At 49.8% G+C, this 57,671-nt stretch carries 52 protein-coding genes (2 of these 52 cut by a window edge); 40 read left to right on the top strand and 12 right to left on the bottom strand.

Translation table 11 applies throughout. The annotated features are described in order from the left end of the window. Positions 1 to 1,575 carry the 3' portion of a sensor domain-containing diguanylate cyclase gene (locus I2H39_RS21350; protein WP_195627474.1) on the top strand. Its footprint begins 318 nt before the window's first position, so 1,575 of the gene's 1,893 nt are visible here — the last part of the coding sequence; its start codon lies off the left edge, out of view; its stop codon occupies positions 1,573 to 1,575. A 119-nt stretch (positions 1,576 to 1,694) separates the two neighbouring features. Here the strand turns inward: I2H39_RS21350 and I2H39_RS21355 are convergent, their stop codons facing one another. Continuing rightward, positions 1,695 to 2,957, bottom strand: a complete 1,263-nt coding sequence (locus I2H39_RS21355; protein ID WP_138309131.1) for a Glu/Leu/Phe/Val dehydrogenase — start codon at positions 2,955 to 2,957, stop codon at positions 1,695 to 1,697. A 211-nt stretch (positions 2,958 to 3,168) separates the two neighbouring features. Between I2H39_RS21355 and I2H39_RS21360 the strand changes: the two genes are divergently transcribed. The 7 genes from I2H39_RS21360 (at position 3,169) to I2H39_RS21390 (ending at position 10,203) form a co-directional block, all read left to right on the top strand. Beyond that, positions 3,169 to 3,837, top strand: coding sequence for a GntR family transcriptional regulator (locus I2H39_RS21360; protein ID WP_240305586.1), 669 nt, complete (start codon positions 3,169 to 3,171; stop codon positions 3,835 to 3,837). A 103-nt stretch (positions 3,838 to 3,940) separates the two neighbouring features. Further along, on the top strand, positions 3,941 to 5,272 hold the full coding sequence (locus I2H39_RS21365) for an aspartate aminotransferase family protein (protein WP_138309133.1): 1,332 nt from the start codon (positions 3,941 to 3,943) through the stop codon (positions 5,270 to 5,272). 17 nt (positions 5,273 to 5,289) lie between these two features. Next, entirely contained in the window at positions 5,290 to 5,772 is a 483-nt protein-coding gene (locus I2H39_RS21370) for a TRAP transporter small permease (RefSeq protein ID WP_138309134.1), read from the top strand. Then, positions 5,773 to 7,062 (top strand): TRAP transporter large permease, encoded by a 1,290-nt coding sequence (locus I2H39_RS21375; protein WP_138309135.1) that lies wholly within the window; start codon positions 5,773 to 5,775, stop codon positions 7,060 to 7,062. A gap of 65 nt (positions 7,063 to 7,127) precedes the next feature. Further along, complete coding sequence (dctP, locus tag I2H39_RS21380) at positions 7,128 to 8,201, top strand: TRAP transporter substrate-binding protein (protein WP_195627475.1); 1,074 nt, start codon at positions 7,128 to 7,130, stop codon at positions 8,199 to 8,201. Between the two features lie 74 nt (positions 8,202 to 8,275). After that, positions 8,276 to 9,604: a 3-oxo-tetronate kinase gene (gene otnK, locus I2H39_RS21385; protein WP_195627476.1), complete on the top strand. Its 1,329-nt coding sequence runs from the start codon at positions 8,276 to 8,278 to the stop codon at positions 9,602 to 9,604. Positions 9,605 to 9,606: 2 nt separating this feature from the next. After that, positions 9,607 to 10,203: a class II aldolase/adducin family protein gene (locus tag I2H39_RS21390; protein WP_195627477.1), complete on the top strand. Its 597-nt coding sequence runs from the start codon at positions 9,607 to 9,609 to the stop codon at positions 10,201 to 10,203. Positions 10,204 to 10,304: 101 nt separating this feature from the next. Here the strand turns inward: I2H39_RS21390 and I2H39_RS21395 are convergent, their stop codons facing one another. The 3 genes from I2H39_RS21395 to I2H39_RS21405 form a co-directional block, all read right to left on the bottom strand. Then, a complete protein-coding gene (locus tag I2H39_RS21395; RefSeq protein ID WP_195627478.1) occupies positions 10,305 to 11,090 on the bottom strand; it encodes a class I SAM-dependent methyltransferase in 786 nt (261 codons plus the stop codon). Between the two features lie 98 nt (positions 11,091 to 11,188). Next, the gene (locus I2H39_RS21400) at positions 11,189 to 11,827 is read right to left on the bottom strand and encodes a TetR/AcrR family transcriptional regulator (protein WP_195627479.1); all 639 of its coding nucleotides are present in this window, start codon (positions 11,825 to 11,827) and stop codon (positions 11,189 to 11,191) included. A 41-nt stretch (positions 11,828 to 11,868) separates the two neighbouring features. Next, the gene (locus I2H39_RS21405) at positions 11,869 to 12,939 is read right to left on the bottom strand and encodes a beta-eliminating lyase-related protein (protein ID WP_347708601.1); all 1,071 of its coding nucleotides are present in this window, start codon (positions 12,937 to 12,939) and stop codon (positions 11,869 to 11,871) included. Between the two features lie 242 nt (positions 12,940 to 13,181). Here I2H39_RS21405 and I2H39_RS21410 point away from each other — a divergent pair, with 242 nt between their 5' ends. Further along, positions 13,182 to 14,060 carry a LysR family transcriptional regulator gene (locus I2H39_RS21410; protein WP_138309140.1) on the top strand — a complete coding sequence of 293 codons (879 nt, stop codon included), beginning with the start codon at positions 13,182 to 13,184 and terminating at the stop codon, positions 14,058 to 14,060. A gap of 51 nt (positions 14,061 to 14,111) precedes the next feature. Here the strand turns inward: I2H39_RS21410 and I2H39_RS21415 are convergent, their stop codons facing one another. Both I2H39_RS21415 and I2H39_RS21420 read right to left on the bottom strand, forming a co-directional pair. After that, positions 14,112 to 14,984, bottom strand: coding sequence for a PhzF family phenazine biosynthesis protein (locus I2H39_RS21415; RefSeq protein ID WP_330641022.1), 873 nt, complete (start codon positions 14,982 to 14,984; stop codon positions 14,112 to 14,114). A 37-nt stretch (positions 14,985 to 15,021) separates the two neighbouring features. Beyond that, on the bottom strand, positions 15,022 to 16,476 hold the full coding sequence (locus I2H39_RS21420) for a pyridoxal-dependent decarboxylase (protein ID WP_195627481.1): 1,455 nt from the start codon (positions 16,474 to 16,476) through the stop codon (positions 15,022 to 15,024). A 109-nt stretch (positions 16,477 to 16,585) separates the two neighbouring features. Between I2H39_RS21420 and I2H39_RS21425 the strand changes: the two genes are divergently transcribed. The 7 genes from I2H39_RS21425 (at position 16,586) to I2H39_RS21455 (ending at position 25,505) form a co-directional block, all read left to right on the top strand. Next, complete coding sequence (locus I2H39_RS21425) at positions 16,586 to 17,455, top strand: LysR family transcriptional regulator (RefSeq protein ID WP_195627482.1); 870 nt, start codon at positions 16,586 to 16,588, stop codon at positions 17,453 to 17,455. Positions 17,456 to 17,663: 208 nt separating this feature from the next. Continuing rightward, on the top strand, positions 17,664 to 19,466 hold the full coding sequence (locus I2H39_RS21430; RefSeq protein WP_195627483.1) for a sensor histidine kinase: 1,803 nt from the start codon (positions 17,664 to 17,666) through the stop codon (positions 19,464 to 19,466). Positions 19,467 to 19,482: 16 nt separating this feature from the next. Next, entirely contained in the window at positions 19,483 to 20,976 is a 1,494-nt protein-coding gene (locus I2H39_RS21435) for a response regulator (RefSeq protein WP_195627484.1), read from the top strand. A 199-nt stretch (positions 20,977 to 21,175) separates the two neighbouring features. Continuing rightward, positions 21,176 to 22,561: an allantoinase AllB gene (gene allB / locus I2H39_RS21440; protein WP_195627485.1), complete on the top strand. Its 1,386-nt coding sequence runs from the start codon at positions 21,176 to 21,178 to the stop codon at positions 22,559 to 22,561. Between the two features lie 29 nt (positions 22,562 to 22,590). Further along, entirely contained in the window at positions 22,591 to 23,691 is a 1,101-nt protein-coding gene (locus tag I2H39_RS21445; RefSeq protein ID WP_138309144.1) for a TRAP transporter substrate-binding protein, read from the top strand. A gap of 98 nt (positions 23,692 to 23,789) precedes the next feature. Continuing rightward, positions 23,790 to 24,230: a TRAP transporter small permease gene (locus I2H39_RS21450; RefSeq protein WP_227147084.1), complete on the top strand. Its 441-nt coding sequence runs from the start codon at positions 23,790 to 23,792 to the stop codon at positions 24,228 to 24,230. Between the two features lie 3 nt (positions 24,231 to 24,233). Continuing rightward, positions 24,234 to 25,505: a TRAP transporter large permease gene (locus tag I2H39_RS21455; protein WP_195627487.1), complete on the top strand. Its 1,272-nt coding sequence runs from the start codon at positions 24,234 to 24,236 to the stop codon at positions 25,503 to 25,505. A 73-nt stretch (positions 25,506 to 25,578) separates the two neighbouring features. Here the strand turns inward: I2H39_RS21455 and I2H39_RS21460 are convergent, their stop codons facing one another. Beyond that, a complete protein-coding gene (locus I2H39_RS21460; RefSeq protein WP_195627488.1) occupies positions 25,579 to 26,646 on the bottom strand; it encodes a sugar diacid recognition domain-containing protein in 1,068 nt (355 codons plus the stop codon). A gap of 332 nt (positions 26,647 to 26,978) precedes the next feature. On the opposite strand from I2H39_RS21460, the gene I2H39_RS21465 reads away from it, so the two are divergent. From I2H39_RS21465 to I2H39_RS21475, 3 genes are read left to right on the top strand one after another with little or no spacing between them, the layout of a single operon-like run. Continuing rightward, positions 26,979 to 27,974: a M20/M25/M40 family metallo-hydrolase gene (locus I2H39_RS21465; RefSeq protein ID WP_227147073.1), complete on the top strand. Its 996-nt coding sequence runs from the start codon at positions 26,979 to 26,981 to the stop codon at positions 27,972 to 27,974. Between the two features lie 25 nt (positions 27,975 to 27,999). Then, complete coding sequence (locus tag I2H39_RS21470; protein ID WP_138309149.1) at positions 28,000 to 29,397, top strand: YfcC family protein; 1,398 nt, start codon at positions 28,000 to 28,002, stop codon at positions 29,395 to 29,397. Positions 29,398 to 29,446: 49 nt separating this feature from the next. Then, positions 29,447 to 30,613, top strand: coding sequence for an amidohydrolase (locus tag I2H39_RS21475; RefSeq protein ID WP_195627489.1), 1,167 nt, complete (start codon positions 29,447 to 29,449; stop codon positions 30,611 to 30,613). 38 nt (positions 30,614 to 30,651) lie between these two features. On the opposite strand, the gene I2H39_RS21480 is transcribed toward I2H39_RS21475, so the two are convergent. After that, positions 30,652 to 32,031 (bottom strand): PLP-dependent aminotransferase family protein, encoded by a 1,380-nt coding sequence (locus I2H39_RS21480; protein ID WP_195627490.1) that lies wholly within the window; start codon positions 32,029 to 32,031, stop codon positions 30,652 to 30,654. Positions 32,032 to 32,166: 135 nt separating this feature from the next. Between I2H39_RS21480 and I2H39_RS21485 the strand changes: the two genes are divergently transcribed. After that, complete coding sequence (locus I2H39_RS21485) at positions 32,167 to 33,348, top strand: PLP-dependent aminotransferase family protein (RefSeq protein WP_195627491.1); 1,182 nt, start codon at positions 32,167 to 32,169, stop codon at positions 33,346 to 33,348. 56 nt (positions 33,349 to 33,404) lie between these two features. On the opposite strand, the gene I2H39_RS29330 is transcribed toward I2H39_RS21485, so the two are convergent. Both I2H39_RS29330 and I2H39_RS29335 read right to left on the bottom strand, forming a co-directional pair. Further along, complete coding sequence (locus tag I2H39_RS29330; protein ID WP_227147070.1) at positions 33,405 to 33,737, bottom strand: ATP-binding protein; 333 nt, start codon at positions 33,735 to 33,737, stop codon at positions 33,405 to 33,407. Further along, entirely contained in the window at positions 33,709 to 34,146 is a 438-nt protein-coding gene (locus I2H39_RS29335; protein WP_227147066.1) for a histidine kinase dimerization/phospho-acceptor domain-containing protein, read from the bottom strand. The genes I2H39_RS29330 and I2H39_RS29335 overlap by 29 nt, the downstream gene beginning before the upstream one ends. A 305-nt stretch (positions 34,147 to 34,451) precedes the next feature. On the opposite strand from I2H39_RS29335, the gene I2H39_RS21500 reads away from it, so the two are divergent. The 8 genes from I2H39_RS21500 to I2H39_RS21535 all read left to right on the top strand — a co-directional run bounded on the left by I2H39_RS21500 (position 34,452) and on the right by I2H39_RS21535 (position 41,428). Continuing rightward, the gene (locus I2H39_RS21500; RefSeq protein WP_227147063.1) at positions 34,452 to 34,712 is read left to right on the top strand and encodes a hypothetical protein; all 261 of its coding nucleotides are present in this window, start codon (positions 34,452 to 34,454) and stop codon (positions 34,710 to 34,712) included. Positions 34,713 to 34,819: 107 nt separating this feature from the next. Further along, complete coding sequence (locus I2H39_RS21505) at positions 34,820 to 35,116, top strand: STAS domain-containing protein (protein WP_138309153.1); 297 nt, start codon at positions 34,820 to 34,822, stop codon at positions 35,114 to 35,116. Positions 35,117 to 35,127: 11 nt separating this feature from the next. Beyond that, positions 35,128 to 36,873: an MATE family efflux transporter gene (locus I2H39_RS21510; protein ID WP_227147060.1), complete on the top strand. Its 1,746-nt coding sequence runs from the start codon at positions 35,128 to 35,130 to the stop codon at positions 36,871 to 36,873. Positions 36,874 to 36,898: 25 nt separating this feature from the next. Then, entirely contained in the window at positions 36,899 to 37,726 is an 828-nt protein-coding gene (locus tag I2H39_RS21515; protein ID WP_195627492.1) for a formyltransferase family protein, read from the top strand. A gap of 4 nt (positions 37,727 to 37,730) precedes the next feature. Further along, positions 37,731 to 39,392: a PP2C family protein-serine/threonine phosphatase gene (locus I2H39_RS21520; protein WP_207746917.1), complete on the top strand. Its 1,662-nt coding sequence runs from the start codon at positions 37,731 to 37,733 to the stop codon at positions 39,390 to 39,392. After that, a complete protein-coding gene (locus I2H39_RS21525; protein ID WP_195627493.1) occupies positions 39,389 to 39,796 on the top strand; it encodes an ATP-binding protein in 408 nt (135 codons plus the stop codon). Before I2H39_RS21520 ends, I2H39_RS21525 begins: the two co-directional genes overlap by 4 nt. 215 nt (positions 39,797 to 40,011) lie before the next feature. Next, entirely contained in the window at positions 40,012 to 40,599 is a 588-nt protein-coding gene (locus tag I2H39_RS21530; RefSeq protein WP_195627494.1) for a TetR/AcrR family transcriptional regulator, read from the top strand. Positions 40,600 to 40,714: 115 nt separating this feature from the next. Next, the gene (locus I2H39_RS21535) at positions 40,715 to 41,428 is read left to right on the top strand and encodes a nitroreductase family protein (protein ID WP_240305581.1); all 714 of its coding nucleotides are present in this window, start codon (positions 40,715 to 40,717) and stop codon (positions 41,426 to 41,428) included. Positions 41,429 to 41,432: 4 nt separating this feature from the next. Here I2H39_RS21535 and sdaAA read toward each other — a convergent pair whose 3' ends face one another. Continuing rightward, complete coding sequence (sdaAA, locus tag I2H39_RS21540; RefSeq protein WP_138309157.1) at positions 41,433 to 42,326, bottom strand: L-serine ammonia-lyase, iron-sulfur-dependent, subunit alpha; 894 nt, start codon at positions 42,324 to 42,326, stop codon at positions 41,433 to 41,435. Further along, entirely contained in the window at positions 42,316 to 43,008 is a 693-nt protein-coding gene (gene sdaAB / locus I2H39_RS21545; RefSeq protein WP_195627495.1) for an L-serine ammonia-lyase, iron-sulfur-dependent subunit beta, read from the bottom strand. Before sdaAB ends, sdaAA begins: the two co-directional genes overlap by 11 nt. A gap of 162 nt (positions 43,009 to 43,170) precedes the next feature. Between sdaAB and I2H39_RS21550 the strand changes: the two genes are divergently transcribed. From I2H39_RS21550 to I2H39_RS21605, 12 genes are all read left to right on the top strand, one after another. Beyond that, on the top strand, positions 43,171 to 44,061 hold the full coding sequence (locus tag I2H39_RS21550; RefSeq protein ID WP_138309159.1) for a LysR family transcriptional regulator: 891 nt from the start codon (positions 43,171 to 43,173) through the stop codon (positions 44,059 to 44,061). Between the two features lie 187 nt (positions 44,062 to 44,248). Beyond that, positions 44,249 to 44,674, top strand: coding sequence for a PTS mannose transporter subunit IIC (locus I2H39_RS21555; protein WP_138309160.1), 426 nt, complete (start codon positions 44,249 to 44,251; stop codon positions 44,672 to 44,674). Between the two features lie 10 nt (positions 44,675 to 44,684). Then, on the top strand, positions 44,685 to 45,821 hold the full coding sequence (locus I2H39_RS21560; RefSeq protein WP_195627496.1) for a glycoside hydrolase family 88 protein: 1,137 nt from the start codon (positions 44,685 to 44,687) through the stop codon (positions 45,819 to 45,821). 69 nt (positions 45,822 to 45,890) lie between these two features. Beyond that, complete coding sequence (locus I2H39_RS21565) at positions 45,891 to 47,492, top strand: response regulator (protein ID WP_138309162.1); 1,602 nt, start codon at positions 45,891 to 45,893, stop codon at positions 47,490 to 47,492. Beyond that, the gene (locus I2H39_RS21570; RefSeq protein WP_227147050.1) at positions 47,443 to 48,786 is read left to right on the top strand and encodes an extracellular solute-binding protein; all 1,344 of its coding nucleotides are present in this window, start codon (positions 47,443 to 47,445) and stop codon (positions 48,784 to 48,786) included. The genes I2H39_RS21565 and I2H39_RS21570 overlap by 50 nt, the downstream gene beginning before the upstream one ends. Next, positions 48,783 to 50,612, top strand: coding sequence for a sensor histidine kinase (locus I2H39_RS21575; protein ID WP_195627497.1), 1,830 nt, complete (start codon positions 48,783 to 48,785; stop codon positions 50,610 to 50,612). Before I2H39_RS21570 ends, I2H39_RS21575 begins: the two co-directional genes overlap by 4 nt. A 176-nt stretch (positions 50,613 to 50,788) precedes the next feature. Next, complete coding sequence (locus I2H39_RS21580) at positions 50,789 to 51,283, top strand: PTS sugar transporter subunit IIB (RefSeq protein ID WP_138309165.1); 495 nt, start codon at positions 50,789 to 50,791, stop codon at positions 51,281 to 51,283. A 3-nt stretch (positions 51,284 to 51,286) separates the two neighbouring features. Continuing rightward, positions 51,287 to 52,156: a PTS sugar transporter subunit IIC gene (locus tag I2H39_RS21585; RefSeq protein WP_195627498.1), complete on the top strand. Its 870-nt coding sequence runs from the start codon at positions 51,287 to 51,289 to the stop codon at positions 52,154 to 52,156. Then, on the top strand, positions 52,149 to 53,021 hold the full coding sequence (locus tag I2H39_RS21590) for a PTS system mannose/fructose/sorbose family transporter subunit IID (RefSeq protein ID WP_195627499.1): 873 nt from the start codon (positions 52,149 to 52,151) through the stop codon (positions 53,019 to 53,021). Before I2H39_RS21585 ends, I2H39_RS21590 begins: the two co-directional genes overlap by 8 nt. A 65-nt stretch (positions 53,022 to 53,086) precedes the next feature. After that, positions 53,087 to 53,890 carry a Cof-type HAD-IIB family hydrolase gene (locus I2H39_RS21595; protein ID WP_195627500.1) on the top strand — a complete coding sequence of 268 codons (804 nt, stop codon included), beginning with the start codon at positions 53,087 to 53,089 and terminating at the stop codon, positions 53,888 to 53,890. 36 nt (positions 53,891 to 53,926) lie between these two features. Then, positions 53,927 to 55,588 (top strand): glycoside hydrolase family 43 protein, encoded by a 1,662-nt coding sequence (locus I2H39_RS21600; protein ID WP_138309169.1) that lies wholly within the window; start codon positions 53,927 to 53,929, stop codon positions 55,586 to 55,588. Next, positions 55,585 to 57,671, top strand: the 5' portion of a protein-coding gene (locus I2H39_RS21605; protein WP_195627501.1) for an alpha-galactosidase. It continues 136 nt past the right edge of the window; only the first 2,087 of its 2,223 coding nucleotides appear in the window; it begins with the start codon at positions 55,585 to 55,587; its stop codon lies off the right edge, out of view. The genes I2H39_RS21600 and I2H39_RS21605 overlap by 4 nt, the downstream gene beginning before the upstream one ends.

Genomic DNA, 57,671 nt, shown 5'->3' on the forward strand with positions numbered 1-57,671 from the left:
GGTTTTGATTCCGTGTTCCTGATATCCACAGCATCCGGCCGCTACTATAATTTTAATGGACTTGACCGCGTAATGGAGGAGGGGGACCCGGAGAATGTATGGTACTACGAACTTCTGGGCAATGATTTGGAGTATTCCCTTAACGTGGATAATGACCAGGTAGAGGGGGCGGATAACAGGATAACTGTTTTTGTAAACTGCAAGGTCACTGCACCGGACGGGGCTGTGATTGGCGTTGTGGGAGTCGGTATCCAGATTGATTATCTGGAGGAACTTCTGCAGGAATATGAGGACAGCTACGGCAACAGGGCCAGCCTGGTCAATCAGGATGGATTTATAGAGATATCCACGACCTATAACGGGTATGAAAAAAAGGACTGGTTTGAGGTATATGGCCAGGGGGGTATACGGGAACAGGTACTTGGTTTTCAGGAGTCTGACAACAGTATGGAGTTCTGGACGAATTCCGGCCCAAAGGAAGGGAAGAGAAGCTTCATTGTAGAACGGTATATTCCGGAATTGTCCTGGTATCTGCTTGTGGAACAGGATACCGGTCCAATCGTGGAGGCCATGAACCGGCAGCTTTATCAGACCGGTTTCATACTGACCGTGGTTATACTCACGGTACTGATTGTCATTACCGCTGTAATCCGCAAGTACAGCAGTCAGGTGACAGAGCTGGTGGAGGAGCGGCAGGCGCTTTTTAAAAAGGCAACGGAACAGCTCTATGAAAGTATCTATGAACTGAATCTGACGAAGAACTGTTATGTGGGAAAGCAGACAGAGGAGTATTTTGCAAGCCTGGGGGCCGGAGGACTTCCCTTTGACCAGGGACTGCGTGTTATTGCCCAGAAACAGATTAAAGAGGAGTTCCGGGAGGGATATGTTTCCATGTTTACCCCGGAAAATGCCATCCGGGAATATGAGGCTGGAAATGGCCATCTGCAGTACGATTTTATGATTTCCCAGAACGGGGAGGATTATCATTGGATTCGTGTGGAAACCTTCCTGTTCTACTCAGAGGAGGACAGTTCCGTCCACATGTTCTCCTATCGGAGAAATATCGACGCGGAAAAGAAACGGGAATGGCAGGCCACAATTGACGAGATGACAAAGCTGCTCTCAAAAAAGGCCACAGAGCGGCTGATTGACAAACAGCTTTCTGAAAATCCGGATGGGATGTATGGTTTTTTTATTTTTGATATTGATGAATTTAAACTGGTAAATGACCGGTATGGCCATTCCTTTGGAGATTTCTGTATCTGCAGTTTTTCGGATATCCTGCAAAAGCATTTCAGGAGAGGGGATATTCTCGGCAGGATTGGCGGAGACGAATTTGCTGCCTTCATTCAGGTACCGGATATTGAAGGCGTGGAGGAAAAGGCAGAGACTCTTTCCGCTGCCCTCCATACGCTGATTGTGAGAGGAGAAATTAGCTGCAATATCACGGCCAGCATCGGTATTGCCTTATACCCAAGGGACGGAAGAAGCTTTGAAGAGCTGTACCAGAAGGCGGATGGCGCCCTTTATGAGACAAAACTGAGGGGAAAGGACGGGTTTACCATTGTGTCTTAGAAAGGCTGCGCGGGTCATGGCAGCGTCCTGCTGTGTGTTACAGAGAAAGGTCTTCCGTGATTTTTGGAGAATCATGGAAGACCTTTCGGGTTTAAGCATTTAATACATCCAGCAGCTTATTACGGCCAGATACCTCTCAGCTTTTTCGTATCTATGACCTTTTTAACGGCTATGAGATAAGCTGCCCTGCGCAGGGAAACCTTATGCGTCCTGGCAGTTTCCCATACATCGGAGAAAGCAGCCGCCATCTTCTCCTCCAGGGTTTTATTCACTTTATCTTCTGTCCACCACATTTCCTGGATATTCTGCACCCATTCAAAATAGGAGACAACAACACCGCCTGCATTGGCCAGGATATCAGGTACGATGAGGATGCCCTTATCGTGCAGGACGGCGTCGGCTTCCATGGAAACAGGACCATTGGCAGCTTCCACGATGTACCGGGCGCGGATGGTTTCCAGATTGGTACGGTTAATCTGGTTCTCCAGGGCAGCGGGAATCAGGAAGGTGACGGGAAGCGCAAGCAGCTGCTCATTGGTCAGGAAGGCCACGGAGCTGTTTTCAGACGCATATTCCTTAAGCAATGCACCGCATTTGCAGAATTCCAGCATTTCGGTTATGGGAAGGCCATCTTCGCAGTATACGCCGCCGGAAACATCGCTGATAGCCTGAATGCGGACACCGGATTCATGCAGAAGACGGGCAGTGGTGCTTCCCACATTTCCAAAACCCTGTATGGCGGCGGTGCAGGATGAAATATCCAGGTCCAGGGCATGAATCAGGTTATGTACGGTAAACATCACGCCCCTTCCTGTGGCTTCCTTACGGCCGACGGCCCCGCCCAGTTCCAGGGGCTTTCCTGTGACAACACCTGGTATGCAGTGGCCGTTGAGCATACTGTAAGTGTCCATAATCCAGCCCATGACCGTGGGATTGGTCCCTACGTCCGGCGCCGGTATATCCTGCTGCGGACCAATAATGGGAGCTATCATGGAAGTATAACGCCGTGTGAGCCTGCGAAGCTCATGTATGCTCAGGCTGGAGGGGTCCACCCTGATGCCGCCTTTTCCTCCCCCAAAGGGAATGTCAACTACCGCGGATTTGAAGGTCATCCAGGCGGCTAATGCTTTTACTTCATTGATGTTGACATCCTGGTGGTAGCGGATTCCGCCTTTGGCAGGTCCCCGAGATGTGGAGTGCTGTACACGGTAGCCTTCAAAAACCTGGATGGAGCCATCGTCCATCTCAATGGGGATGGCTACCTTAAGCTCCCTCTCAGGGTAGGCCAGGGCGATATAATCATCCCTCTCATACCCGCATGCTTTCGCACAATCCTCGATAATCTGGAGCACATCCTGATAAGGGTCATATGTGTCCGACATTAGTATCCTCCTTTCGTGGTGAAAACAGAAATGTAAAATGTAAAATTTCAGATTTTATACAAATTATATTCTGATAAATTATGTTTGTCAAGTCTAAAATACAAAAATCTAGGTTGACAAACGCCCGGTATTGGATTATTATAAATTTACAAACTAAAATTTTAGATATCAGTAAGCGAGGAACATGTTTAATAAAGTAAAATACAGCAGCTTGAATGAGCTGATATATGAAGAGATTAAGGCGAAAATCATTAATAACGAACTCAGGCCCAATGAGAAGCTGGATGTGGATTTTCTGAGCAGTTCTTTGGGAGTCAGCCGTACCCCGGTCACCAATGCCCTGAAATCCCTGAATAAGGATGGGTATGTCATCATTAATCCCAGAAGCGGGAGTTATGTGCGGGAGCTGAGTAAGGAGGAACTACGCTGCATTTTCAATTTCCGAGAGGCGTTGGAGAGCCAGGTCATACGGGAGGTCATAGGGATTACGGACGTGGAGGTGCTTGACGGCTTCGGGGATGAATTCCGGAAACTGCTGGATATTGAGCCTGAAGGCGGACTGGATGCAAAGAAGCGTCTGGTGGAGGATTTTTTTGACATAGAAATGAGATTCCATGAATATCTGATTGACCTGTGTCCGAAAATCATTGGAGATGAAATCAAGAACCTGATTGATTTGACGAAACGGATTCGTATACTCCACATTACATATAATGTGAACAGTGCTCCGCTGGAGAAATTTCATTATGAAATCAGGATACACTGTGCGCTGATTGATGCCTTAAGACAGCAGCAGCTGGATAAGTGCATTGAGCTGATTGTCCAGGACATCCGCAATACAAAGAAAGAAATCATGGATTGCTTTGATGCGATTAACTAAATAAAATTACAAAAATGTAAATATGCATGTGACAGGATTTACATTTTTGTTTTTGCACTATGTGAAATTTTAGATTTAACATTTCAAGGAGGTAAAGGTAGGTATGAGTAATGTATTCTATGCAAATCTGGACAAGAAGTACAAGAGTGTGGAACGGGCAGAGGGGTCCTGGGTGTATGACACGGACGGAAAAAAATATCTGGACTGTGCTGCCGGAATAGCGGTTACCAACATCGGGCAGGGCATAAAGGAAGTTATCGATGCCATGTATGAGCAGGCTTCCAATGTTTCCTATGTGTATGGGGGAACGTTTACAAGCGAGGCAAAGGAGCGCCTGTCCCAGCAGATTATTGAGTTGTCGCCTGAAGGAATGGATAAGGTATTTTTCTGCTCCGGAGGCTCAGAGGCAGTTGAATCCATGGGCAAGATTGCAAGGCAGTATCAGGTAGAGGCGGGAAGACCGGGAAAATATAAAATCATCAGCCGTTGGCAGAGCTACCATGGAAATACAATTGCCACCCTGACCTACGGAGGAAGACCGTCCTGGAGAGAGACGTATGACAATTATCTGATGAAGATGCCTCACATTGCACAGTGCAACTGCTACCGCTGTCCATACGGACTGTCCTATCCGGAATGCGGGCTTCCTTGTGCGGAGGAGCTGGAGCGCATTATTAAATACGAAGGACCGGATACGGTGGCGGCATTTCTGATAGAACCCATTGTGGGAACCACATCCTGCGCTACCATGCCCCCGGTGGAATACATGAAGCGAATCCGTGAAATCTGTGATAAATACAATGTGCTGTTCTGTGTGGACGAAGTCATTACCGGCTTTGGAAGAACCGGAAAGAATTTTGCAATGGACCATTTTGGCGTTGTGCCGGATTTAATCAGCGTGGCCAAAGGCCTGGGCGGCGGATATGTTCCCATAGGAGCCGTTATTGCCCATAAGAAGGTGGTGGATGCGTTTGAGAAGGGCAGCAGGAATCTGATACATAGCTTTACCTTTGCAGGGAATCCACTGGTCTGCGCAGGAGCCAGCGCCGTGCTTTCCTATACCGTGAATAACAACCTGGTGGAGAGGGCTGCAAAGGAAGGGGAGGTTTTCCTGGGGAAATTAAAGGATGCCCTGGGCGATTCACCGGTGATTGGAGATATACGAGGCGTCGGAATGCTGATTGGCGTTGAGCTGGTGAAGGACCGGGAGAAGAAGGAACCCTTTGACCCTGGGAAGAATGTGTCCGGTTTTATTGCGGGCTATTGTTTTGACCATGGGCTGCTAATCAGTTCAGGGGTAACAGGGACCGCAGACGGCATATCAGGGGAAGCGCTGCAGATTTCCCCGCCCTTGATTCTGGATGAGGATGAGATGGACTTTGCAGTGGATATCCTGAAAACGGCTGTGCTGGAGGCGGAGCGCAGGTTTCTGTAACGTAAGGAGGAGCGTATATGAAAAAGTTCCATTTTGACCTGATAGTTTCTTCCATTGTACTGGTGGCAATGACTGTGGTAATCCTGATACAAATTGTGTTCCGTCTTATGGGCAGGCCTTTGTCGTGGACCGAGGAAGTGGCCCGGTGGATGCTTGTGTGGGCTACCTTTGCGGGCTCCAGCTATGCTTTTAAGAACGGCGGCCTGATTCGGGTGGACTTCTTTGTAAAAAAGCTGTTTAAGAAAAGAGGCAGAAGGATTACGGATATTGCCGCCATGGTGTTCATGACCGCATATTTTGTCCTGCTGGGGGTATCTGCGGCTACTTATATGCAGATGACAATTAATAAAGGCCAGACTTATCCGATTACAAAGGTACCTTATGCAATCACACTCATCTCCCTGATATACTGTGGCTTGTCCTGCTGCATTTTTGCAGTGAAAGAGGGGTGGAAGGCATACCGCTGTGAAGATACACAAGAGAAAGGAGGGAATGTGTAAATGTCCTCTTTGACCGTTACTATTATTTTGTTTTCCCTTCTTTTGCTTTTACTGTTCCTGAATGTTCCGCTGGTTGTCTCCATAGGTCTGCCTACAGCCCTTGTAATGCTTGGCAGCGGGATGAAGGTGGCAACACTGGCCCAGAGAACCTATGCGTCGGTTGATTCCTTTACCCTTATGGCTATCCCGTTCTTTATGCTGGCCGGAAAGCTGATGGAGGTTGGGGGAATGTCCAAACGGATTGTGCGTCTGGCCGATTGCCTGGTGGGATGGATGGCAGGAGGCCTGGCCCATGTAATTGTGGTGGCCTCTGCATTTTTTGGCGCGCTGTCCGGCTCTGCCGCTGCAACCACGGCAGCCATTGGCTCCACACTGATTCCCGAGATGAAAAAACGCGGTTATCCTGCAGATTTTGTGGCAGGCATCCAGGCGGTTGCCGGCGCTCTGGGAGTCATCATCCCGCCCAGCATTACCATGATTATGTACGGGGTCTGCTCGTCCACATCCATTGGCAAGCTGTTTATGGCCGGAATTGTTCCGGGAATTGTGCTGGCCCTTTTCCTGATGGTGACAATTGCGTACCAGGCCAAGAAGCGGAAAATCAGGCAGATGAATACATTTACCATGAAGGAATTGGGAGCGGCATTTTTAGATGCAATACCGGCGCTGCTGGTGCCAACCATTATTCTGGGCGGCATTTACGGAGGAATCTTCACCCCGACGGAAGCAGGTGCAGTGGCAGCTACCTACGGATTTTTAGCGGGCGCGTTCTGGTATAAGGAAATAAATCTGGAAAACATCGGAAGCATTATGGGAGGCGCCATTGTGAACACGGTTCTTGTCATGATAGTGGTAGGCGCATCAGGCGCATTCAGCTGGCTGCTTACCAGCTCCGGCGTATCCAGCCTTCTGGGGAAAGGCATCAGCTCCATTGCCAGCAATAAGTATATCTTCCTGCTGGTAGCAAATCTGATATTTATCTTTATTGGCATGTTCATAGAATCCGTGGCAGGTATTCTGATAGTTACTCCTATATTGCTGCCCATTGCCACTTCCCTGGGAGTAGACCCGGTTCACTTTGGGATTATCATGGTGGTAAATCTGGCGCTGGGGCTTACGACGCCGCCGGTAGGAGAAAACCAATATATTGCAGCAGCCATTGCAGAGGTTCCTTTTGAGGAGGAGGTCAAGGCGTCCATCCCGTTCCTGATTGCGGGTTTTGCGGCCCTTGCAGTCATTACATATGTGGAACCGCTTTCTCTCTGGCTTCCGGGTATCTTGGGAATGTAACTATGCAGCTGGTAATGTAACTGTGTGGCAACTGTTTAATGTATAACTAGAAGGAGGATTAAGGTTTGAAAAAACAATTGATTTCGATGGTTCTTATGGCTGCAATGACAGTATCCATGATGACGGGCTGCGGTTCGTCTGATGGAAAAAAGGCAGAGGAACCATCCTCTGGGAATCAACAAGCTGCAGAGGCAATGACAGGGGATGAGGGAAAAGCTGCTGAAGGAGGTGCGGATTATTCGTATCACTGGAAACTGGCAACCACGGAGAGCAGTGATTACTACATGACCCAGCTCTCCCAGGAATTCCTGGATATTGTGGAGGAAAAGACAGGCGGCAAGGTGACCGGCGAAGTCTTTGCCTCAGGACAGCTGGGAGGTCTGGTGGATGCGCTGGAAGGCCTGGAAATGGGAAATATTGATATAGTCATGGATGGTGTCAGCTCCCTGAGCGCTGTAAACGATATATTTAACGTGTGGTGTCTTCCGTTCCTGTATGACAACAAGGAACATCAGTACAGGTTCTGGGACAACCATTTTGATGAGGTATCGGATATGGTGGCGGAGCAAAGCGGCTTCCGTCTGGTGTCTGTCATTGACGGCATGAACCGGGAACTGGCATGTACGGTTCCGGTTGAATCCCTGGAGGACCTGAAGGGACTGAAAATACGTGTACCGAATATTCCGGGCTACGTGAGAATCTGGGAATGTCTTGGCGCGGCGCCCATACCAATGTCACTGAGCGAGGTATACACATCCATTCAGACCGGGGTGGTGCAGGGGCAGGAAAATGATATTGCCCTGACGCTGAGCCTGAAGTTCTATGAAGTGGCGCCTTACTGTGTCATGACGGACCACGTTGCCTATGAAGGCTCCTTCTATTTTAATGAGGAAGAGTACCAGTCCTATCCGGATGAACTGAAACAAATCATCCAGGAGGCCGGAGAGGAAATCAAGTTAAAGAGCCGCAGCATGATAAAAGAACAGGAAGCGGAGTGCATGAAGCAGATTGAGGACATGGGTGTCACCATATGCCGCCCGGATCTGGAGGAGTTTAAGAAAGCAACAGCTGTCATGTACGATGAGTATGATATGTGCGCGCCCATCATTGAGCTGGTGGATAAGGCAAGGAACGAATAGGATACGTGTATATAGAGTCCGTGAGCTTACGGGCTCTATATTTAACAGAAACTCTTTGAACGGAGGGATAAGTGATGGGGAGAGATTTTTACATTGGCTGTGTTGCGGATGATTTTACGGGAGCCGGTGATGTGGCGTCCTTTTTTGTAAAAGCAGGGCTGGTGACTGTCCTTTACAACGGAGTTCCGGAAGAGGGACAGACCGTGAGGGAGGGAACCCAGGCCGTGGTGATTGCATTGAAATCCAGGACCCAGGACAGGGGCAAGGCGGTTGCTGATTCCCTGCGGGCATTCCGGTGGCTGCTGCAGGAGGGAGCCAGGAAACTGTATTTCAAATACTGTTCCACCTTTGACTCCACCAAAGAGGGGAATATCGGGCCGGTGGCGGATGCCGTGATGGAGGAATTTAATTATCCCTATACAATTCTGTGTCCCGCGCTTCCGGTCAATGGAAGGACGGTACGGGGAGGAAAGCTTTATGTCAACGGTGTCCTTTTGGAGGAAAGCTCCATGCGCAGCCATCCCCTGACACCCATGGAGGAGTCGGAGATTAGCCGGCTCATTGAAATGCAGAGCCGCTATAAGGGAATCAGCATGGCAGGAAAGACCAGGGAACAGTGGAAGCGGGAGCAGGAGAATCTGTGCAGGCAGGAGGGCCATTGCTATCTTATACCGGATTATTATGAGGAGTCCCATGGAGAGGCGATTGCACGGGAGTTTGGCCATATTGCTTTTTACACCGGTGGTTCCGGGTTGGCAGAGCATGTGGGAAGGCTGATGGCGGAAACAGCTGCGGCGGACCGGAGAGAAGGCTTGGACGGGAGCGGGGATGAACTTAGAGGGAAGAAAGCTGATGGAAAGGATGAAGCGTGCTATATAGAGGAAACATGCATCAGACAGGAATCCTTACTGCTGGCGGGAAGCTGTTCCGAGGCAACATTGAGGCAGATTGACAGTTATAAGGAGAAGAATTATCCGTGCTACCGGATAGAGGCCGGGCGCGTCCTTGCAGGTGAGGAGACAGCAGAGCACATATGGGGCTTTGTGGAAATGCATCGGGGAGAGAATGTGCTGGTGTACAGCTCGGACCGTCCGGAGCAGGTGCGAAAGATTCAGGCAGAGGGCAGGGAAAGAGTTTCCTCTATGCTGGAACAGCTGGCAGCAGAGCTGGCAGCAAGGGCGGCTGCCAGCGGGTACCGCAGGATTATCGTGGCAGGAGGGGAGACCTCAGGCGCAGTCATCCAGCGTTTGGGGTATCAGGGGTTCTGGATAGGACGCAGCATTGCCCCAGGAGTGCCGGTGATGATTCCGCTGGAGGATACCACTATGCGCCTGGTACTGAAATCAGGAAATTTTGGCCAGGATGATTTCTTTAGCCGGGCAGTAAATGAGTTGGAGGGATAATTATGGATATTAACACAGAACGTCAGTTGGAGACAGCCGTGGAGATTGCCCATTCTTTGTTTGCCAGGGGCAGAGTGAGCGGTTCAACTGCAAACATCAGCATCAGGTCGGGAGATTTTATCTATATTTCCGGCAGCGGCACCAGCTTTGGAACCCTGGAAAAGGAACAGTTTTCCACGCTTACGCTGGATGGGGCTTATGTGGAGGGGGTAAAGCCCAGCAAGGAGTATCCGCTTCACGCCATGATTTACCGTCACAGGCCGGAGATGACAGGGGTGGTACATACACATGGTTTTTACTCAGTCCTCTGGTCCTGCCTGGAACATGAAAAGGAGACAGATGTGATACCGTCCTACACGCCGTATCTTAAAATGAAGGTGGGGACCGTAGGGATGATTCCCTATGCAAAGCCGGGAAGCCAGGAGCTTTTCCGGTACATGGAAGAACGGATAATGGACAGTGACGCCTATCTTCTGAAACAGCACGGCCCTGTAGTGGCAGGCAAGACGGTTCTGGATGCCTTTTACGGATTGGAGGAACTGGAGGAAAGCGCAAGGACAGCCTGGTATCTGAGGGGAGAACATGTTCCGGAATGCTGATGGCCGGATTCCCTGAAGGGGAACCGGGAGGAAGGCAGTCGCCTGGGAGGGCGGGAACCATACGGATATTCCCGCCCCAGGCGCGCCTGATTATGAAATACCTATTTCTTTCCGTAAAGGATTCCCAGCCCATTTAAAAGCCATGGGGCGCGGACATAGGCAGGAATGCAGGAAAGCTGTTCCGTGTGCGGTTCATAGTGAACTTCGCTAATCCCTTCCCTGCGCAGCTGTTCTGCAAATTCCTGCATATCCCCATAGACGGCATGCTGTTCAAAGAGGTCGTGGAACGCGAAAACACCGCCTTTTTTCACTACACGGAGCGCTTCACGGACAACCAGGCGTTTATCGGGCTGGGTTTTTACCTCATGGAAAACAAAGTTGCTGACAGCAGCATCAAAGTGCCCCGCTTCAAATGGAAGCCCGGAGGCATCGCCCTGCAGAAAGCAGATGGGTCCGGCCTGCTCCAGCCTGGCGTTCTCTTCGCATTGTTCCCTGGCGTAATTCCATTCCCTGCCCCAATAATCAATTCCCGTGAACGCGGCATCAGGCCATGTCTTTGCACACCGGATTGTCAGGGCTCCGGAGCCGCAGCCGATGTCCAGCAGCCTTCCTTTGCCGTTCCATGAAAGCTTTGAGAGCAGGTATTGGTGAATCTGTCCCATGACCCCTCCGCCTTCAAAGGAAAAGGCCCTTCTGCAGAGCTGCATATAGACGGTCATTCCGCCCATGAGAAGGAAGAGAAGGAAGGCGAATATGGATATAATCCGGCTTTTCCAGATAAGGACGGCTGCCAGGGCGGTCGCCAGGGTGAGGCCGGTGATACCCCACAAAACCTGCATCATTGTTTTGGGAATCCAGTTCCCATAGTTTGGTGTCTGATGTTTCATACTATTTCTTACCTCCTGCTTGGTTGTTTTATCCGGTCTGTACATAACAGCGGATATGTTTTGTTATGCAAAAGCCCGAAGGCGTCTGCCTCCGGGCTTTATAATACATCTTTTAAATTGTGAACCAGACTGTTGAAACCTCCGTCTGCATAGTGAGCCATTACATTATTTAAGAAAAAGGCCTGTTCCATTGTCTCTGCTCCTTTCAGTATGTCCATGGCGGATGCAATGCGGATTTGCACCAGCATCCGGATTACGTCCGCCCGGGGCTGCCTGCCGATGGCAGCTGCAAAGGCATCATTAAAATATGAGACCATGGTGTCAAACAGCCGGCAGGGGAAATCTTCACGGCTGCTTCCCTGGGATTTTTCCATTAAGACCAGCATTTCCCTGCGGTGCTTCAGCAGGAAATCCATAGTCATAAGGTCGTTCCCACTGAAGCTGGAGGGATTTGACAGCTCTCTTTCACACAGCTGGCTGGTCAGGCCGTTAAGCATTTGAATGACAGGGTCAACAATGGCGCAGAAAAGGGCGTCTTTATTTTCAAAGAAAAAGTAAAATGCTCCTGTGGTGACGCCGCAGTCAGCACAAATCTGCCGCAGGCCAGCGTACCGGTAACCTTTTTGGTAAAAATGCGCCAGCCCGGCCTGCATTAATTTTTCACGTGTTGAAGTAAGGGATGTATGTTCCATAACAATTGTTATGTTAGCACAAACTAACTGCTTGGTCAATCCCATTTGTGCTGCTGTTATGGATTATATTTCTCAAAGCCAATCCTTTATGAAACACAGGCCAGGGTGGGATTATGTTCCTCTTCCAGTATCCCTATCAGCATGTCCACATCCCTTTGCTGGGTTGCCCAATCCGTGACGAACCGTACCAGGGTGTGGTTGTCATCGTATTTTTCCCATAAGGATATGTCTGCTTTCCGGGCCAGCCGGGCTGCTGCCTCATGTTCCATTATAATAAATATCTGATTCGTGGGGGAATCCAGGAACAGGCGGTATCCGCATTTTGTCAGGGCGTCCCTGATTTGGTCGGCTGCCTCTATAGCTGAAGCACCGATTTTCAGGTAAAGGTCATTTTCAAACAGGGTGTCAAACTGTAGGCCCAGCATCCTTCCCTTGGCAAGGAGGGCGCCGTTCTGCTTAATAACAGTGAAAAAATGGGGTATCAGATTCGGCTGTGTTATCACAACCGCTTCTCCAAACAGGGCCCCGCATTTGGTTCCTCCGATGTAGAATACATCGCATAGCCTGGCAATATCCCTGAGCGTTAATTCATTTCGGGGGCAGGAGAGCGCATAGGCCAGCCGTGCGCCGTCCATGAACAGCGGAAGGCCGTTCTTGCGGCATACACGGCTGATTTCCTGCAGTTCACTGAGCGAATACAGCGTCCCGTATTCGGTTGGGTGAGAAATATAAACCATGCCGGGCATGACCATATGACCGCTGTTTGTATCCCTTCTGTAATCTGTAACCAGGCCCTCAATGTCCGCTGCCCTGAGTTTTCCGGACGTATGGGGCAGTGTAAGCACCTTATGGCCTCCCAGTTCAATTGCGCCGGCCTCATGGACACTGATATGCCCGGAACCAGCTGCAATTACGCCTTCATAGGAATGCAGGATTCCGCGTATGACAGTGGCATTGGTCTGGGTGCCTCCGACGAGAAAATGTATTTCGGCCTCCGGGCAGCCGCATGCCGCGCGGATTTTTTCACGGGCTGATTGGGAAAAAGGGTCGCTTCCATATCCCTGGGTCTTAAGCATGTTTGTCTCCATGAGACGTGTCAGAATAGCCGGGTGTGCGCCTTCCATATAATCGGAAGCAAAAGATGGTCTGCTGTGCATACAAAGTTCCATTTCGTTATCCTCTTTTCTCAGCTCCGGTGTGTAAAGGCAGCGGTTCTTTGCAGGGAACCGTTTCGTCCGGGAAGAAATCCTTATGGGGAGGTATTTCTTTTACACACCGAAGGCAGTATGTTCTGTTGTGTTTGACATGTCATTGGCACTATTGTACAATGTTTTTATGTATGACACAAAACCTGATTTATCATATTAATCATGATAAACTGTCATGGATGGAGGGAAATATGGATGTTACGAAATGCGAAGCCTTTCTTGCGGCTATTGACCATGGAAGCCTGACTGCTGCAGGTGTTTTCCTGGGATATACACAGTCTGGAATCACCAGGATGGTGAACGCCCTGGAGGAGGAAGTGGGTTTTCCTCTTTTTATACGTACAAAAAAGGGGGTGTCTCCCACGGAAAACGGAAAGGCCATGATTCCGGCCTTCCGGGAGATTGTCCGCGCCCATAACCATGCCCTGGAGATTGGGGCTGATATCCGCGGGATTTTAAGCGGCGCCCTGACCATTGGGAGCTATTACAGTGTTTCGGCCATGTGGCTGCCTCCCATACTGAAGCGGTTCCGGCAGCTGTATCCCAATGTCAGGATTAACATGAAGGAGGGCGGCAACCGCGAGATGACCCGCTGGCTCAATGAAATGTCCGTGGACTGCTGTTTTTTCGCGGAGCCTTCCGCCGGGACAATCTGCGACTGGATTCCCATCCGCCAGGATGAGCTGCTGGCCTGGCTGCCGAAGAATCATCCCAGGGCAGGGGATGGTTCATTTCCGCTGTGCGGGCTGGAAAATGAACCATTTATCATAACCATGCCAAATCAGGACACGGAAATAGACCGCCTTCTTCGGGCCAGGCACCTGACGCCGGACATCCGTTTCTCCACAGCAGATGCATATACAACCTACTGTATGGTGGAGGCCGGGCTGGGCATGAGCCTGAATAACAGACTCATCACCCTCAGCTGGTCCGGGGATGTGGTTACCCTGCCCTTTGACCCGCCGCAGTTTGTCTCCCTTGGAATCGGAGTGCCGTCATTAAAGGAGGCATCCCCTGCCATGAAGAAATTCATTGAATGCGTGAAGGATATGATGGGGGAGCTGCCGTAGGACGTGCAGCAGGGCATATGCAGGAGTCTTCCAGGGATGCTGCCGAAGGAATTATGGATACTGCGGTATGTAAAGTTCCGCTGAGCAATACAGACACGCCTTGCCTGCAATCATTACCCTCTCCCCGTCCATACGGCAGTAAAGCACGCCGGTACGCCGGGAGGCCTGTAAAGCGCAGAGTTCCTGCCGCCGCAGTTTTTCCGACCATAGTGGAATCACGTGGCAGTGCCCGGAACCGCAGACAGCATCCTCCGGCACCCCCATTTTAGGTGCAAAGGTCCTGGTCACGCAGTCATAATCTGTGCCTGGTGCGGTGATGTGAAACAGCAGTCCGTCTGCCTGGCTTATAATGGTCTGATTGGGCTCTGCATTATAAACCTGCTTCTCATTGTCCAGAACACATACCAGGTCCCGCCCCATCCATGCTTCCTTTGGGCGTACGCCGATGGCCTGTTCCATTATATCCGTCACGGGCACCGGAGTCATTTGATAAGCCGGCATGTCTATTTCATATAAATCCCGGTTCTGCTCCACAGTGAGAACACCGCTCTTTGTCTGAAATCCTACTGATTTGCAGCCGTCCTCCATAAACTGCAGAATGACATAGGCGGCGGCAAGGGTTGCATGGCCGCAAAGGTCAATTTCCCCGCCCGGCGTAAACCATCTGAGACCATACATGGAACCATTTTTTACCAAAAAGGCTGTCTCTGAAAAATTGTTTTCCGTGGTAATATCCATCATTGTCTGTTCGGGAAGCCACCTGTCCAACACACACACGGCGGCCTGGTTGCCTTTAAATACGGTGTCTGTAAAAGCGTCCACAACGTATTGCTTTATCGTATGCTGGATTCTTTGGTTTTGGGGTGAATTTTTCATCAGGTGTCCCGCTTCAGGACCTTTTTTATTCTTCCTTTCAATGTTCATTTCATTTCTCCTTTCATACCCCCGCCGAGTGTGTCTGTCATGATGCCCGTCTGCTGTTTTGTATCCGGACTTCTGTTTTACGGGCTGTTTTCTGTATCATATCCAACAAACCTTCTAAATCCGTTCGCCCTGTCAGCGGGTTCATCAGCGCGACGCGCATATAGTATCTGCCGCGGATTCTTGTGTTTACAATATAATAGGTTCCGTCCCGCATCAGTTCTTCAGAAATTATCCGGTTGATTTCATCAGCATTTCCCCGAGCCGGCAGATAGCGGAAGCAGACTATATTGCTTGTGGGCTCCATGGCCAGTTCCATGTTTTCCTGGCGTTTTATCAGCTCCGCAAAATCCATTCCCATATCGTAAAGTGTGTCTACATTTTGCCGGTAAATGTCATTGCCGTAAAGCCGCAGGATGGCATAGGTGCTGATAATTGTAAGCGGCTTAGTACACTCCATGGTGTGTTTGGCTGAATTATACCATTCCTCGGAGAGCTGGTCCTGCCACAGATACGCTGCCTTAGGAGAAAATTCATTGATTGTCCGGCGGCCTGCATTGTAAATTACTGCTGTGGAAAGGGCCGGGGCCATCATCATTTTATGGAAATCCACAATCAGGGAGTCGGAGCGCTGGATGCCGTGGAGAAGGTGTCTGTATTTTTCTGAGAAAATAGCTGCTCCTCCATGTGCTCCGTCCACATGGAACCAGATACTATGTGCCTGGGAAAAGCCGGCCATGGCGTCCAGGTCATCGTACGCCCCCACTGAGGTTGTGCAGGCACATCCCACAACGCAGAAGACCAGTTTTCCGTCAGAGACAGCTTTCTGGTAATATTCCTCCAGCAGGTCTGTGCGGATGGCGAAATCATGGCCAGCAGGTACCTTGATGATGTTCTCACTGCGTATTCCCATGACCCTGGCGGCCCGTTCCACACTGTAGTGGGCTTCTGCGGAAACCATGACAGCCAGCCTGTAATAGTCCTGCTCCTCTATGCCGGATGAGGTGCGGGCAGTGACCAGGGCGGTAAGATTCCCCATGGACCCGCCTGAGGTGATGACGCCTGTAGCACCGGGGCCGTATCCGTATGTTTCGGCCAGATGGGTTATCACCACTTTTTCCATGGCATTTCCCACCATGCCAAGCTCATATACCGTGGTACAGTTGCTCATGTACGCAATGAGGGCGGAAGTCAGGGCAGTGACCGGTGCGGGTACCGCTACCTGATGCCCCATATAGCCTTTGCTGTGAAAGTTGATGGAATGGGATAGAATTTTTTCCGCCAGTTCCGGCAGCCCGGCAGGAGCTGGCCCGGACAGTTCATCCTGCCAAAAACGCAGCTGTTCTTCCGGGGACTGCCAGCGGATGGTATGCGGTGATTCTGTATCCCTGGAATTCTTTAATTCTGCTGCAATTATATCAATGAGCTTGTGTCCATCCCTCTGAAAGGCTTCTTCTGAGTAAACCCGGGACAGCGGGTTTTCGGTCTGTTTCATCTGATATGCTTCCTCCTTTAACTTTGCTTGACTTTATGATAACAATTGAAGTAAAATAAGTAAAACGAATGTTTCTAATAATAACATAAGAGAAAGCGATTTGTAGACAATGAACCGATATCTTGCACTTCAGAAAATCGTAGAAATGGGAAGCTTTACAAAGGCAGCGGAAGTCCTGGGCTATACCCAGTCCTCCATCAGCCAGATGGTGGCCTCGCTGGAAAGCGAGCTTTCAATTAAGCTCCTGAACCGTTCCCGCACAGGCGTGAAACTGACCATTGAAGGGGCGCAGCTGTATCCTTTTATTGAGCGAACCATTTTACAGTACAGGGCCATGCAGGAAAAGGCAAACGAAATAAAGGGGCTGGAAACCGGAATCATCCGTGTGGGGACCATTTCCAGCATAACATGCCACTGGATGCCGCGGCTGATTAAAGGGTTTCAGGAAATTTATCCAAAGGTCCAGTTTCTGTTCCACCAGGGGGATTACAGCTCCATCCAGGAATGGATTAAGACAGGAGCCGTGGATTTTGGGTTTGTGTCTCCTTATGCAGTGACGGATTTGGAGGTTATATCCATCAAGAATGGGGAAATGCTGGCAGTGCTGCCGGAGCATCATCCCTTGGCTGCACAGGACAGGGTCCGGTTGGAGGAGCTTACAGGAGAACCCTTTATTCTTCTGGAAGAAGGACTTTACAGCGAACCGCTTGCCGCCTTTGAGCAGGCAGGCTTTACCGCTGATATTAAGTATACCATCCATGACGATTATGCCATTATGACCATGGTTGAGGCAGGACTAGGTATCAGTATTCTAGCGGAGCTGGTGCTCCGGCGCACCAATTATCATATTGTCTGCAGACCCATTGAGCCATCCGTATGCCGTACCATTGGGGTTGCCTATAAAGACAAGAACAGTCTGCCTGTTGCCAGTAAATATTTTATTGAATTTCTGACAGAAAATAGGGAGGAGCTGCCCTAGGGGCGGCTAGGGAAAATTTGGGGGTTGTCAGCATCAAGAACGAAGTCTCTCCTATTAAATCCGAAGATGATTTTACGTCGTCCCTTATCCCCCCCATTCCTTGATTTCGCGTTAAGATTTTGTTATAATATGTCTGTATACAAGGAATAAAGCGCTTTCATGCGTGCTGATGGACCGCTTTAAGGGTCGAAAGGAGATAATGTTCTCCATGTTGGATATTCTGTACCGCCCCAAGAAAAACAAGTCCTATAAGAACATAGACGGTAAGGTGAGATTCACGCGTTCCCTTCGGTTTAAGCTAATTGCAATAAATGTAATATGCACCTTGATACCAACTATCATTATAACTCTTTTCTGCATTTCATATTTTAAGCAGCAGACGCAGATTGAAGCAGATGTATTGGTAAGCAATACTCTGAAATCTGTATCTCAGAATATTTATTCTTATATCTCCGAACTAGAAAGATTGATGACAACAGTTGGATATGATAAAAAGGTACTAAACACATTAGAAGAAAATAATCTGGATGATGTCAGAGCCTTTTCCGGTGGAAACGACTGTTTTAAGTCCCATGATATCGAAAACTATTTAAAAACTTCAGGAAAAAATCTGCTGAGTATTATTGTGCAAAACCAGGATGGGGGGCTGCAGTACTTTAATAAAAATGTAAATGTAGACCTGGACCTCAGCCGTATATACCCATCTTCCCCCTATGATGATTTGGTTTCCCAAATCGCGTTTCCCAAGGAACCGTTTACCTTCATTGGTGCTCATGAACCGGATTATTTTACTTACTCTGCTAATAAGCAGGTGTTTTCGGTTGTCCAGTCCATGAAGCATCCGTATAAGGCCGGCAGTAAGATATTTATCATGGCAGATACGGATATTGCTTTTTTTCAGGATTTGTTTACTGATTTGAAGTTTAACGGTCCTTCCATGTCGTTGGTTTTAGATGAAGGCGGTGAAGTTGTCTATTCAGACAGTCCTGTTTCCAGTGAAATACAGGGACTGATTCAGCAGGGTGAGCGTGTAATCAGCGTGGAAGGAACAACCTACAGGGTCTTTTTACAGGCCATTATTCCTTCGGGTTGGAAAGTGGTTATTTTGCTCAGTGACAGCACGCTCAGGGAGAAGATACGGTGGATTTGTACCATTAATACCATGGTGGCTGTTCTTGTGATTATAATTACATCATTAATGTTTACGACGCTGTCTAATAGCATAACGAATTCGTTTCGGGAAATGACTCATGTTATGCGGCACGTTAAAAATGGCAATTTAAATATTAGCTGCACCGTGTATGGAGAAGATGAATTATCGGAACTGAAACGTTCCCTGAACAATATGATTCAGAAGTTGAATAATTATATTGATAAAGAATATAAACTTTTATTGAGCCAGCGCAATGCAGAATATCGCGCATTGCAGTCCCAGATTCAGCCGCACTTTTTATATAACGTTCTGAACGGATTTTTATGGCTCAATCGAGAGGGACAGCGGGATGTTCTGGAAAACTCAATTATAAATCTGTCAGGACTTATGAGATATACTTTGGGAAATGATACCATGGTTACCATTGAGCAGGAGTTCAACTTTTTGCATAATTACTGTGAGCTTCAAAAACTCCGCTTTGAGGAAAGAATGAATTTTAGTATTTTTTGTGCTGACACTGTATCAGACTTTAAAATTCCCAAATTAATGCTTCAGCCATTAGTTGAAAACTCGGTGATACATGCTGTGGAACCATCAGACAGAACGTGCAGTATCATAATTAATGCCTGTATGGTCAAAGGAGAAGAGGATTCTTATGTACATATCACTATTGCTGATGATGGAGAAGGATTTGATATAAGTCAAGTAAACCAGGGGAACAGTGTTGGTATTTCAAATGTAAGGGAAAGATTAAAGCTGGCATATGCCCGCAGTTCATTTGATATAGACAGCAGGCCGAAGTCAGGTACTTGCATCAGTATTAAAGTATTTATGGACGATATTCATACACTTGATTAAAAAGGGATATATAATTATGAATATTTTGATAGCAGATGATGAAAAGAAAGTAAGATTGACCCTCATAAGTATGCTTCAGGAAATGAATATGTACTTTGAAAAAATTATGGAGGCAGAAAATGGAGAAAAATTAATTAAGGCATTAGACGATTTTAAACCGGATATTGCTTTTGTTGACATTAAAATGCCTAAGCTTAACGGATTGGAGGCAATCAGGAGAGCGAAAGAGATATCTCCAAGCACGAAGTGGATTATATTGTCAGGTTTTCAGGAATTTGATTTCGCTCAGCAGGCCATTGAATTTGGTGTATCAAGATATCTGTTGAAACCCATAAACTGTAAGATTCTTGCGGAAACAATGAATGCTCTGGTAAATGAAAGTCATTTGTTATACATTGATTTGAATAAGAGATTTGAAAGAGACATTATTGCATTATATAATAACTTTGATGTGGCTAAAGATACATCATTGGAGAAAATCATTACATCATCGGTATTTGAAGCAGGGGTAATTTATTTTGATGGAAGGATTCATACGGAAGCATTCATGAATCATAGAAGGTTATTTTGTCATGAGATGAAACAGAATGCCATGGATGAATTATCATCCAATATTCAAATTGCTATGTTTAATATTTCTGATTATAAATTTGCTGTTGTGTGCGCCTGCAAAAAAGATGGCAGGCAGGACTGCGGCCGGGTGGTACATGAATATCTAAGAAAATCGGCTCATTTGGCCCGCAGTATGTCAACTGATGGTTTTTCTGCCACTATTTTTTGGGATAATGACATTTCTTCTTATATGGAAATTAACAATAAAATCAGACAATTAGATGAACTGGGCCCGCTGAGAGTGGTACTTGGAACCGGTTGTAAGCACCATGCTGAGAAGATAGCTGGTCTAAAGGAAGTAAATGATTATTCAGAAATAGGGAGACTGGTTTTAGATGTATGCAGATGTATACGCGAGAATAAACTTCTTGATTATAACCAAAGTTTAGCGAATTTTGGATTCATACTAACCAGACATAGCCAGCTGCTGAATCAGGCGGTTAAAGACAATATTTTGCAGTTTCTGAATTGTTCTATAAATACAGAATTGACAAACTTTGGCACAGTGGCGAATATGGCGGATGGTTTGAGGAGATACGGGAAGAAAGTACTGCTGGAACGGAGACAGATTAATACCAGTTATATTGAACAGGTGATTGCTTTTACAAAGGACAATTATATGCGCGATATAGGTTTGAATATTATAGCTGACAGTTTAGGAATCACACCTAATTATCTCGGTTCCCTGTTTTATAAGCAGACTAAAACGAAATATGTTGATTTTCTGACAGAAATAAGACTTTTAAAGGCTAAGGAACTGCTTGCTGAAACAAATCTTTCTGTAAATAAAATTTCTGAGATGGTAGGTTATCACAGTGTCAGATATTTTTCCAGGCTGTTTTATAAATCTGAAAATCAATATCCTTCTGATTACCGAAAGATGTCTGACCACAACTGACAGCGGACTCCTTCGAAGAAGATAATGGCTCCTGCCGGAATCTATTCATAATAGGTTCCGGCAGGAGTTTTTGTATGACCATCAATAAGAAGTATTGAAATAAGCCCTTTGATTGGTGATTTATAGCACTAATCAGTCTCATTTTCAAATGTTATTGTTAATATAACCATTTAGTTGAGGAATGGAGGTGTAAAGTTTCATGTTGGATTTGGCTGTTAAAAATGCAAAGGTTGTAACAGAGGATGGCATGTTTTTTGGCGGCATAGGAGTGGAGGGCGGAAAGATAACCATGATGGGAACCAATGCCCAGCTTCCAGCGGCCAGGTCAGTGATTGATGCAGACGGTCAATATTTGCTGCCCGGCTGTATTGACTCTCATGTCCACATAAGATATCCGGGGATTTCCCATAGGGAGGATTTTGCAAGTGGTTCATTAGCTGCCGCGGGAAGCGGCACTACAGTATTGATTGAAATGCCCTTGTCTTCTCCTCCGACTTATTCTGTAGATGAACTTATGGTACGGGTTGGTGCAGCTAAAAGCCAATCAATCATAGATTTTGGTTTTTTGGGAGCTGCGGGTAATAAACTCCAGAATATAATGCCGCTTGCAAAAGCGGGTGTACTGGGCTTTAAAACATTCTTGCAAACGCCTCCTGCAGGCCGTGAACATGAATTTATCGGCCTGACAATGGAAAATGAGTATCAGCTCTATAAAGGGTTTGCAGAAGTTGCAAAAACAGGGCTTCCTCTGGGAGCACATACCGAATCGATTGGATTGGTTACGGGAATAATAAGTGAGTTCAAGGCGGAAGGCAAAATTTCGGCAGAGTATCATGCTAAATCAAGGCCCCCCATAGCCGAAGTTGAGATGGTAGAAAAATTAATACGGTATGCGAGGGAATTCAATGTGCCACTGTACCTTACACATCTGACTACCTCTGAGTCTATCAGGATTGCCAATCAAGCACGAAGGATGGGACAAAGGCTGATTATTGAGACCTGCCCGCATTATCTCTATTTTACGGAAGAAGACATTGCACGGTATGGAACCTACGCTGTATGCAATCCGCCGATGCGGTCAAAAATGGAGTCCGAAGCCCTGTGGACGCACCTGAATAACGGTGATATAGACATTATTTCCAGCGACCATGCCCCATATACAGCGGAGGAAAAGAAGAAAGGTTTGGATAATATCTTTATGTCCCCTCCCGGATTGCCGGGATTGGAAATGCGGGTACCGCTTATCATGAAAGCAGTCAAAGAAAAGCGGCTTACGCTCCAAACAGCAGTGAAGCTTCTGAGTACAAACGCTGCCAAGTCTTTTGGGCTGTATCCAAAAAAGGGGGCAATTAAAATAGGGTCTGATGCTGATTTGGTACTGATGGATTTACATACTCCTTATAAGATGGACCATAATCAGATGAGGTCAAAGTGTAAAGAATCAGGCGTCATATATGATGGTATTGAACTCTACGGCAAGGTCTTGAAAACCGTAGTGAGAGGTACGGTGGTTTATGACCAGGAAGGACAGGCGGCGGACGCCGGATATGGTGAATGGCTTAGGCCGGGTAAGGCGGAAGAATAAATTAATTTTAACAGGAAAGGGGTAATTTCATGAAAAAAGCGATAGCATTAATGTCAGCAGCCCTTGTTATCTGCGGCATTGTCCTCACTGGCTGCGGACAGAAGAAACAACAGGACCAGGCAGGACAACAAAATGGGACGCAGCAGCAGAGTAAGATGGAGCAGAAGGGGGAAGCGGAACAGGCTGTGCCTTCAGGTTCCGCTGATAAGAACGAAAAGATTATTATCAAGGCAGCAGATACACAGCCTCTTGACCATCCTATGCATTTGGGGTTTTTGAAATTTAAAGAAATCGTTGAATCCAAAACCGATGAAATCCAAGTTGAAGTTTATGGAAATTCAGTTCTGGGCTCCGACAGTGAAGTGACGGAGGGAGTGCAGATGGGTACCATTCAGATAGGAACGTGCGGGACCTCCAATTTAGCCGAGTTTACGGATGCTTTTCTGGTTTTTGATTTGCCATATATTTTCCCAACTGTAGAGGATGCGGAAAAGGTGCTGGACGGGGAAATCGGCCAGGATATGCTGAAGAAGCTGGAGGATAAAGGGCTGATGGGACTGGCATACACTGAACTTGGTTATAGGAATGTATTTAATTCTATTAAGCCCATTGAGAAGCTGGATGACATGAAAGGCCTGAAGCTCAGGTCCACATCCAGTCCGATTCATATTGCCATTCTTGAAGCTCTGGGAGCGAATCCTACTCCCCTCAGCTTCGGTGAGGTATATACTGCATTGCAGCAGGGGGCCCTGGATGGTGTTGACCAGGATTTGAACCTGGCATGGGCCAGCAGATTTCAGGAAGTGCAGAAGTACCTGACACTGACACAATCCAGCTATTTTCCTCATGTTTTTCTTATCAATAAAGACTTCTTTGAGGGGTTGTCTCTTGAAAATCAAAAAATCATCACAGATGCTGCAAAAGAGATGGCTAAATATGAGCGTGAGCTTGTAAGGGAAAATGAGAAGACCATGATTGAAAAGATGAAATCCGATGGGATTCAAATTATCGAATTAAGTGATGATGAAAAGGCACGCTGGGTTGAGGCAGTTCAGCCAGTCTATAAACAGTTTGAGGAACAGATAGGTGCTGATGTGATTAAGCAGGTACAGGATGCAATAGCGCAATAGACATGAAAGGGGAATGGACCATGTCCAAGTACAAATTTATAAGTGTCAAAACGGCAGAAAAAATGCATGCAGCGGCCATGTCTGTTCTCCTTGCCGCCATGGTGGTAACCATTTTTTATCAGGTTGTCAGCAGATACATTTTTAATTTCTCGCTGGTATGGGCGGAGGAGCTTGCAAGAGGATGCTTTATCTGGATGGTATTTATGGGACTGAGCTACGTTGAACGGAATGATGAACCTATAAAAATCACAATCTTAAGGGATTTGATGCCTTGCAGAGTTCAAAGCCTGATGAATCAGATATCCATGATTTTATCATTGGTATTCTGTCTCATATGTACATTTTATGGTTTTGAAAGGGTGGCTTTTTTGGCTGAGAGCAAACAGATTGCTCCGGGTCTGCAGATAAATATGGTCTGGTTTTATCTTGCAATACCTGTTGGATTTTTACTTACAAGCATAGCCTATATAATAAAAATTATCGTGCAGATTAATAGTCTGAAAGCAGAAGGAATTCCTGACAGGAAGGGGGAGAGCTAGAATATGGCGACCGGGGTATTGTTTATATCATTGGCGGTATTTCTATTATTATCTGTTCCCATTGGCTATTCTCTGGGACTGTCAGTAGTCTGTACCATGATATTTACAGGCGATTTTCCCATGACATTTTTGGTACAAAAGATGTTTGGAGCCCTTAATTCATTTACACTGCTGGCGGTCCCGTTTTTTGTTCTGGCTGGAGAACTGATGCAGCGGGGACTCATTGCCAAAAAGCTTTTGAATCTGTCAAAAAGTCTGATTGGCCATCTGCCGGGTGGACTGGCATTGATTTCCATCATTACGTCCCTGTTCTACGGAGCTTTGAGCGGCGCAGCTGCAGCTACTGTTTCAGCTGTAGGGGGCCTTATGATTCCTGCTATGAAGGATGATGGGTACGACGCTCCGTTTGCAACAGCAGTCTGTACATCTGCCGGCTGTCTGGGGGTAATGATTCCGCCAAGTGTTTCTTTTATTATGTATGGAATAGCGACAAATACATCAGTTGGGGATTTGTTTATTGCTGGTATAGGTGCAGGTTTTGTGTTTGCCGGAGGTTTGATTATTGTAAGTCTGATTATATCCATGAAGAGGGGATACCGGGGGGTGGAAAAACGCGCATCTATCAAAGATGTGGGCATGGCAGTCTGGGATGCTAAATGGTCTCTTATGGTTCCCGTAATTGTTCTGGGCGGAATTTACGGAGGATTTGTCACCCCAACAGAGGCCTCAGTTATTGCTGTGGTATGGACTCTGGTGGTAGAGTGTTTTATACATAGGGAACTTAACATTACCGGTATCGTTGAATCACTTCAGCAGACAGTGCTTACATCTGCCAGGATTTTTATTGTCATAGCTACCGCCATAGCCCTGGGACAGATTATAACTCTTCAAAATGTACCTGACAGGCTGGTATCATTTATAAGTGGGATATCCTCAAGTCCTGTTATCATTATGTTGATTATTAACGTAATTATGCTGATACTGGGCTGCTTTATGGACGGCCTGGCGGCAATCACCATCATGGCTCCGCTTCTGCTTCCTTTGGCAACGTATTGTGGTGTTTCCGCAATCCAATTTGGCGTTATTATGGTTGTGAATACTTCCATTGGATTCCTTACTCCTCCGGTTGGAGTCAGCCTATACATCGGGTCACAGATTGGCAAAGTATCGGTTGAAAAGGTTGCCAGGGCGCTTGTTCCCTTTTATATTGTCTGTATCATATCATTAATGTTTATTACATTTGTTCCTGCTATAAGCCTGTTTCTGCTCAATTGATTATCTCTCTGATTTGAAGCAGGAGAAAAGGTCCGGTTCCCACGGCCCGGCCGCCGCTACCGCATATCCGCCGCTACACCACATCCGCCTCCTTCCCCGCATACCGTATGAATGAGGCGAAGAGATAGAGCAGGTCATAGGAATCCATCAGGTTGCGGCCGCAGATTTCCTGGATGCGGCGGATGCGGTAGGGGATGCTGTTGCGGTGGATGTGGAGCTTTTCGCAGATTTTCTGGATATCTCCGTTTAGCCGTATGTAGGTTATGGCTGTCTCTGCCAGCTGGGCGTTTTTGCCCTTTGCCACAAGGAGGGAAAAGGATTCCTCCAGCCCCGGAATATCGGTTCTGGACAGTGCAATGGCCAGCTTCATCTTCTCAAAGCTGTGGAGGTGCTCATCCGGAAATAATATTTTTCCCAGCCTGAGGCTTTCTAAGGCTGCCTGGTAGGCCGTGTGGAGATGAACGCTGCCGGGACACATACCGGTATGGCAGTTATGTCCGGCGGCAACCACACGGTTGAATTTCTTTTTGAAATGCTCGTTCTCTTTCAGGATAATCAGGTTCTGGTCCTGGGAGAGGGGGAGCAGGATATCACGGTCATCTAAAAGATTCTGAATGATGGAGGTGGAGGCAAAAAGGTCGTTTGGTTGGCGCTCCATCAGGATAATGGTCTGTTCCCCCATAATATTAATACCCAGATGTTCCCCGCGTTTTATGAAGTTTTCCGTATAATCGGACTGCAGGTGGAGCCACTCATAAAGAAACTGGTCCCGTTCCTGGGTCCGGTTTTGTTTTTTCTTGGAGAGGATAAGTTCCTCATAAAGCAGTTCAATGGTCTTGCTCAGCAGTTCAGCCATCTGGGAACTGGAGAAACCTGCGCCCTGGATGACCACGGCGCCCAGCCTGCTTTTCTGGAAACAGATTGGCATGGCTGCGCCGGCCTTCTGAATCCTGCTGTCCATGGACGCGGTGGCCTTGGAGTTGATGTTAAGGGCTTCGATGGCAAGCAGATTCATCTCCCCCATGCAGGAAGAATCAGTGGACACAATGACGCGTCCGCTTACATCGCAGATGCTGATGGAAGCGGAAAAGCGTTCGTGCAGTTTTTCTACAATTTCATACATGATTTTGTTGTCAATCACGGGAACCCTCCTTACAGGCTGCAGGGGAGACGCTGCTGCCTGATACCTTTTTCATATATTATAATAAATCCGGAAAAATACGCAATATATCTGCAAAAGATTGTGCATTTGAACAAAAAACAGAAAGAAACTTACATGGTTTAAACAATAGTTTTTCACTAGCCTAAATGATAAAATGGTATCACTTGTTTAAGTGACTTGCAGAAAAAAAGACGGAAGGAGGGAGAAACGTAGACAGGACCGTTTCGCGATTCATTCGTTATGCGGAGTGCGCAAGCGAATCCCATAATGAGAAAGCATTTTGTGAATATATGGAGCAGGAGCTTGACGGAATGGGGATTCCGTTTGAGCGTCAGGAGCTGGGCAATGAGGTGGTGACTGACGGCTGGAATATCCTGGCCAGGGTTCCGGGCAGGTCCGGCAAAAAGCCCTTTTTGTTTGTGTTCCACCTGGATACGGCCGCCCCCAGCAATCATGTGGAGGTCCGCATTGAAGACGGCTGCGTCAGGAGCATAGGAAACAGCGTCCTGGGGGCTGACGGCAAGCTGGCCATTGCAGTGGTTATGGAGGCTGTAGGGCGTCTTATGCAGGAGGGGGAACTAAACCGTCCGATTGAGCTTTTGTTTACCGTATGCCAGGAGCTGGGACTCCATGGGGCAAAGTATGCGGATTATTCCAGGATTGAGAGTGAGGAGGCAATTGTCATTGACCACTACGTGACAGGGGAGGTATTGATGCGCACTCCCGCCAGACTCTATCTGAATGTGGAACTGATTGGGCGGGCCGCCCATGTAATCCGTAATGAGGAGCCGGGAATCAATGCCCTTCTGACTGCTGTGGAGATTATTCACCAGATACCTGTGGGGAGAATCAGTGATAACCTGAGCATCAATGTATTTGACCTGGTATCCCTCTCGCCGTCCAATGCAGTGCCCAAGTACGCGCGGTTTGACGTGGAAATCCGCTGTTTTGGCAATGACATCAAGAAGAAAATCAGGAATGAGATTCGTCAGAAGACGGAAGAGACAGCAGAGCGCATGGGATGTAAATGCAATATCCGGGAAGAGGAGGATGTTCCGGAAACAGATTTCAGTGAAAATAAGGATATGCTGGAACGGTTGGATTCCATCTACAGGAAGTCCGGGCTTTCCATGACACCGGCCAGGTCCTTTGGCGTTCTGGACGCCACCTGCACCAACCAGCTGGGAATCAGGACCGTGCCCATAGGCTTTAATATCTATCATTCACACAGTGCGAGAGAGTATGTTGTAATTGAGGACGTAAAGAAAATGTTGGAACTGGTGGAGAATATCATTCGCTATTTTTAAATTCCGCCAGGGGAAGGGGAAAACAATGACAAAAGAAAAGCAGAAAGCAAACAAGCCTTTAAATCCCTTTGTGCCGCTTGTACTGATGGTACTTGCCTGCGCAATTGTATCTTATTTTGTAATACCGGGAGCCTATGACCGTGAAACAGTGGACGGGGTTACCCGGGTACTGGCAGACAGCTACCACGCCACGGAACGCACTCCTGTATCGTTTTTTAACATATTCCGTTCCATTCCGGAAGGACTGACAGCTTCAGCCAACATGATGTTCTGCGTTATGCTGATTGGCGGTATTGTGGAGATTTATAAGAGAACCGATACGGTGGGAGCTGCAATCAACAGCGTATTAAAGGCGTCTGAGCGGATGAGCAGCCAGGTTATCATAGCGGTTGTAATGATTGTATTTTTCATTTTTGGAGGTATTCTGGGTTGGAGTGAGCACATCATTCCCTTCGTTCCCATTATCGTATCCCTGGCCCTCTCGCTGGGGTATGATTCACTGGTTGGTATGGCCATCTCCGGCTTTGCCTGTCTGATTAGCTTTGCAGTTGCACCATTTAATGTGTACACAGTAGGAATTTCCCATACGATTGCGGAACTGCCCATGTTCTCAGGATGGGAGCTGAGGATTGCGGCTCTGGTATGCGTGTGGATACTTAGTTTGATATGGGTTATGCGGTATGCCAAAAAGGTAAAGGCAGACCCTTCCAAGAGCCTTGTGAAGGATGTGGACACATCTTCCCTGAGGATTCCTGTGGACCCGGGCCTTAAGTTTGACCTTCCGAAGAAGATTTCCGCCGTTGCACTGACTGTCTCCATTCTTGTTACGATTTACGGCATCCTGAATCTGAAGTGGTCCTACACGGAAATGGCCGCCACCTTTATGATTGGCGGAATTGTATCAGCTATATTTAACCGTGTGAACCTGGACGACGGAATCAATATGGTCCTTGACGGAGCAAGAGGAGCATTCAGCGGCGCCTTAATCATCGGCGTGGCCAGGGCGGTCCAGTGGACCATGACAAACGGCGGCCTGGTGGACCCACTGGTACACGGGCTTTCCAATCTGATGCGCAGCGCCTCGGCCTATGTGAGCACGGTCGGTATGTTCATTGTGAATTTCTTTGTGAATGCACTGATTCCATCGGGCTCAGGACAGGCAACTGCAGTTATGCCCATTATGGTCCCACTGGCAGACATGCTGCATATTACAAGGCAGACAGCCGTTTTGGCCTTCCAGTTTGGCGACGGTATATCCAATACCTTCTGGTTTACCAACGGAACACTGCTGATTTATCTGTCCTTAGGCAAGGTACCGTTAAAGAGCTGGTATAAGTTTATTCTGCCTTTGCATGGACTCTTCCTGATTCTGCAGTTAATCTTTCTGTTCGTGGCCGTGCAGATTGGATACGGGCCGTTTTAACAGGAGAGGAATTTATCAGGAATAAATATATCAGGAAAGGATTCAAGCTGTGAACGTTAGAGAAGAAGTAGAAAAATATCATGATTATGCCGTCCGTATGAGGCGGGAATTCCATAAACATCCGGAATTGAGCTGGAAGGAAGTGGAAACAGCAGGACGTATCCGCGCTGAGCTTACCGGGATGGGGATTCCCTATGAGGAGGTGGCGGGAACCGGCACCATTGCCACCATTACAGGGAAAGAGGAACAGCCGGTCATTGGCCTGCGCTGCGACATTGACGCACTTCCAATCAGGGAAGTGAAGGAGCTGCCGTTTTGTTCTCAGAATCCGGGCGTCATGCATGCCTGCGGCCATGACGGCCACATCAGTATGCTGCTGACAGCTGCTAAGGTTTTGTCGGAACACCGGGATGAACTTAAATGCACGGTAAAGCTCATTTTCCAGCCGGCGGAGGAGCTGACCAACGGGGCAGTGAAGGTGCTGGAGTCAGGAAAGGTGGGCAGGCTGGATACAGTGGCGGGCATGCATATTTTCCCGTATCTGGAGAGCGGAACCATTTCCGTAGACCCTGGCCCCCGCTATACATCGGCCTCCTTTATGAATATTAAAATTATCGGAAAAAGCGGACATGGCGCCATGCCCCAGTACGCGGTGGACCCCATCTATGTGGGGGCAAAGGTGGTGGACGCCCTCCAAAGTATTGCCAGCCGGGAGACCAGCCCCATGGATACAGTGGTGGTCAGTATCTGTACCTTCCATTCCGGGACCATGGCCAATGTTTTTGCCGAGACAGCGGAGCTCAGCGGTACGGTGCGCACCTTTAACCCTCAGCTTCAGAAGGAACTGCCGGGAATGATTGAGCGCATTATAAAGAACACATGCAAAGCTTACCGGGCGGATTATGAGTTTGACTATTATTCTGATATCCCGGCAACGATTAACGACGAGTACTGCAGTGAAATTGCGGCGGAATCTGTCAGGAAAATCCTGGGCGAAAAAGGGCTGGTTAGATACGCGGGCACGCCTGGCGGTGAGGATTTTTCCTACTTCCTGGAAAAGTATCCGGGCGTTTATGCCTTTATAGGCTGCCGCAATGAGTCAAAGGACTGCTGTTATTCGCTTCACAATGAGCGTTTTGATTTGGATGAGGATGCGCTGGTGAACGGTGCGGCTTTCTATGTACAGTATGTGCTGGATGCACAGGATAAGTTCTAGGCCGGAGAGGTTCAGGGGGTTATTGTCTCACCCGCTGTTCACATCAGTATGTCTCTCAAACGTCTGACGCCTTCTTCCAAATCTTCCATGGACGGCGGGGTGATGACGGAAATACGGACTGCTGGTTTTGCCGGTTTGTTGCCCACTGAAAACCGCTCCGCCCCATAGACCTGCACACCGGCCTGTCTTGCGCAGATTTCAAAGCTTTTGCCGGTAAAATAATCCGGCAGGCGCAGGTACCTCATGGGGCTGGTAGGCTGGCTGTCCAGCACAAAGCCCTCTAAGGTCTGGCTGATTACCTGATTCCGCCTGCGCAGTTCCTGTTTCCGGCTGTTTACGATATCGTCGGCAGCTCCGTCTGCAATGAGCCCTGCGGATATGGATGCAAGCAGCGGGGAAATGGAAATATTCATGGAATAAAGGGTGGTGGCCAGGCTGCGGTGATACTGGTCCGGCACATGGATGTAGGCGGTTCTCAGCCCGGCGGCAATTGTTTTGGACAGGCTTGACAGATAGATGACCTGTTCCGGGGCAAAGGCCGCAATGGGAGGCAGGGGATTCTCCGCCAGCAGGTTGTTGATGCCATCCTCAATCACAAGGATATTTTTCTCCCGTGCCAGTCTTCCAATCATTTTTCTTGTCTCCAGAGACATGATATGCGAGGTGGGATTGTGGTAATCCGGAATCACATAGATTCCTTTTATCTTTTCATTCTGGATTCCGTAGCGGATTCCCTCCTCTGTCATTTCAGAATTATCATTCTGGATGGGTATCAGATGGATTCCCAGCAGTTTTGCGGCGGTTTTGACTCCGGGATAGGTCAGGGGGTCTGTTCCCAGCTTATCCCCGCGTTCCAGCAATGCGCCCAGCGCTGCGGTCAGCCCGTTCTGACCGCCTGCTGCCAGCAGAATATGGTCCCTGTCTGTATGAAAACCGGATTTCTGAAGCCAGGCCGCGCCGGCTTCACGCTGCAGGGCGGTTCCCTCCGGGTCCTCGTAGGAGAACAGGTTCAGTGCATCCGGCCGTTTCAGCAGCTGTTCCGCATATGATTTGACCAGCCTGTTTCCGGTCACCTGGGGCACCAATGCGCCCATTTCAATCGTCCGGGGATTTTCCCGCCCGCATAGCAGGATGGTTTCCGCCGTAACATCCGCGGAAACATAGGTCCCGTTACCCACGCAAGCAGACAGAAACCCTTTCTGGCTGCATAACTTGAATGCCCTGGATATGGTGCTCAGGTTTACATTCAGATAATCTGCCAGCTCTCTCTGGGGCGGCAGCTTTGTGCCGGCCTTCAGTGTACCGTTTTTAATATCCTCCTCCATCCGCCTTACCAGCGCCAGGTATTTGGGGCCTGGTGCGCTGCTTAAATCCGGTTTCCAGCTCATGGGATAATTGTCAAATGAATTAATGGACATAATTTGTTTCCTCTGCAGGTTTTTATATGGTTTGTTTGTATGGATATTCGTAAAATTGTCCTGCATACAATTCTACTATTGTTCGTGTCCTTTTACAAGTTTATAATAATACAAAACCAGACAAGGAGGAAACGTATGGAACATCTATTATCTGAGCGGATTAAATCCACGCCGCCGTCATTTATCAGAAGTATTTTAAAGACCGCGGCTGACCCGGAAATCATTTCATTTGCAGGAGGACTGCCCAACCCTGTATCATTTCCCCAGGAAGAGCTTCTGGTATCCATGGAACGCATTGTAAAGGACTATGGGAGCAGCCTGTTTCAGTATTCCATCACTGCCGGACTCCCTGAACTGCGCCAGTATATTGCGGACCGCTACAACCGTACATTCGGACTGCAGCTCGGCATTGAGAATATCCTTATTACCACAGGGTCCCAGCAGGCCCTTGACCTTATATCAAAGGTCCTGTTAAATACAGGGGACGGGGTGATTGTGGAGAAGCCCAGTTATCTGGGGGCCATACAGGCATTTTCCCAATATCAGCCGGTCTTTTATCCGGTTGAGCTGACAGAGGAAGGGATGGATATTGGCCGGTTAAAGGAGGCCCTGGAGCATGACGTCAAATTCATTTATGCCATTCCGAATTTCCAGAATCCCACAGGACTCAGTTATTCAGCTGAAAACAGGGAGGGTATCCGGGAAATCCTGAGGGAGCGTGAAATCGTATTGGTGGAGGATGACCCCTATGGGGAACTGCGTTTTGACGGGGGCGGTCGCCTTCCTTATATCGGGGCCGGCAAACTGCCGGGCAGTATCCTGCTGGGGACATTTTCAAAGACAGTGACTCCGGGGATGCGCACCGGGTTCATGATTTGCTCTGACACGGAATTGTTAAAACATATATCCGTTGCAAAGGAAGCCAGTGATTTGCATACGAATATTTTCTCCCAGTACCTGATATGGGACTATCTGATGCACAATGACTATGACGCCCATATTGCACAAATCAGGCAGCTGTATAAAAAGCAGGCCCGGGCCATGACCGATGCCATGGACCGGTATTTTCCAAAAACAGTCAGGTACACCCGGCCCCATGGGGGCATGTTTTTGTGGGTGACCCTGCCGGAAGGCGTCAGCGCATTATCGCTGTTTCCCAGAGCACTGGAGAGAAAGGTTGCATTTGTGCCCGGGGACCCATTTTACATCAATACAAGCAATACCAACACCATGCGTCTTAACTACACCAACGCGGACTGCCGGATGATTGACGAGGGAATTCACAGGCTGGGGGATTTGCTGAGGGAGCTGGCTTGATGCCAGCTCTTGCCTGTAGTCCGTAACCGGGTCAAAGGCCTCTGCCCGGATTGGGGTTATATTGATTCTGTTTTTGCCAGGGGAAGCCGCACCGTGAACATGCTGCCCTGTCCTTCCGCGGAATCCGCGCTTATGCTTCCGCCCAGCTCCTCCACCGTGATGCGGGCAATATAGAGCCCGAGACTGCTGCTGTCCGCGGCGCCGGGCCGTCCGGAATAGAACCGTTCAAAGATATGGGGAAGATGCTCAGGCCCGATTCCCATTCCCGTGTCCCGCACCTGTATCACCACATTTGTCTGGTCCAGGGAGGGAGAGAGTGTGATGACGCCGTCCTCCGGCGTGAATGAGATGCATTGTAAATCAACCGGATATACATGCCTCAGGTTCATTATTACGGCTGACCTGGGTCAGAAGGGCGTTTATTTCAATCAGTTCCCTTGGCTCCGTAATCCGGTCGAAGGCATTTAAGTCTCCCAACACGTACATACGTCTGCAAAGTTCTTCATTTTCACTGCTGATTTTATCCAGATATTCCCTCAAATCATCATCCAGATACAGATTTCCCCTGAGAATCAAATCCGTGAATCCGTGAATGGCCACCACCGGCGCTTTCAGGTTGTGGGCCAGGTCGGAGAAAAAGGCCTTGCGCTCGTCCAGCACCGCGTGCAGCTCCCTGGTGCGCTGCTGGGCCTGGCCCGCAGTGCGGGCCACGGAAACGGAAAATCCTCTGGATTCAAAGTAGTTACGGTTTATGTTTAAAATATTGGAATCATCGTCCACAAATAAAAAATATGGCATGGTTCCTTCCTCCAGGCAGTCATGTTGTTTATCTAAAAGTACTCTATAACAGTATAGCATATATCAGGGAAACAGGTTCGGAAACAGGTTGCGTTTTGGTTAAGAGTGGCCGGGATTCCACATGAAAGGTTATCTTTCTGATAAAATCGGCATTGTAGTAAACCTGGCTGCTGCACAGGTTATGGCAGGATAGTGACAGAGTATGCCATTTATCCCTAAAATCCTGTCATTTATCCCATAATCAGGGAAAGCACCCATATTATGCTAAAATACAACGTTAAGATACTGACAGAGGATGGATGAGAATGCTTCGTATTGCAATATGTGATGACCTTCAATCGGAAAGGGAAGCAGTGAAGGGATTTCTTCACTCCTTTTTTGCGGCTGTTCCCTATGAGTATGCATTAACAGAATACGGCTGCGGCGAGACAATAGCGGATGATTATGAGGACGGTTCCGTTGATTTTGACCTTATTTTCCTGGATATTTTTCTGGAAGGAATGCTGGGGATGGAGGCGGCCTGCTGTGCGGGAGTGCTGGTACTGCAAATATGCCGACTTCCGTAAATCCACAAAGGTCCATATATGCAGCAGCATCTGCCGGTGCATGGAAAACAGGGTGGATACCAGATTTGGTTTTATGAAAAATGAAGAATGACAGGGAGGATATTATTATGACTATCACGACAACAAGAAACAGCGGCAGCCTGACCCTGGCCCTTGAGGGGCGTCTGGACACCACCACGGCGCCGGAACTGGAGGCCGTGATAAAGAACGGTCTGGAAGGGGTGGATTCCCTGGTGCTTGATATGGAAGGCCTGGCATATCTGTCATCTGCGGGCCTGCGTGTGATACTGGCCGCCCAGAAGCAGATGAACAGGCAGGGGTCCATGGTGGTCCGCCATGTGTGCGAGACAATCATGGAGGTGTTTGAGGTCACAGGATTTACGGATATCCTGACCATTGAATGAGAAGCAGGATAATGAATCATTGGAAAATGAAAAACAGGGACCCCTTTACAGTCAGGATATTCAGGCGCATGTGGGGACCGGCTATCATTTCCTCGGCGGGATGGGCACTCAGCGATATAGCCGATGCAGTGGTGGTGGGCCAGAGAATGGGCGCCGTGGGCCTGGCTGCCATTGCCCTGATTCTTCCGGTCTACATGATTAACTGTATGTTTGCCCACGGGCTGGGGCTGGGAGGTTCCGTCAGGTATTCCAGGCTTCTGGGAGAGGGAAAACCCGGTGAAGCAGTGGAAAGCTTTAACCAGGTGGTGTCGGGTGCGCTGGCACTGAGCATCCTGACAGGAATCCTGGGCAATGTTTTTATGACCCCTCTGCTGGCTGTTCTGGGCACGGTGCCGGCCGACGGGGCGCTGTTTGAAGCCACCAGAAGCTATCTGGCGGTGCTGGTCTCTGCCACGCCTCTTTTTTATATGTCCAACATCCTCAATTATTATCTGCGAAACGATGACAGCGAGAAGATAGCCGGTGTTGGTTCGGTTGCAGGCAACCTTACCGATATCGGCTTCAATATCCTGTTGGTGCTGGTTCTGGGATATGGGACAGCGGGAGCAGCCCTGTCCACCATGATTGGCCAGACAGTGGCTGTCCTGTGCTATCTGCCCGGTATCTTCGGAGGAAACCATATACTTAAGGTGCGGCCGGGCAGGCCTGCGCCGAGTGCTGCGGCCCGGGCCTTCCGGGAGGGTTTTTCCAGTTCGGTCCAGTATCTGTACCAGCTTATCTTCCTCCTGCTGTGCAACAACATTTTAATCCGCGCCGGGAATGAGGCGTCGGTTGCCGTGTTTGACATGCTCCAGAATGCCTCCTACCTGATTCTCTATCTCTACGAGGGAACCGCCAGGGCCATGCAGCCCATGGTGAGTACCTACTGCGGCGAGCACCGCGGGCAGGGGATGAGGAATGTGCGCAGATACGCTTTTGTATACGGCTGCGGCGTGGGATGTACGGCAGCCCTTTTGATTTTCCTGTATCCCCAGTCCATATGCGCCCTGTTCGGGCTGCATGGAGGGCAGGCCGCCGGGATGGGCCGGGGTGCCCTCAGGCTTTACTGCGCAGGCACTGTATTTGCCGGGATATCCATTCTCTTGGCAGGATATTTCCAGTCCTGCGGACAGGAGAGGGAAAGCCTCATTATTTCGTCGCTGCGGGGCGTGATTGTGCTGATACCCTGTGTGCTGTTTTTCTCATTTCTGAGAACAGGGCTGTTCTGGTGGATGTTCCCGGCTGTTGAGATTCTTTCCCTGGGAATGTGGACGATACGGTTTCTCTCGGGCCGGTGCAGGGGGAAGGACTTTGACGTCTCCAGGGTATATACCTGTACGGTCAGCCGGGAGGACCGGGATATGACCATGGTTACAGGGGAGGCGGAGGCGTTTTGTGAGAAATGGGAGGCCAGCCCCAGACAGATTTATTTTGTGACCATGACCATTGAGGAACTGTGCCTTGTCATCCTGCGGGACGGAGGCGGGGATGATGTGTGCATTGAGATTACCCTGGTGGCCGGTGAACAGGGGGAATTCATTCTCCATATCCGGGACACAGCAAGGTATTTTGACCCCTTTGCCCTTGAAACGGGGCGGGTCAGCCGGGATGGCGGTTTTGATATGGATGCCATGGGCGTGAGGGTTATAAAGAGTAAGGCCAAGGAGTTCTTTTACCGGCGTTACGGCGGTTTTAATTCGCTGGTGGTGAAAATATAGGTTTTGGCGGAAAGGAAAGACAAAGGTGAAGATTGTTTATTTTGGCTCGGATGTGTTTCTGGATGTGTTCCGGTATCTGCACAGGCACCATGAAATCCTTGCGCTGTATACATACCACATGGAGGAAGATTATTTCAACGAGCATAATATCGTACAGCTGGCTCATATGTCCGGCATTCCTGTCCGCTATGGACAGATTACCCAAGGGGAGATGGAATCGTATATGGCAGATGGATGCGGGCTGTTTTTTGCAGCTGAGTACAGCCATAAGCTGCCGGTGCCAGAGGACAGCCGTTTTCGCGGCGCCAACCTCCACAGCTCCCTTCTGCCGGAGGGACGCAGCTACTACCCTATTGAATGCGCCATGGAGCGCGGGCTTACGTCCGGCGGCGTGACCCTGCACAAGATAGCAGAGTCCCTGGACCGCGGAGATATCCTGGGACAGGGCAGGTACGGGATAGAGCCAGAGGATGACAGCGTGGATATTTACCTGAAAAGCGGACGTCAGGCTCTTTCACTGGTAAAGGAGCTGATGGAGGATTTCGACCGGATTTGGGCGTGGGCAAAGCCCCAGACAGAGCTACTTCCTTATTGGAACCGTCCGGAGCAGGCGTCCATGACACTGGACCATTCCATGACCGTTAAGGAGGCCGGGCACATTTACCGCTGCTTTAATAAGATGACCATGGTATGGATTGACGGGCGCCCTTACTATGTGGATGGTCTTGCCGCTGGACGGGTGATGCTGGGAGTCTCCGATGACTGCAACCTGTTTGTACGGGACAACAGGGTGCTGTACGGGGTGGCGGACGGGCATCTGAGGCTGGATTTGGTTCCGGTTTGGGAGGAATAGCAATATGAGAGACAGGGGCTGGAAAGCGGGCGGAATAAAGGACAGGAAAAAGGGAAAGCTGCAGCTGAAATTCCTTATGGGGCTTATGGCAATGACGGCAGTCCTGATGGTTGCCCTGGGCTGTGTCATCACGCGGCAGTACCGCCAGAGCATGGAGACGTATTATAAAAAGCTGGCCTTTGACGAGGCAAAGATTGCAGCGGAATACATTGACGGGGATACCATTAAAAGCTACGCCGCCACCCTTACAGAGGACAGCTACTATGACCAGGTAAGCCGTTATCTTCTTTACATGAAGGAAACCATAGGCATTAAGTACTTTTATGTGGTTATTCCTTATGAGGACCATATGTACTATATATGGGACGTGGGAAAAGAGGGGGAGGAGGGCGTGTGCAGCCTGGGGGATGTGGATGATTATTACCAGGGCGGCAGGGAAATCATGCGGGGCGCCTATCTGAATCCGGACGGGGAGGATACCATCCTCATTACCAATAACGAGGAGTATGGATATCTGGCTTCCGCTTATGTGGCTATCCTGGATTCCTCAGGACAGTCAGCGGCCCTTTCCTGTGTGGACATTTCCATGGACATGATTGACAGGCAGATAGAGGGGTTTGTGGCCGCTGTGGTTCTGGTGATTCTGCTGGTGCTGATTGTATTTATTGTGGGATATTTCTTTTTCATCCGCCACTCGGTCTTAAGGCCCTTAAGCCGTCTGAGCCAGGCTGCCCGGACCATTGTCAGCGAACAGATGGACGACCTGTCCAGCTTCCGCGTGGATGTAAAGACAGGGGATGAGATTGAGGAGCTGGGGGATGCTTTCAACCGCATGGCCCATGAGCTTCACAGTTACATTGAGAACCTGTCCGCTGTCACGGCGGAAAAGGAACGCATTGGCGCGGAGCTGGACGTGGCCGCCCACATCCAGGCCAGTATGCTGCCGGGGATTTTTCCGGCCTTCCCCAACCGGCCGGAATTCCACATCTATGCGACCATGGAGCCGGCCAAGGAGGTGGGCGGTGACTTTTACGACTTCTTTCTGGTGGATGAAGGGCATCTGGCGGTGGTGATTGCCGACGTGTCGGGAAAAGGAGTGCCGGCGGCCCTGTTCATGGTAATTGCAAAGACACTGATTAAGGACCACACCCAGGCGGGCACCACTCCGGCTGAGGTTTTCAGCGAGGTAAATGCCCAGCTCTGTGAGAGCAACGAGGAGGGATTGTTCGTCACTGCATGGATGGGAGTCCTGGAAATTGCCACAGGGCACATGGTCTTTGTCAACGCAGGCCACAACCCGCCGCTGGTGCGCCAGGCCGGGGGAAGGTTTGAGTATATGAAACTGAGGCCGGGATTTGTGCTGGCCGGCATGGAGGGAATCCGTTACCGGTCCGGTGAAATGGACCTGGCTCCGGGCAGCACGCTGTATCTCTACACGGACGGCGTTACCGAGGCTGCCAATGGGGAAAATGAACTTTACGGCGAAGAGCGGCTTCTGTCTGTGCTTGGCGCACATGAGGATGCTGCTCCGGAGGAGCTGCTTCCTGCTGTAAAGGCAGACATAGACGCTTTTGCGGGGGATGCACCCCAGTTTGATGATATAACCATGCTTGCATTAAAGCTTTCAGGGAAAGGGAACCCGTGGAAAAAGGAGGGAGAGCTATGATGGAGCTGACTGTGCCGGCTACCCTGGAGGAGCTGGAACATGTACAGGAGTTTGTGGAACAGGAGCTGGAGGCACAGGGGATATCCATGAAGATTCAGATGCAGATTTCCATTGCTGTGGAGGAAATCTATGTCAATATTGCCCGGTATGCATACCACCCTGAAGTGGGGCAGGCCACGGTGCGGTGCGCCGTGGGAGGGAATCCCCTGCAGGTGACCATCCAGTTTTTAGACAGCGGCAAGCCCTTTGACCCCCTGGCCAGGCCGGATGCAGATACCAGTCTTTCCGCTGAAGAACGTGACATTGGCGGCCTGGGAATCCTCATGGTGAAAAAGTCAATGGATGATGTTGGCTATGAATACAGGGACGGCTGTAATATATTGACTCTGAAGAAAAGCCTGTGACTGTCTGGTACAAAAAACGGAAGGAGTATAATGTGCGCTATGTGCAGTTTGGGATATCTGCATGTGGTTTTATGAATTTAATCTTTATTTAATTGGATGTTGACATGTGTTCATATTGATGCTAAGATGAATATGAACACATGTTAACATACGGCGTTCAGGATAACACAAAAATAAAACAGCAGTAAGATATTATAATAAAAAAGAGGAAGCCTATGAAAGAAAAGCCATACCATCACGGAAACCTGCAGACAGAGTTAATAGAGGAGGGATTAGCGCTCATACATGAGGAGGGGCGGGGGAATTTTTCACTGAGAAAGCTGGCAAAGAGAATAGGGGTATCTCCCACTGCATGTTACAATCACTATGCCACCGCAGAAATGCTGCTGGGCGAGATGAAGCGGTATGTCACGGATAAGTTCTGCGGCATCCTGCTAAAGAAAGCGCAGGAAGGCAGCAGGGAATATGCATTAATCAATATGGGAGTGGGGTACGTGAATTTTTTTGCGGAGAATCCACACTATTTTACCTTTATTTATGACAGCCAGGATTACAGCATTGAATTGACAGACAGCACCTTTGAGGGAGACTTTGAACCCTTCCGCATATTTAAGGAGACAGCGTTAAGATGCATGGAATTAAACTGCATCCCCGAGGAAACATACCGCGATAATCTGGTCATCATGTGGGCGGCCGTGCATGGAATGGCAGCCATGGCAAACATGGGGGGATTCCATTATCAGGGAGACTGGGGGGCGCTGGCAGAGAAGCTTTTAATTTCAAAGGTCAGATTGGCGGACTGAGGCGTGTTTGGAAATTTGTTCGTGGTTATTATGCCGCAGCCGGAGCGTTCAGCAATTCAATAAACTGCATCTGTACAGGTGCGGAAATGAGGAGAAGATGGATATAAACAAAAAGATGGATATAAACAAAAAGATAGACATAAACAAAGAGATGGACGCACAGGAAGCAGCGGACTTATACAAAGTAATGGAAGCCCGCCACGCAGTGCGGAGCTATCAGGATAAAAAAATAGCCCGGGAGACCGAGAAACAGCTGAGGGAGGAAATTCGCACATGCAACCGTGAAGGCGGATTATCCATACAGCTCATTCTAAATGACAAAGCTGCATTCAACGGTCTGATGGCCCGCTTCGGAGGTTTCCGGGGAGTCTCCAATTATATTGCCCTTGTGGGGCCGGATAATGACTGTTCGGAGGAAAAGCTGGGGTATTATGGGGAACGTATTGCCTTAAAAGCCCAGCAGCTGGGGCTTAATACCTGCTGGGTAGCGGCAACATATAAGAAGGGAAAATGCAGCGCAGCTGTTGGGAACCATGAGAAAATGGCCGGAGTGCTGGCCCTTGGCTATGGAACCACACAGGGCGCGCCCCACAGGTCAAAGGAAATGGAGCAGCTGTGCAAGGCTGACAGGGATATGCCCCAGTGGTTCGTCAGCGGAATGAAGGCAGCCATGCTGGCGCCCACGGCCATGAATAAACAGGACTTTTTAATTGAATTAAGGGGGGATGACGTTGCCTTCCAGGTAAAGGATGACAAGTATGGCAGGATAAATATGGGCATTATCAAATACCATTTCCATCTGGGCGCTGCGCTGGCCGGCAGGCCATGAGGCTTTATATCCCGGCGGAGGAATGACAGGGACAGGCCCCGCATCCCAGAGCCTTCCCCGCAGGCGTGGCAGCGCATCCGCCCAGCGCTGTTTCACGCAGGTCAGGGGGCAGCTGTCTTCCCACACGGTACATGGCCATCAGCATTTCATCAAAGGGAATCAGCTGGCGGACCCCGCTCAGGGCCAGTTCGGCAGCGGTCAGTGCAACTGCGGCGCCTGCGGCATTCCTGCCCTGGCAGGGACATTCCACCAGACCGCCGATGGGGTCGCACACCAGACCCAGCAGGTTCATGAGGACAGACGAGGCTGCATTGAGGCACTGGTCCGCAGTTCCTCCCATAAGCTCCACGGCAGCCGAGGCAGCCATGGCCGAGGCAACCCCTACTTCCGCCTGGCAGCCCCCAACTGCACCTGCAACGGTGGCATTTCTCATAGCCAGATAACCGATGGCGCTGGAGTTGAATAGGGCGTCAATCACCCTGATGTCAGGAAGGCTGTATTCCTCCTGAAGGGACAGAAGAAGCCCCGGCACAATGCCGGAGGAACCGGCTGTGGGGGCTGCCACAATCAGCCCCATGGATGTGTTTGTCTCCAGGACCGCCATGGAATAGGCGATTGCCCTGGAAAGCACACTGCCGCATATGGATGCCCCGCTGGCCCGGTGACGGTTAACCAGTCTGGCCTCACCGCCGATGAGTCCTCCTATGGATTTCTTCGGCTCACGGATAGGGGAGGCGGCTGACTCACGCATAATGGTAAGGGCATGGCCCATTTTTGCATATAAATCTTCCCGGCTGGTCCCAGCCAATGTACATTCCCTCTGTTTCATAATATCTGAGATAGGACAGCTGAGCTTTTGGCAGAGTTCCAGAAGCTCTTTTGCATTTTTAAAGTCCATTTTCATTTCCTCCCTTCAATGGTATGAACATCACATCCTGCACATCCGGATTTTCATAAATCTGCGGTATCATACGGTCCGGCAGACAGCCGTCAAACTCAATGATGCTGTAAGCCCTGTCTCCCTTTGTCTCCCGGAACAGCTTCATAAAGGCAATGTTTACATATCCTTCGCTGAGACAGCGGGTGATATGGGCCAGGACGCCCAGGCGGTCGTGGTGGATGATAATGAGCGTGCTGTATTCGCCGGAAAAGTCCACGTCAATATGGTCAATACGGCTGATTCGCACCTTACCTCCTCCCAGGGATTCGCCCCGCACCGAGAAGGTGCGTCCGTTTAAACAGGTCATGCGGATATCCACTGTGTTGGGGTGGGTGCCCGTATCCGTGTCATCGGTGGTAAAAACATAGGAAAGTCCCCTTTCTCCGGCTATGGAACATGCACGGGGTATCCGCTTGTCGTCCGTGGAAAAGCCCATGATGCCTCCCAGAAGGGCCAGGTCCGTGCCGTGGCCTTTATGGGTCTTTGCAAAGGACTGGTAGAGGGTAAATTCCACATGAGTAATGGGACTGTCCGCCATTTTTCCTGCCAGCAGGGCAATGGAGCATGCTCCGGCCGTATGGGAGCTGGAGGGCCCTATCATTTCAGGGCCTAACACATCAAACATACTGATAAATGCCATATGTAATCTCATCCTTTTCTTTTTTTTGCAGACATATTCCGTGTCTGAATCAGGGAATTGACATCTGCGTAAGTGCATTGTATCATAAAGAATAAATAAATCAAATTCATGGATTTTATAGATATAATAAATTAAATTCATAGATTAGCAGGAGGTGGAGAAATGGAACTGAGACAGCTGCAGACCTTTGTGACCATTACCCAGACAGAAAGCTTTTCCAGGGCAGCAGAGATTCTGGGCTATACCCAGTCAGCCCTGACCGTCCAGATACGCCTGCTGGAAAATGAGCTGGGGGTAAAGCTCTTTGACCGCATGGGAAAAAAGGTTTACCTGACAGCATCCGGCAGGCAGTTTACGGACCACGCCAACCAAATCATCCGGGATATAAAACGCGCCAGGGAATTTGCCAAAAACGAGGAGGAACTGTGCAGCCCCCTTCATGTGGGAACCCTGGAATCCCTGTGTTTTTCAAAGCTTCCCCAGATACTGAATGACTTTCGCAGCAGCCATCCCAGGGTTCCGGTCAAGGTTACTGCCTCCACGCCCAACCAGCTGATTGATATGATGGAAAGGAACCAGCTGGATTTGATATATATACTGGACCGGCCAAGGTATAATGATAATTGGAATAAGGTTATGGAAGTCAGGGAACCCATTGTGTTTGTGGCCTCCCCTTCCTGCGGACTGGATGGGAACAGGGAAATCCGCCTGGAAGAAATTATGGATGAGCCGTTTTTCCTGACGGAAAAGAATGAAAACTACAGGCGGGAGCTGGATTGCTTCCTGGAATCCCAGGGCAGGGAGCTGACTCCCTTTTTGGAAATCAGCAATACGGAATTCATCATACGGATGATAGGGAAAAACCGGGGCATATCATATCTTCCCCTGTTAGCGGTCCGGGAATATGTGGAAAAGGGGGAGCTGACCCTTCTTAATGTGGCTGATTTCAGACTGACCATGTGCCAGCAGGTCATCTACCACAAAAATAAGTGGAGGTCAAAAGAGATGGATGCGTTTATCCGTATCACAGCCCATAACTCCGGCGCAGATTAGCCGGTACTTCTGCAGCAGGGAGGTTTTTTCAGAAAAACCGGGTGATTTTTAAGGTCTTTCCCGCCCTCCATTGTAACGTCTGCGGACCTTATGTTAGAGTGTGCCTGTAAGAGATGGGCAGACATCAGCGTGAACATAGGAAAGCAGTGTGAAGTTAAAAGCAAATACAGAGCAAGGGAGAATCAGAATGAGCGGAAAGAAAATTATTTTAGTGTCACATGGGAAACTGTCGGAAGGTATGCTTCACTCCGTACAGATGATTATAGGGAAAAATGAGGACCTGTCCTGTATGGGAATGATGCCGGGCGCACACTATCAGCCCATGGTGGATGAGGTGGAGGGAATGCTTAAGGAACATCCGGATACACAGTATATCATAGTGGCCGACCTGCTGGGCGGCAGTGTATGCAATGGCATGACGACCCTGCTGCGCTACCCCAATCTGCGTCTGGTGGCGGGGATGAACATGGGGTTGGTTATTAACCTGCTGCTGGCTCCTGGCGTGCTGGGCGATGAGGAGATTGACACAAAGGTGGAGGAAGCCAATGCCGTCAGCCACAGGGTCAGGCCGGAGGCCCTGGAAGCGGACAACAGCGATGAGGATTTTTTCTAAGGAGGCAGGAATGGGCAGTCAGATGAAAAAGGAAGATTTGGCGTGGGCAGAGCAGGTATATGAAAAAATACGGTTAAAGATGTCCGCGGAGTGCAGCCGTATTGGCAGCCGTATACCGTATATTGCTGAAAATGGAGTTTATAAGGAAGACAAAGCAGCGACAGACATTGTCTGGTGGACCAACGGGTTCTGGCCGGGGCTTATGTGGCAGATGTACCATGCCGAGGGAGACGACGCGTATAGGAGGACCGCAGCGGAGGTAGAGGAAAAGCTGGACCGGGCATTTGACATATATACGGGACTCCATCACGATGTAGGATTTATGTGGCTTCATTCCGCGGTGGCGGATTACCGGATTACGGGAAATGAGCGCTCTCTGGCAAGGGGACTCCATGCAGCCCATCTGCTTGCAGGCAGATACAATCCCAGAGGAAAATTCCTCCGTTCCTGGAACAGGGACAGGGCCGGCTGGGTCATTGTGGACAGCATGATGAATATTCCCCTCCTCTACTGGGCATCGGATGCCATTGGGGACCCCAGGTTCACCTATATCGCCATGGACCACGCAGACACGGTGATGCGGCATACGGTCCGGGGGGACGGCTCCTGCAATCATATAATTGTACTGGACCCGGAGAGCGGGGAGCTTAAGGAAACACCGGGGGGACAGGGGTATGCCGCCGGTTCGTCCTGGTCCAGGGGACAATCCTGGGCAATATACGGGTTTGCATTGAGCTACCGCTATACCGGGAAGACGGAATATCTGGATACGGCAAAGAAGGTGGCCCACTATTTCATGGCTGAAACAAACCGTACCGGTGATGTGCCGCTCATTGATTTCAGGGCGCCTGCAGAGCCTGTTTACCGGGATACCACAGCCGGTGTGTGCGGGGCCTGCGGACTGCTGGAGATTGCGGAGCATGTGCCGGAATGCGAAAAGGAGTTTTACAGGGCAGGCGCCCTCAGGCTGCTGAAAGCCGTGGAAAGCAGATACTGCAACTGGGACACAGGGTATGACTCCATTGTGGCTATGGGCTCCGGCTCCTATGGAACGGAACATGACCGGCATGTGCCAATTATCTATGGGGATTACTTCCTGGTGGAGGCAGTTCTCAGGCTTTTGGGAAAGGATGTATTGATTTGGTAGATTCTCCTTGCAAATACCCGGAAAAGGGCTTATAAGAAATATAGGCACACCCGAGAGGAGGAATGGCGGATGCTGCGTGCAATTCTGGCTGATGACGAGGCAGTTATATTAAAAGGTCTCAGGAAGCTGATTGACTGGGAAAAGATGGGCATACAGATTGTGGGCGAGGCCAGGGACGGAAAGGAAGCCCTGGAACTGATTGAACGGGTCAAGCCGGACCTGGCTGTATCGGACATTGCCATGCCGGAACTGGACGGGCTGGATATGCTGAAGCGGATTGGAGAGATGGGGCTTTATACCAAGGTAATCTTTGTCAGCGGCTACCAGGAATTTTCTTATGCAAAAAGGGCGGTTAAATACGGCGCTGTGGATTATATCCTGAAGCCCGTGGAACAGGAAGAACTGGAGGCAGCCCTTAAGAAGGCAGTGGGTCTGGTGGATGAGCAGAGCCGCCTTAAGCTTCTCGCCACGGAACAGGATGAAAGTGAACTGGCCCGTATTTTCCATAAAATAAACGGGAACCAGGAGTATGCCAGGCAGGATTTATATGAGCAGTTCGAGGCACTGCACATTGACGTGGCCTGTAAGGAGTTTGTGGGGGCGGCCTTCCGCCTGTATTTCACAAAGTCAGGTCCCTCCAATATCAAGATGCAGGAGCTGCAGAAGTTTTCCGCCTACAACCGCCTTCAGAAAAAGCTGGAGGAGGAAAAATGGGGTTTTGTCATCAGGAAGGACCTGAACAACTGCTATGTGATATTTACCCTGGACCCCTCTGAGGATGCTAGGACTGTCCGAATCCGTACCCATAAACTGGCGGAAGTAATGACAAGCGGACAGCCCATTGTGGTCAAGACCGGAGTGGGAGAGCGGATTGGGGAGATTGGAGCCCTGCAGCTGGCCTATAAGACCAGCCGGTTTGCCCTGGAGCTTTACTATTTTACGGAAGAGGATGAGATATGGTATGATGATGTGGAACGCAGCTTCCTGGATTCCTTTGAGGATTACCAGAACTGTTATAAAAAGCTGATGGAAGGATTCCTGTCCAGGAAACCGTCCATTGACATGGAATTGAACCGGATTCTTATGGTTATCCGCAACCTGCATTTCGGGAACCGGTTTGCCGCCGTGAACCGCTGCATTCTCCTGATTACCGATGTCACAAAGGAGCTGATGGACAATTACCTGATTGACGGCTCCTACCGGCAGAAGGCGGAACAGGCTGCTGAGGAAATCCGTCTGAAGCCATTGTACCGGCAGGCCTGCCAGGTGATTACAGCCTGCCTTACAGACCTGTTTGAAACCGTAAAGGACGGGACGGGAAATACCAGCCAGAGCGAGGTGGCCAGAATCAAGCAGTATATCGGAGCGCATTACAGGGAGAATCTTACCCTGGAATCCATGGCGGCCTTTGCCAATATGAATCTCTATTATTTCAGCAGTTATTTTAAAAAGAACACAGGACAAAACTTTAAAAACTATCTGACAGACATCCGCATGAAAGAGGCGGGCCGGCTTCTGGCCAATACGGACTGCAAGGCTTACGAGGCAGCGGAGGCAGTGGGATATAAGAATGTCCGGCAGTTCAATGAAAATTTTAAGGGGAAATATGGGAAGAGTCCGAATGAGTACAGAAGGGAATACCGGCCAAAGGGCCAGGGACAGAAAATATAAGAAACGGCGGGAAAACGGCATGGAAGCCAGAGAACCCCACAGCAGACCGGCCGGAGGGAGGATGTTCGCCAGCATCCTTCTTTCGGCTGTTTTCCTGCTTCTGATGACAGGATGCAGTCCCGGGGGTCCCTCTGCGCCCGGAGTCCGTCCGGAGGCAGAGGTAAAAATACGGGTGGTCTGTTCCGCAGGGGACCTTAAATGGAAGAGCGGAATGGAGGACGTGGCAGAGGCTTTCATGGAGTCCAATGAAGATATCCAGGTGGAGCTGTATTTTATGCCGGAAGTAAAGAACCAGACGTATGCGGAACGTCTTAAGGTGCTGGCTGCCCAGGAAGAATTAAATGATATCGTGGAACTGAGGGAGACAGGAACCCTTGTACAGGCAGGGCTTCTGGCACCCATGCCTGAGGAAGTGTATTCGCTGGTGGAGAACCCCCAGACCTTTGACGGCATATGCTATGGCGTTCCCAGGTACAGCACCACCCTGGGAATGATTTATAATGTGGATATATTTGAGAGGCTGGGACTTTCCGTGCCCAGTACATATGAGGAATTCCTCCAGGTATGCGGCACCCTTAAGGCTTCAGGATATGACGCCGTTGCTCTTGGGGCTGCCGATATCTGGCATATGAAGTTCTGGGGAAATTACCTGTTCTGCAATTACATTGTGACAGAGGAGGGGCAGGTCTGCTGGACCAAAGAGAGGGTAATGGAGATGCTGGGGGATTTCCGCGGCCTGGCCAGCCGGGGTTACATTCATTCACGTTACAGGGCAGTGTCGGACAGTGAAACAGCCCAGGCCATATCCGCCAGACAGGCGGTTATGGTGTATACAGGGCCGTGGATGCTGTCGCAGATAGAGAACCTGAATCCCCAGATTCGCCTGGGCTTCTTTTTCCTTCCGGGAAGGGACGGGACAGCCTATGCAATGGATGACAGCAATGTGGAATGGGGTATCTCGTCCGTGACCGCGGGGGACGAAAAAAAGATGGACGCGGCTGTCCGGTTCCTGCAGTTTTATTATTCCGAAGGCATCTATGAAACCATATTGGAAATCATGAACGGGGACTCCGTGACAGTCCGCCAGGTGTATATGCCGGATACGCCAAACCAGAGAATCATGAAAGCTGCTTATGAGAGAGAACCTGTGCATACGGAGCTTCTGGTGGAGGATGCCAGCTCGCCTGACGGTTTCATCACCTATTATGACCAGATGCTGATTGAGACCTTATGGGGCGGAAAATCAATTTCATCCCTGGCAGAAAATCTGTTGGAACGATGGGAGGAGCCATGATACAGAGAAGAAAAAGCATATTTTTCCGCCTGACCATATCATTTGTACTGCTTGGACTGGCGCCTCTTCTGATTGCCGGCACAGTGCTGTTTGGCCGTTTCAGGGACAATATGGAACGGGTTGTTTTGGACGATATGGGGCGCATGGTGAGCTATGCAGGCAACAATGCAGAAGAAATGGTGGAGGAATGCAGCGGCCTGACTAAGTATATCTATGATATTTCCACGGACGACGGGATGTTCCTGTACCAGATATTAAAATCCCCGGGCCTTCGCCAGGAAGAAAAGAAGATGAAAATCATTCTCCTTCTCAGCCAGATGCTGGACAAGGACAGCAGGCTGCGCACCGCTTATTTTAAGGACCAGAAAGGCAGGATTTATTACGCTACCAGGAACACCCAGAAGGTACTGGATGAAGATGCATTCCGTTTTTGGACGGGAGAAGAGGACCGGGAGGAGAATTTCTCTGTTCTGTCCACCCATGTGGATGACTATTTCCCGGATTCCAGAAATCAGGTCATCACGTTCCGGCGCAGTTATCAGGATATTACATCCTTTAAGACCATAGGCAGCTGTCTGGGCTATTTTTATATGGACATGGATATAAGCAAGCTGTCCTCCGTACTTTCGGACATTGATATGGGGCTAAATGAGTTTTTCTACATTATGGATGATAAGGGAATGTGTATTTACAGTGCTGATTCTGCCATGACAGGAAAACCGGCGGAAGGGATGGCATCCCTCCTTCCCTCCATGAACCAGGGGATGGGAAGCCTGCTTAAGGACGGAAAATACGTGGTCTATGACCGTCTGGAGCCGTGCGCCTGGACCGTGGCCGTGGAGGCCGGACGGGACCGGGTGCTGATGAATATGGAAAGTACAAAACAGTATATCACGGTATTCCTGGGCGCGGCCTTTCTGGTGCTCCTGTGTCTGTACTCTTATTTTCTGGAGCGGATTCGCAGGCCGGTGGAGCTTTTGGAGAGCGGGATGGCTGAGATTCAAAAGGGCAACCTGGAGACACGGATTGACGTGGGTGACAGGGAGGATGAAATCGGAGTCCTGGCAGGCGGGCTGAACGAAATGGCAAAAGAGCTGGAAGCCTATATCAAAAAGGTATATGTGGCCGAAATCCGGCAGAGGGATGCGGAGCTTACGGCCCTTAAGTCGCAGATAAAGCCCCATTATCTCTACAATACCCTGGAGGTCATCCGTATGACAGCCCTGGAACATGAGGATAAGGAGACAGCCAGGATGGTGGAAAGCCTGTCAAAGCAGCTCAAATACCTGATTGGCGTCAGCGGCGACATGGTTCCCCTGAAGCGTGAGATTGAAAATATAAGGGAATATTTCTATATCATGCGCATCCGCTATGAGAACAGGATTCAGTTGGAGGTAAGTGTGGATGAGGATGTGATGGAGGCGTCCATCATCAAGCTGAGCCTTCAGCCCATTGTGGAAAATGCAGTCAAACACGGGCTCAGGCCCAAGAAGGGGAACGGAACCGTGCGCATTGAGGCCCACAGGCAGGAAGGGCATCTGGAAGTGACCGTGATGGACGACGGGGCCGGCATGGGAGAGGAGACGCTTAAGAACCTGAATGACAGCCTGGGCCAGGAGGAAATGGGAGTACTGACAACAGACGGCTGGGAACATGTGGGCATCAAGAATGCCTATGACAGAATCCGGAAGAACTTTGGACCGGAATACGGGCTGGAAATCATGAGCACAGAGGGGACGGGCACCATTGTGGTGTATACCCTGCCCCTGGTGTCTGATGAGAGTGCAGGTAATGAGGGAGAGCAGGTTGAAATAGGGACATCCTAGAACCGGACAATCAAATATAGAGAGGATTTTTAGGGAAAACAGGCGGTCTTTTTAGATGGTAGGGCCAGGACGTTGAGACTGGAAAATCCTTGTGGTACCATGGGTTCATCTTAAGGAAATACCTTTAAGATGGGCCCGTTTTGTGTATGAAAATGATGTTTCAGGAGGGAGAAAAAATGATAAAGATGATGCGTGTGGATGACCGTCTGATTCACGGTCAGGTGGCAGTTATGTGGTCAAAGGAACTGGGGATACAGAGAATCATTGTTGCCAGCGATACCATTGCGGCCAATACCATACAGGTGAATGCGCTGAAGATGGCTGCCCCGGCAGGAGTAAAGGCAGCTATTCTGCCCATTGAAAAGGCAGTGGAGATATTAAAGGACCCCAGGGCGTCCCAGATGAAAATCCTTGTGATTTCCAATCAGCCCGAAGATTTGTTAAGGGTTGCAGAGCAGATTGGGGAACGCCCGGTACTCAACGTTGCAAATTACGGAAGGATTGGGGGCGGAGCCCTTTCTTCCAAGACAAAGGTGTCGGAATCCGTATACGTGACGGATGCGGACCGGAATGTATTTGAGAGAATAGGGAATCTGGGGATTGAAATCATCCACCAGCCCCTGCCGGGAGACGGAAGACAGGATTTTATGAAGCTGTTAGGAGGGAGATAAGCCATGTTTATGAATGCATTGATTGTCGGACTTGTACTTATGTTTACCAAGTTTTTTGACTGGTGGGGCAACACCATGTTCCAAAGACCCATTTTCTGCGTGGCCATTCTGGGCGCCCTGCTGGGACATCCGGGGGAGGGAATTATCCTGGCTGCCCAGCTGGAGCTGGTGTTCCTGGGCAATGTCAGCCTGGGCGGCGTAATGCCCTCGGATTTTACCCTGGGCTCCATTTTCGGAGCTGCATTTGCCATTCTGCTGGGCAAGGACCTGGCCACGGCCGTTACCCTGGCCCTGCCCCTGGCTGCGCTGGGAACACTGCTCTATTCATCCATGAAGATTGTAGTCACTTCCCTTGTGCCCAGGTTTGAGAAGCTGGTTGAGGGCCGGAACATCAGGGGATTTAAGAGATTGTGGATGTTTCAGTTCGCTGGTTTCCATCTCTGCTATTTCCTGCTGGGCTTCATCTGTATCTTTGCAGGTACGGATGCGGTAAAGGCATTTGTGGAAATCATACCGGCATGGGTGCAGAAGTCCATGACGGTTGCATCCACCATGCTTCCCGCCCTTGGTATGGCGCTGCTGCTTAAATCGCTGTGGAGCAGGGAAATATGCCCGTATTACTTTCTTGGGTTCGGCCTTGGGGCATTTTTCTTCTACAATAACGTGACAGGCGCGGCTGTGGCGGACGGGACTGTGAAGCTTGCCAGTTCCTCCGTAAAGATACTGTCCCTGGTGCAGATTTCCTTTATCGGGGCAGCCATTGCGGCTCTGGTTATTTTCCGGGAACTGCAGAGGATCAAGGATGAGCAGAAGATGCAGAATGCATCGGCCAATCCGGTATTAGATGAAAGGGAGGACTTCTTCAATGATTAATACAATGACGACAGTAGCGGATGCAGCCGTTACCATGAAGACAAAACTTACCCGCCGGCAGAGAAAACTTGTGGGCTCCATCTTCTGGAGGTCTATGTGGCTGATGTTCTGCACCTCTTATACGAAACAGCAGGGAACCACGTTTGGATGGACCATGATTCCGTATCTGGAGGATATTTACGGAAAGGAGACGGACGCCTTTTACGAGGCAATGTCCAGACATCAGGACTTCTTTAACACAACGCCCGGCATGTCCCCCTTTATTTTCTCTCTTGTGATTTCCATGGAGCAGGAGAGAAAGGCTGCCATGGATGCCGGAAGGGAGTTTGACGATTCCTCTATCGAAGCCCTTAAGGTTGCGCTGATGGGACCCTTTGCAGGAATTGGAGATTCCGTTTATTCAGGAGCTTTGAGAATCATTGCAACGGGAATCGGTCTTGGATTCGCACAGATTGGTTCCTGGATGGGACCTGTATTATTTGCACTGATTTATAATATTCCCAATGTGCTGATTCGCTATTTCGGAGCTGAATATGGTTTGAAGCTGGGAAGTACTTATATTGCAAATGCGCTGAGCTCAGGGGCGCTGAAGGCATTTACAAAAGGCTTTGCTGTTCTGGGGCTGATTATGGCAGGAGCGATGACCGCCCAGTATGTGAGCTTTAAGACGACCTTTGTAGCTGACTTTGGCGGAGCTGCCTTCAATCTGCAGGGCGTTCTGGACCAGATTATGCCGGGACTGCTGCCGCTGGCCATTACCATGGGTTCCTTCTTTTACCTGAGGAAGAAGAATAAGCCGGTCACCGTGCTGTTAGTCATGTTTGCGGCGGCAGTGGTGCTGACAGTGCTGGGAATTTGCGGCTAAAGGAATGCATTGAATGACGGATGGTGTTGGTAAGTTAAAATGTGATGTCGGGGTAATGTGGAAATATGGTTGATTTACTGTGTATTGATATAGATGGGACACTGCTTGACAGCCGTAAGGAGCTGCCCAGGGAGAATGTGGAGGCGGTGCGGTATGCGCTGGATAAGGGCGTGATTGTGGCTATTGCGTCCGGGCGTTCGGTTTCCGGGATAGAGCCGCTGCTTTTACAGCTGGGGATTGGCAGGTATGGGGTCTGCCTGAACGGAGGTCTGGTGCTGTGCGGGGAGGTTATTTACAGGGATACCATGGAGGAAGGCCTGGTCATGAAAATCATTGAGCAGGCGGAACGGTATGAAAGCCAGATTTTTCTTTCAGCGGCAGAATTTAATATTACCAATGGGGCTCTGTCGGGACATCTGAGGGAATTGGTTGATAAGGGAAGCCTGCGTTCGGATTACCGTTACTGCCGGGATTATGATGAAATGCGGGCTGAAGCCCGCCGCCATAAGGATGAGATTATTAAGGTGGCTGTGAAAGAGATTGATGAAGCGGATTTTGAGGGTCTTAAGAAGGCGCTTGTGGATATGGATTTGTTTCATGTGGCCAAATCAGATACCTATTTTGTGGATATTAACCCTAAGGATGGGAATAAGGGAAAGGGCGTGGCCGTGCTGGCCGCGCACCTGGGCATACCCATGGACAGGGTGATGTGTATTGGCGATAATGAGAATGATTTGGAGATGGTGGGCATGGCTGGTATTGGCGTGGCCATGGGGAATGGAGTGGAGGAAGTCAGGTCGGCGTCCGTGTTCGTGACAGGGGATAATGACCATAAGGGGGTTGCCCAGGCAATTTACCGGTTTATCTGAAAGTGCCGGTTTATTTGAAATGGAAGGAGAATTTGTATGAGAGAGAATCGGATTCAGACAGGCGCGCCCGGAAGGATTGGGATTCACAATCCGGTTTTAAGGGGATTTCACCCGGACCCTTGTATATGCAGGGCCGGGGGCAGGTTTTATTTGATTACATCCACTTTTGAATGGCTCCCTGGGGTGTCCCTTTATGAGTCGGAGGATTTGGTGAATTGGACTTCCAGGGGCGGGATACTTGATAATCTGGACTTGAGGGGGATTCCTGATTCCGCGGGGATTTGGGCTCCGGCGCTGTCCTATGACAATGGATTATTCTATCTGATTTATACTGTCAGCAGGCAAATAGACGGATATTTCAAAGACGTGGAGAATTATGTGGTCACTTCCCCGTCCATAGACGGGCCGTGGAGCGCGCCTGTATTTGTAAATGCTTCCGGGTTTGACCCTTCGATGTTCCACGAAGAAGGCAGGCATTATGTGATTAATCCGCAGTGGGACGCCAGGCCGCTGCCGGGACACCAGAAGTTTAATGGTCTGGTGCTGCAGGAGTTTGATATGGAAAAGGGGATGAAAGGGCAATCCAAAGTTATATTTGAGGGAAGCGGCACCGGCGGTACCGAGGGGCCGCACCTGATGAAACGGGATGGGTTTTATTATATGATTGCCGCCGAGGGAGGAACCGGAAGACACCATTCCATCTGTGTGGCCCGGTCTGCGGATATATGGGGACCCTATGAGGTTTCACCCTATCATCCTCTGATTACGGCCTGGGAAAAGGATACGGTCCTTAAAAAGTCAGGTCATGGCAATTTCGTGGAGACAGGGCAGGGGGAATGGTATATGACCCATCTCTGCGCCCGGTATCTGGAGGGAAAGGAGGCCTGCGTCCTGGGCAGGGAGACTGCCCTTCAGAAAATAGAGTGGATTGACGGGTGGCCCAGGATGGTGCAGGGGAACAGCACGCCGCTGGTTGAGGTGGAGGCGCCGAAGGTGGAGGCGCTAAAGGTGGAGGCGCCGGAGGAAGCCCCAAAGGAGACGGCCGGCAGCCGGAATAAGGGCAGGGAATACAGGACGGATTTTCGCAGGGGAACCTGTCTGGAGCAGGAGGAATGGTTATCCCTGCGGCGTCCCATGGGAGACAAGGCAGAGCTGACAGAACAGGGCCTTCTGTTAAAGGGAAATGATTCCCTTACATCCCTGTTTGAACAGTCTCTGATTGCACGCAGGTGGGAAAGTTTCTGCTTTAAGGCGGGTACGGTCCTTAAGTTCCGCCCGTATCATTACGCCCAGACAGCCGGTCTTGTGTGCTATTACAATACAAAGGTATTTCACTATCTTTATGTGGGATATGATGAGGTGAAGCAGCTTCCCATGGTCAGTATTCTGACAAATGACAACTATGAATTTTGTGAACCGTTGAGGGGGCAGTATGCATACCTGCCTGTTCATACAGAGTCTGTCCGGCTGGAGGTGCATGTGGACCGGGAGCAGATGCAGTTTTACTATGCTGTGGACAATGGGCTCCCGGAGAAAATAGGTCCTGTGCTGGATGCTTCCATACTGAGCGATGAGCATGCTGCGGGCTGGGCCTATACCGGGGCTGTGGTAGGTATAACGGCAGTGGATAATTTTAATAAGGACACAGCCGCATTGTTTACAGAGTTTTACCAGGCTGACCAGGAGGCGGAACAATGATTCAGGTACTGGAACAGGGAAGGACATTCCACCTTATCACAGCACATACATCCATGATTCTCCATGCCATGCCCAGCGGCCATCTCATGAGCCTGTACTGGGGCAGCAGGGTGGAGGGGGATTCCTTCAGCTATATTGTCCGGGACATGAAAAAGGCCAGTTATCTGTGCGGAACAGACGGAATCAATGATTTCAGGCTGGAACAATATCCGGTGCTGTACCCGTCCTGGGGAAATCCGGATTTGAGAATGCCGGCTGTTCAGTTTTGCTATGAGGATGGTTCCGTTATGACGGATTTGCGGTTTAAGGGATACCGGGTATACCGGGGAAAGGAAACGCTTCCGGGGCTGCCGGCCGTCATTAGCAGGGAAGCAGAATGTCTGGAACTGACTTTGGGGGACAGCATATCCAATCTGGAAATCCGGCTTACATATGGGGTATTTGAAAGGTATGACGCCATTACAGGAAGCGTGATGGCCGCAAACCGGGGAGAAAAGGCCGTGACAGTGGAGCGCCTGATGTCAGGCTGCTTTTCTTTCCCGGATGACAGGTATGAGCTGATGACCCTGACCGGGGCATGGGGAAGGGAATGTCATGTTAACCGGCAGGAAATCCGCCAGGGGAGGTTTGCGGTGGAGAGTACCAGGGGAGCCGGCGGACACGGGCAGAATCCCTTTCTGGCCCTGGCAGAGCCTGGGGCAGACGAGGACCGGGGAAATATATGGTCCATGAATCTGGTGTATAGCGGAAGCTTTGAGGGAAGCGTGGAGGTTGATATGCACCAAAATACGAGAATGATGATGGGAATACAGCCCTTTGGATTTTCATGGCTGCTGGAAAAGGGGGAGAAATTTGCCAGTCCTGAGGTGGTGATGGTGCACTCCGGAGAGGGGATGGGAGCCATGTCCAGGATATACCACTGCCTGTACAGGGAATGTCTCATGGGGAGAAACTATCAGGGCGGACCGGGAAAATACAGGCCTGTGCTGTTTAATAACTGGGAGGCAACCTACTTTGATTTTAACAGGGACAGGCTGCTGGAGCTGGCAGACCAGGCTGCAGCCCTTGGAGTCGAATGCTTTGTGCTGGATGACGGATGGTTTGGAAACAGGGACAGCGCCGACCGGTCCCTGGGAGACTGGACTGAGAACCGGAATAAGCTGGGAGGAAGCCTGGCCGGACTGGCAGAGGCCGTAAGGAAGAGGGGAATGGAATTCGGGCTGTGGTTTGAGCCGGAAATGGTATCGCCGGACAGCCGGCTGTTCAGAAGCCATCCGGACTGGGCAATCCAGGTGAAAGGGCGTCCGAAGCAGCTGGCCAGGAATCAGCTCGTACTGGATCTGAGCCGGGAGGAGGTCCAGGATTATATTGTGGAGTCTGTTGACCGGGTGCTGAGGGAGGCGCCCATAACCTATGTAAAATGGGATATGAACCGGAATATAACAGACTGGGGGTCAGGCCATCTGGCTGCAGGCCGCCAGAAGGAACTGGGGCACCGGTATATACTGGGGCTTTACCGCATTCTGGAGAGACTGACCGGAATGCACCCGGATGTGCTGTTTGAAGGATGCGCAGGGGGAGGCGGGCGCTTTGACCCCGGAATGCTGTACTATATGCCCCAGATATGGGCCAGTGATGACACCGATGCAGCGGAGCGTCTTGCCATCCAGCACGGCACAGCCTGTGTGTATCCGCCTGTATCCATGGGCTGCCATGTGTCTGCCTGTCCCAACCATATCGTGGGGAGGGAGACTCCGCTTTTTACCAGAGGCGTGGTGGCCATGGAGGGAAATCTGGGATATGAGCTGGACCTGACAGCCATGGAAGAAAAGGATAAGGATGAGGTGAAACGCCAGATTGGATTTTATAAGGATATAAGGGAAATTGTACAGAAGGGCCGGTATTACAGACTGAAGCATGATGGGGACCAACGGGCGTGGATGTATGTTTCAGAGAAGGGAGACAGGGCGGTGGTGAGTTTTGTACAGATTCTGGCAAAAGCCAATACGGTTCCCAAGCGGCTGCGCCTTAAGGGTCTGGAACGTGAGGCGTTTTACCGGGTAGAACAGGTGATGGAGGCTGG

The organism is Clostridium sp. 1001283B150225_161107_B6 (assembly GCF_015556325.1).
GTDB lineage: Bacteria > Bacillota > Clostridia > Lachnospirales > Lachnospiraceae > Enterocloster.

Excerpts from the sequence above, each read along its gene's own strand:
- I2H39_RS21355 (WP_138309131.1), bottom strand. The coding sequence starts at position 2,957 with ATGTCGGACACATATGACCCTTATCAGGATGTGCTCCAGATTATCGAG.
- I2H39_RS21365 (WP_138309133.1), top strand. The coding sequence starts at position 3,941 with ATGAGTAATGTATTCTATGCAAATCTGGACAAGAAGTACAAGAGTGTG.
- I2H39_RS21370 (WP_138309134.1), top strand. The coding sequence starts at position 5,290 with ATGAAAAAGTTCCATTTTGACCTGATAGTTTCTTCCATTGTACTGGTG.
- I2H39_RS21375 (WP_138309135.1), top strand. The coding sequence starts at position 5,773 with ATGTCCTCTTTGACCGTTACTATTATTTTGTTTTCCCTTCTTTTGCTT.
- otnK (WP_195627476.1), top strand. The coding sequence starts at position 8,276 with ATGGGGAGAGATTTTTACATTGGCTGTGTTGCGGATGATTTTACGGGA.
- I2H39_RS21390 (WP_195627477.1), top strand. The coding sequence starts at position 9,607 with ATGGATATTAACACAGAACGTCAGTTGGAGACAGCCGTGGAGATTGCC.
- I2H39_RS21395 (WP_195627478.1), bottom strand. The coding sequence starts at position 11,090 with ATGAAACATCAGACACCAAACTATGGGAACTGGATTCCCAAAACAATG.
- I2H39_RS21400 (WP_195627479.1), bottom strand. The coding sequence starts at position 11,827 with ATGGGATTGACCAAGCAGTTAGTTTGTGCTAACATAACAATTGTTATG.
- I2H39_RS21405 (WP_347708601.1), bottom strand. The coding sequence starts at position 12,939 with ATGCACAGCAGACCATCTTTTGCTTCCGATTATATGGAAGGCGCACAC.
- I2H39_RS21410 (WP_138309140.1), top strand. The coding sequence starts at position 13,182 with ATGGATGTTACGAAATGCGAAGCCTTTCTTGCGGCTATTGACCATGGA.
- I2H39_RS21415 (WP_330641022.1), bottom strand. The coding sequence starts at position 14,984 with ATGAACATTGAAAGGAAGAATAAAAAAGGTCCTGAAGCGGGACACCTG.
- I2H39_RS21420 (WP_195627481.1), bottom strand. The coding sequence starts at position 16,476 with ATGAAACAGACCGAAAACCCGCTGTCCCGGGTTTACTCAGAAGAAGCC.
- I2H39_RS21425 (WP_195627482.1), top strand. The coding sequence starts at position 16,586 with ATGAACCGATATCTTGCACTTCAGAAAATCGTAGAAATGGGAAGCTTT.
- I2H39_RS21430 (WP_195627483.1), top strand. The coding sequence starts at position 17,664 with ATGTTGGATATTCTGTACCGCCCCAAGAAAAACAAGTCCTATAAGAAC.
- I2H39_RS21435 (WP_195627484.1), top strand. The coding sequence starts at position 19,483 with ATGAATATTTTGATAGCAGATGATGAAAAGAAAGTAAGATTGACCCTC.
- allB (WP_195627485.1), top strand. The coding sequence starts at position 21,176 with ATGTTGGATTTGGCTGTTAAAAATGCAAAGGTTGTAACAGAGGATGGC.
- I2H39_RS21445 (WP_138309144.1), top strand. The coding sequence starts at position 22,591 with ATGAAAAAAGCGATAGCATTAATGTCAGCAGCCCTTGTTATCTGCGGC.
- I2H39_RS21450 (WP_227147084.1), top strand. The coding sequence starts at position 23,790 with ATGGTGGTAACCATTTTTTATCAGGTTGTCAGCAGATACATTTTTAAT.
- I2H39_RS21455 (WP_195627487.1), top strand. The coding sequence starts at position 24,234 with ATGGCGACCGGGGTATTGTTTATATCATTGGCGGTATTTCTATTATTA.
- I2H39_RS21465 (WP_227147073.1), top strand. The coding sequence starts at position 26,979 with ATGGGGATTCCGTTTGAGCGTCAGGAGCTGGGCAATGAGGTGGTGACT.
- I2H39_RS21470 (WP_138309149.1), top strand. The coding sequence starts at position 28,000 with ATGACAAAAGAAAAGCAGAAAGCAAACAAGCCTTTAAATCCCTTTGTG.
- I2H39_RS21480 (WP_195627490.1), bottom strand. The coding sequence starts at position 32,031 with ATGTCCATTAATTCATTTGACAATTATCCCATGAGCTGGAAACCGGAT.
- I2H39_RS21485 (WP_195627491.1), top strand. The coding sequence starts at position 32,167 with ATGGAACATCTATTATCTGAGCGGATTAAATCCACGCCGCCGTCATTT.
- I2H39_RS29330 (WP_227147070.1), bottom strand. The coding sequence starts at position 33,737 with ATGAACCTGAGGCATGTATATCCGGTTGATTTACAATGCATCTCATTC.
- I2H39_RS29335 (WP_227147066.1), bottom strand. The coding sequence starts at position 34,146 with ATGCCATATTTTTTATTTGTGGACGATGATTCCAATATTTTAAACATA.
- I2H39_RS21500 (WP_227147063.1), top strand. The coding sequence starts at position 34,452 with ATGCTTCGTATTGCAATATGTGATGACCTTCAATCGGAAAGGGAAGCA.
- I2H39_RS21505 (WP_138309153.1), top strand. The coding sequence starts at position 34,820 with ATGACTATCACGACAACAAGAAACAGCGGCAGCCTGACCCTGGCCCTT.
- I2H39_RS21510 (WP_227147060.1), top strand. The coding sequence starts at position 35,128 with ATGAATCATTGGAAAATGAAAAACAGGGACCCCTTTACAGTCAGGATA.
- I2H39_RS21520 (WP_207746917.1), top strand. The coding sequence starts at position 37,731 with ATGAGAGACAGGGGCTGGAAAGCGGGCGGAATAAAGGACAGGAAAAAG.
- I2H39_RS21525 (WP_195627493.1), top strand. The coding sequence starts at position 39,389 with ATGATGGAGCTGACTGTGCCGGCTACCCTGGAGGAGCTGGAACATGTA.
- I2H39_RS21530 (WP_195627494.1), top strand. The coding sequence starts at position 40,012 with ATGAAAGAAAAGCCATACCATCACGGAAACCTGCAGACAGAGTTAATA.
- I2H39_RS21535 (WP_240305581.1), top strand. The coding sequence starts at position 40,715 with ATGGATATAAACAAAAAGATAGACATAAACAAAGAGATGGACGCACAG.
- sdaAA (WP_138309157.1), bottom strand. The coding sequence starts at position 42,326 with ATGGACTTTAAAAATGCAAAAGAGCTTCTGGAACTCTGCCAAAAGCTC.
- sdaAB (WP_195627495.1), bottom strand. The coding sequence starts at position 43,008 with ATGGCATTTATCAGTATGTTTGATGTGTTAGGCCCTGAAATGATAGGG.
- I2H39_RS21550 (WP_138309159.1), top strand. The coding sequence starts at position 43,171 with ATGGAACTGAGACAGCTGCAGACCTTTGTGACCATTACCCAGACAGAA.
- I2H39_RS21555 (WP_138309160.1), top strand. The coding sequence starts at position 44,249 with ATGAGCGGAAAGAAAATTATTTTAGTGTCACATGGGAAACTGTCGGAA.
- I2H39_RS21560 (WP_195627496.1), top strand. The coding sequence starts at position 44,685 with ATGGGCAGTCAGATGAAAAAGGAAGATTTGGCGTGGGCAGAGCAGGTA.
- I2H39_RS21565 (WP_138309162.1), top strand. The coding sequence starts at position 45,891 with ATGCTGCGTGCAATTCTGGCTGATGACGAGGCAGTTATATTAAAAGGT.
- I2H39_RS21570 (WP_227147050.1), top strand. The coding sequence starts at position 47,443 with ATGAGTACAGAAGGGAATACCGGCCAAAGGGCCAGGGACAGAAAATAT.
- I2H39_RS21575 (WP_195627497.1), top strand. The coding sequence starts at position 48,783 with ATGATACAGAGAAGAAAAAGCATATTTTTCCGCCTGACCATATCATTT.
- I2H39_RS21580 (WP_138309165.1), top strand. The coding sequence starts at position 50,789 with ATGATAAAGATGATGCGTGTGGATGACCGTCTGATTCACGGTCAGGTG.
- I2H39_RS21585 (WP_195627498.1), top strand. The coding sequence starts at position 51,287 with ATGTTTATGAATGCATTGATTGTCGGACTTGTACTTATGTTTACCAAG.
- I2H39_RS21590 (WP_195627499.1), top strand. The coding sequence starts at position 52,149 with ATGATTAATACAATGACGACAGTAGCGGATGCAGCCGTTACCATGAAG.
- I2H39_RS21595 (WP_195627500.1), top strand. The coding sequence starts at position 53,087 with ATGGTTGATTTACTGTGTATTGATATAGATGGGACACTGCTTGACAGC.
- I2H39_RS21600 (WP_138309169.1), top strand. The coding sequence starts at position 53,927 with ATGAGAGAGAATCGGATTCAGACAGGCGCGCCCGGAAGGATTGGGATT.